Source organism: Tatumella ptyseos, assembly GCF_030552895.1.
Classification (GTDB): Bacteria; Pseudomonadota; Gammaproteobacteria; order Enterobacterales; family Enterobacteriaceae; genus Rosenbergiella; species Rosenbergiella ptyseos_A.
On record NZ_CP130649.1, the window covers coordinates 2,421,928 to 2,479,598 of the forward strand.

The 57,671-nt window shown below is 46.8% G+C and carries 52 protein-coding genes (2 of these 52 only partly in view); 17 read left to right on the plus strand and 35 right to left on the minus strand.

The genetic code is table 11. From position 1 onward, the window contains the following. Nucleotides 1–486, minus strand: the start of a protein-coding gene (gene hrpB, locus QJR74_RS11565; RefSeq protein ID WP_304371993.1) for an ATP-dependent helicase HrpB. The gene continues 1,950 nt to the left of window position 1, outside the view; the window shows 486 of its 2,436 coding nt (coding positions 1–486); the start codon lies at nt 484–486; its stop codon lies off the left edge, out of view. Between the two features lie 89 nt (nt 487–575). Here hrpB and thpR point away from each other — a divergent pair, with 89 nt between their 5' ends. The 8 genes from thpR to panC all read left to right on the plus strand — a co-directional run bounded on the left by thpR (nt 576) and on the right by panC (nt 7,156). Next, nucleotides 576–1,124 (plus strand): RNA 2',3'-cyclic phosphodiesterase, encoded by a 549-nt coding sequence (thpR, locus tag QJR74_RS11570; RefSeq protein ID WP_304371994.1) that lies wholly within the window; start codon nt 576–578, stop codon nt 1,122–1,124. Nucleotides 1,125–1,129: 5 nt separating this feature from the next. Then, nucleotides 1,130–1,834 carry a DNA/RNA nuclease SfsA gene (sfsA, locus tag QJR74_RS11575; protein ID WP_304371995.1) on the plus strand — a complete coding sequence of 235 codons (705 nt, stop codon included), beginning with the start codon at nt 1,130–1,132 and terminating at the stop codon, nt 1,832–1,834. A gap of 181 nt (nt 1,835–2,015) precedes the next feature. Beyond that, entirely contained in the window at nt 2,016–2,471 is a 456-nt protein-coding gene (gene dksA / locus QJR74_RS11580; protein WP_048911544.1) for an RNA polymerase-binding protein DksA, read from the plus strand. Nucleotides 2,472–2,549: 78 nt separating this feature from the next. Beyond that, nucleotides 2,550–3,449, plus strand: coding sequence for a tRNA glutamyl-Q(34) synthetase GluQRS (gluQRS, locus tag QJR74_RS11585; protein ID WP_304371996.1), 900 nt, complete (start codon nt 2,550–2,552; stop codon nt 3,447–3,449). Nucleotides 3,450–3,522: 73 nt separating this feature from the next. After that, entirely contained in the window at nt 3,523–4,935 is a 1,413-nt protein-coding gene (gene pcnB / locus QJR74_RS11590; protein WP_304374033.1) for a polynucleotide adenylyltransferase PcnB, read from the plus strand. Nucleotide 4,936: 1 nt separating this feature from the next. Next, nucleotides 4,937–5,416, plus strand: coding sequence for a 2-amino-4-hydroxy-6-hydroxymethyldihydropteridine diphosphokinase (gene folK, locus QJR74_RS11595; protein ID WP_304371997.1), 480 nt, complete (start codon nt 4,937–4,939; stop codon nt 5,414–5,416). Between the two features lie 83 nt (nt 5,417–5,499). Further along, nucleotides 5,500–6,297 (plus strand): 3-methyl-2-oxobutanoate hydroxymethyltransferase, encoded by a 798-nt coding sequence (gene panB, locus QJR74_RS11600; RefSeq protein ID WP_304371998.1) that lies wholly within the window; start codon nt 5,500–5,502, stop codon nt 6,295–6,297. Between the two features lie 10 nt (nt 6,298–6,307). Next, nucleotides 6,308–7,156 carry a pantoate--beta-alanine ligase gene (gene panC, locus QJR74_RS11605; RefSeq protein WP_304371999.1) on the plus strand — a complete coding sequence of 283 codons (849 nt, stop codon included), beginning with the start codon at nt 6,308–6,310 and terminating at the stop codon, nt 7,154–7,156. Between the two features lie 47 nt (nt 7,157–7,203). Here the strand turns inward: panC and QJR74_RS11610 are convergent, their stop codons facing one another. The 4 genes from QJR74_RS11610 to cueO form a co-directional block, all read right to left on the minus strand. Then, nucleotides 7,204–7,974 carry an ABC transporter permease gene (locus tag QJR74_RS11610; protein ID WP_304372000.1) on the minus strand — a complete coding sequence of 257 codons (771 nt, stop codon included), beginning with the start codon at nt 7,972–7,974 and terminating at the stop codon, nt 7,204–7,206. Then, nucleotides 7,974–8,897, minus strand: coding sequence for an ABC transporter ATP-binding protein (locus QJR74_RS11615; protein ID WP_304372001.1), 924 nt, complete (start codon nt 8,895–8,897; stop codon nt 7,974–7,976). Before QJR74_RS11615 ends, QJR74_RS11610 begins: the two co-directional genes overlap by 1 nt. A gap of 467 nt (nt 8,898–9,364) precedes the next feature. Beyond that, nucleotides 9,365–9,895, minus strand: a complete 531-nt coding sequence (gene hpt, locus QJR74_RS11620) for a hypoxanthine phosphoribosyltransferase (protein ID WP_304372002.1) — start codon at nt 9,893–9,895, stop codon at nt 9,365–9,367. A gap of 165 nt (nt 9,896–10,060) precedes the next feature. Further along, the gene (gene cueO, locus QJR74_RS11625) at nt 10,061–11,659 is read right to left on the minus strand and encodes a multicopper oxidase CueO (protein ID WP_304372003.1); all 1,599 of its coding nucleotides are present in this window, start codon (nt 11,657–11,659) and stop codon (nt 10,061–10,063) included. Nucleotides 11,660–11,799: 140 nt separating this feature from the next. Between cueO and QJR74_RS11630 the strand changes: the two genes are divergently transcribed. Continuing rightward, the gene (locus QJR74_RS11630) at nt 11,800–12,159 is read left to right on the plus strand and encodes a YacC family pilotin-like protein (protein WP_304372004.1); all 360 of its coding nucleotides are present in this window, start codon (nt 11,800–11,802) and stop codon (nt 12,157–12,159) included. On the opposite strand, the gene QJR74_RS11635 is transcribed toward QJR74_RS11630, so the two are convergent. The 6 genes from QJR74_RS11635 to pdhR all read right to left on the minus strand — a co-directional run bounded on the left by QJR74_RS11635 (nt 12,153) and on the right by pdhR (nt 22,747). Next, complete coding sequence (locus QJR74_RS11635; protein WP_304372005.1) at nt 12,153–12,512, minus strand: YacL family protein; 360 nt, start codon at nt 12,510–12,512, stop codon at nt 12,153–12,155. The two genes, QJR74_RS11630 and QJR74_RS11635, sit on opposite strands and share 7 nt — an antisense overlap. A 110-nt stretch (nt 12,513–12,622) precedes the next feature. Then, nucleotides 12,623–15,220: a bifunctional aconitate hydratase 2/2-methylisocitrate dehydratase gene (gene acnB, locus QJR74_RS11640; protein ID WP_304372006.1), complete on the minus strand. Its 2,598-nt coding sequence runs from the start codon at nt 15,218–15,220 to the stop codon at nt 12,623–12,625. A 461-nt stretch (nt 15,221–15,681) separates the two neighbouring features. Then, nucleotides 15,682–17,106 carry a dihydrolipoyl dehydrogenase gene (lpdA, locus tag QJR74_RS11645; protein WP_304372007.1) on the minus strand — a complete coding sequence of 475 codons (1,425 nt, stop codon included), beginning with the start codon at nt 17,104–17,106 and terminating at the stop codon, nt 15,682–15,684. Nucleotides 17,107–17,326: 220 nt separating this feature from the next. Beyond that, nucleotides 17,327–19,204, minus strand: coding sequence for a pyruvate dehydrogenase complex dihydrolipoyllysine-residue acetyltransferase (gene aceF, locus QJR74_RS11650; protein ID WP_304372008.1), 1,878 nt, complete (start codon nt 19,202–19,204; stop codon nt 17,327–17,329). 13 nt (nt 19,205–19,217) lie between these two features. Continuing rightward, nucleotides 19,218–21,881: a pyruvate dehydrogenase (acetyl-transferring), homodimeric type gene (aceE, locus tag QJR74_RS11655; protein ID WP_304372009.1), complete on the minus strand. Its 2,664-nt coding sequence runs from the start codon at nt 21,879–21,881 to the stop codon at nt 19,218–19,220. A 101-nt stretch (nt 21,882–21,982) separates the two neighbouring features. After that, nucleotides 21,983–22,747, minus strand: a complete 765-nt coding sequence (gene pdhR / locus QJR74_RS11660; RefSeq protein WP_304374034.1) for a pyruvate dehydrogenase complex transcriptional repressor PdhR — start codon at nt 22,745–22,747, stop codon at nt 21,983–21,985. Nucleotides 22,748–23,218: 471 nt separating this feature from the next. Here pdhR and QJR74_RS11665 point away from each other — a divergent pair, with 471 nt between their 5' ends. After that, on the plus strand, nt 23,219–24,571 hold the full coding sequence (locus QJR74_RS11665) for an amino acid permease (RefSeq protein ID WP_304372010.1): 1,353 nt from the start codon (nt 23,219–23,221) through the stop codon (nt 24,569–24,571). A 32-nt stretch (nt 24,572–24,603) separates the two neighbouring features. On the opposite strand, the gene ampE is transcribed toward QJR74_RS11665, so the two are convergent. Both ampE and ampD read right to left on the minus strand, forming a co-directional pair. Next, nucleotides 24,604–25,455, minus strand: coding sequence for a beta-lactamase regulator AmpE (gene ampE / locus QJR74_RS11670; RefSeq protein WP_304372011.1), 852 nt, complete (start codon nt 25,453–25,455; stop codon nt 24,604–24,606). Between the two features lie 24 nt (nt 25,456–25,479). Further along, entirely contained in the window at nt 25,480–26,025 is a 546-nt protein-coding gene (gene ampD, locus QJR74_RS11675) for a 1,6-anhydro-N-acetylmuramyl-L-alanine amidase AmpD (RefSeq protein ID WP_304374035.1), read from the minus strand. A 239-nt stretch (nt 26,026–26,264) separates the two neighbouring features. Here ampD and ppdD point away from each other — a divergent pair, with 239 nt between their 5' ends. The 6 genes from ppdD to yacG all read left to right on the plus strand — a co-directional run bounded on the left by ppdD (nt 26,265) and on the right by yacG (nt 30,959). Next, nucleotides 26,265–26,705, plus strand: a complete 441-nt coding sequence (gene ppdD, locus QJR74_RS11680) for a prepilin peptidase-dependent pilin (RefSeq protein WP_304372012.1) — start codon at nt 26,265–26,267, stop codon at nt 26,703–26,705. Next, on the plus strand, nt 26,702–28,099 hold the full coding sequence (locus tag QJR74_RS11685; protein ID WP_304372013.1) for an ATPase, T2SS/T4P/T4SS family: 1,398 nt from the start codon (nt 26,702–26,704) through the stop codon (nt 28,097–28,099). Before ppdD ends, QJR74_RS11685 begins: the two co-directional genes overlap by 4 nt. Further along, entirely contained in the window at nt 28,086–29,285 is a 1,200-nt protein-coding gene (locus tag QJR74_RS11690) for a type II secretion system F family protein (RefSeq protein ID WP_304372014.1), read from the plus strand. Before QJR74_RS11685 ends, QJR74_RS11690 begins: the two co-directional genes overlap by 14 nt. A 107-nt stretch (nt 29,286–29,392) precedes the next feature. Continuing rightward, nucleotides 29,393–30,010 carry a dephospho-CoA kinase gene (coaE, locus tag QJR74_RS11695; protein ID WP_304372015.1) on the plus strand — a complete coding sequence of 206 codons (618 nt, stop codon included), beginning with the start codon at nt 29,393–29,395 and terminating at the stop codon, nt 30,008–30,010. Beyond that, a complete protein-coding gene (gene zapD / locus QJR74_RS11700; protein WP_304372016.1) occupies nt 30,007–30,750 on the plus strand; it encodes a cell division protein ZapD in 744 nt (247 codons plus the stop codon). The genes coaE and zapD overlap by 4 nt, the downstream gene beginning before the upstream one ends. 8 nt (nt 30,751–30,758) lie before the next feature. After that, a complete protein-coding gene (gene yacG, locus QJR74_RS11705) occupies nt 30,759–30,959 on the plus strand; it encodes a DNA gyrase inhibitor YacG (RefSeq protein WP_304372017.1) in 201 nt (66 codons plus the stop codon). A gap of 17 nt (nt 30,960–30,976) precedes the next feature. Here the strand turns inward: yacG and mutT are convergent, their stop codons facing one another. From mutT to ilvI, 22 genes are all read right to left on the minus strand, one after another. Beyond that, nucleotides 30,977–31,372: an 8-oxo-dGTP diphosphatase MutT gene (gene mutT, locus QJR74_RS11710; RefSeq protein ID WP_304372018.1), complete on the minus strand. Its 396-nt coding sequence runs from the start codon at nt 31,370–31,372 to the stop codon at nt 30,977–30,979. A gap of 78 nt (nt 31,373–31,450) precedes the next feature. Then, a complete protein-coding gene (gene secA, locus QJR74_RS11715) occupies nt 31,451–34,156 on the minus strand; it encodes a preprotein translocase subunit SecA (RefSeq protein WP_304372019.1) in 2,706 nt (901 codons plus the stop codon). 53 nt (nt 34,157–34,209) lie between these two features. Beyond that, nucleotides 34,210–34,713, minus strand: a complete 504-nt coding sequence (gene secM / locus QJR74_RS11720; RefSeq protein ID WP_304372020.1) for a secA translation cis-regulator SecM — start codon at nt 34,711–34,713, stop codon at nt 34,210–34,212. Nucleotides 34,714–34,967: 254 nt separating this feature from the next. Further along, nucleotides 34,968–35,885 carry a UDP-3-O-acyl-N-acetylglucosamine deacetylase gene (lpxC, locus tag QJR74_RS11725; protein ID WP_304372021.1) on the minus strand — a complete coding sequence of 306 codons (918 nt, stop codon included), beginning with the start codon at nt 35,883–35,885 and terminating at the stop codon, nt 34,968–34,970. A 103-nt stretch (nt 35,886–35,988) separates the two neighbouring features. Further along, on the minus strand, nt 35,989–37,143 hold the full coding sequence (gene ftsZ, locus QJR74_RS11730; protein WP_304372022.1) for a cell division protein FtsZ: 1,155 nt from the start codon (nt 37,141–37,143) through the stop codon (nt 35,989–35,991). A gap of 72 nt (nt 37,144–37,215) precedes the next feature. Further along, a complete protein-coding gene (ftsA, locus tag QJR74_RS11735) occupies nt 37,216–38,472 on the minus strand; it encodes a cell division protein FtsA (protein WP_048911514.1) in 1,257 nt (418 codons plus the stop codon). After that, nucleotides 38,469–39,311 (minus strand): cell division protein FtsQ, encoded by an 843-nt coding sequence (gene ftsQ / locus QJR74_RS11740; protein ID WP_304374036.1) that lies wholly within the window; start codon nt 39,309–39,311, stop codon nt 38,469–38,471. The genes ftsA and ftsQ overlap by 4 nt, the downstream gene beginning before the upstream one ends. Before the next feature lie 10 nt (nt 39,312–39,321). Continuing rightward, nucleotides 39,322–39,468 (minus strand): hypothetical protein, encoded by a 147-nt coding sequence (locus tag QJR74_RS11745; RefSeq protein WP_304372023.1) that lies wholly within the window; start codon nt 39,466–39,468, stop codon nt 39,322–39,324. 448 nt (nt 39,469–39,916) lie between these two features. Further along, nucleotides 39,917–41,383: a UDP-N-acetylmuramate--L-alanine ligase gene (murC, locus tag QJR74_RS11750; RefSeq protein ID WP_304372024.1), complete on the minus strand. Its 1,467-nt coding sequence runs from the start codon at nt 41,381–41,383 to the stop codon at nt 39,917–39,919. A 50-nt stretch (nt 41,384–41,433) separates the two neighbouring features. Beyond that, nucleotides 41,434–42,495, minus strand: coding sequence for an undecaprenyldiphospho-muramoylpentapeptide beta-N-acetylglucosaminyltransferase (gene murG, locus QJR74_RS11755; RefSeq protein WP_304372025.1), 1,062 nt, complete (start codon nt 42,493–42,495; stop codon nt 41,434–41,436). Then, complete coding sequence (gene ftsW, locus QJR74_RS11760; protein ID WP_304372026.1) at nt 42,492–43,718, minus strand: cell division protein FtsW; 1,227 nt, start codon at nt 43,716–43,718, stop codon at nt 42,492–42,494. Before ftsW ends, murG begins: the two co-directional genes overlap by 4 nt. After that, a complete protein-coding gene (murD, locus tag QJR74_RS11765; RefSeq protein WP_304372027.1) occupies nt 43,718–45,034 on the minus strand; it encodes a UDP-N-acetylmuramoyl-L-alanine--D-glutamate ligase in 1,317 nt (438 codons plus the stop codon). Before murD ends, ftsW begins: the two co-directional genes overlap by 1 nt. Nucleotides 45,035–45,036: 2 nt before the next feature. Then, nucleotides 45,037–46,119 carry a phospho-N-acetylmuramoyl-pentapeptide-transferase gene (gene mraY / locus QJR74_RS11770; RefSeq protein ID WP_048911508.1) on the minus strand — a complete coding sequence of 361 codons (1,083 nt, stop codon included), beginning with the start codon at nt 46,117–46,119 and terminating at the stop codon, nt 45,037–45,039. After that, entirely contained in the window at nt 46,113–47,480 is a 1,368-nt protein-coding gene (murF, locus tag QJR74_RS11775) for a UDP-N-acetylmuramoyl-tripeptide--D-alanyl-D-alanine ligase (protein ID WP_304372028.1), read from the minus strand. Before murF ends, mraY begins: the two co-directional genes overlap by 7 nt. Further along, a complete protein-coding gene (gene murE, locus QJR74_RS11780; protein WP_304372029.1) occupies nt 47,477–48,964 on the minus strand; it encodes a UDP-N-acetylmuramoyl-L-alanyl-D-glutamate--2,6-diaminopimelate ligase in 1,488 nt (495 codons plus the stop codon). Before murE ends, murF begins: the two co-directional genes overlap by 4 nt. Then, nucleotides 48,951–50,705: a peptidoglycan glycosyltransferase FtsI gene (gene ftsI / locus QJR74_RS11785; RefSeq protein WP_304372030.1), complete on the minus strand. Its 1,755-nt coding sequence runs from the start codon at nt 50,703–50,705 to the stop codon at nt 48,951–48,953. Before ftsI ends, murE begins: the two co-directional genes overlap by 14 nt. Nucleotides 50,706–50,718: 13 nt before the next feature. Then, nucleotides 50,719–51,039 (minus strand): cell division protein FtsL, encoded by a 321-nt coding sequence (gene ftsL / locus QJR74_RS11790; protein ID WP_304372031.1) that lies wholly within the window; start codon nt 51,037–51,039, stop codon nt 50,719–50,721. Further along, entirely contained in the window at nt 51,036–51,980 is a 945-nt protein-coding gene (gene rsmH, locus QJR74_RS11795; protein ID WP_304372032.1) for a 16S rRNA (cytosine(1402)-N(4))-methyltransferase RsmH, read from the minus strand. The genes ftsL and rsmH overlap by 4 nt, the downstream gene beginning before the upstream one ends. Beyond that, nucleotides 51,980–52,438, minus strand: coding sequence for a division/cell wall cluster transcriptional repressor MraZ (mraZ, locus tag QJR74_RS11800; RefSeq protein ID WP_304372033.1), 459 nt, complete (start codon nt 52,436–52,438; stop codon nt 51,980–51,982). The genes rsmH and mraZ overlap by 1 nt, the downstream gene beginning before the upstream one ends. A 309-nt stretch (nt 52,439–52,747) precedes the next feature. Continuing rightward, nucleotides 52,748–53,764: a catabolite repressor/activator gene (gene cra / locus QJR74_RS11805; protein ID WP_304372034.1), complete on the minus strand. Its 1,017-nt coding sequence runs from the start codon at nt 53,762–53,764 to the stop codon at nt 52,748–52,750. Nucleotides 53,765–53,895: 131 nt separating this feature from the next. Then, nucleotides 53,896–54,387 carry an acetolactate synthase small subunit gene (gene ilvN, locus QJR74_RS11810; protein ID WP_048911500.1) on the minus strand — a complete coding sequence of 164 codons (492 nt, stop codon included), beginning with the start codon at nt 54,385–54,387 and terminating at the stop codon, nt 53,896–53,898. Beyond that, nucleotides 54,387–56,111: an acetolactate synthase 3 large subunit gene (ilvI, locus tag QJR74_RS11815; protein WP_304374037.1), complete on the minus strand. Its 1,725-nt coding sequence runs from the start codon at nt 56,109–56,111 to the stop codon at nt 54,387–54,389. Before ilvI ends, ilvN begins: the two co-directional genes overlap by 1 nt. A 762-nt stretch (nt 56,112–56,873) precedes the next feature. Between ilvI and leuA the strand changes: the two genes are divergently transcribed. Continuing rightward, a protein-coding gene (gene leuA, locus QJR74_RS11820) for a 2-isopropylmalate synthase (RefSeq protein ID WP_304372035.1) crosses the window boundary here: on the plus strand, nt 56,874–57,671 show its 5' portion. The gene runs 768 nt beyond the window's last position; the window shows 798 of its 1,566 coding nt (coding positions 1–798); it begins with the start codon at nt 56,874–56,876; its stop codon lies beyond the right edge, outside the window.

The following is a 57,671-nucleotide window of genomic DNA, read 5'->3' on the forward strand; positions in this document are numbered from 1 at the left end:
TCGATTATCTAAGGTCGCTGACATAATCAAGAGTTTAAGATCGTCGCGTAATCCTCGCTGGACATCCAGCATAAATGCTAAAGCCAGGTCAGCGTGTAAACTACGTTCATGAAATTCATCGATGATCACCAGTGAGACACCTTCTAACATGGGGTCTTGCTGTAATTGTCTTGTTAGCACCCCTTCGGTAACCACCTCAAGTCGGGTCGTCTTACCGATACACTGCTCAGCACGCATGCGATAGCCAACCGTCTGACCGGCAACTTCACCGAGAGAATGCGCAAGACGAAGCGCCACGTTTTTGGCGGCAAGCCGTCTTGGCTCTAACATGATTACTTTACCGTTCAACCCAAGACGTTGCAGTAACTGAATAGGAAGCCAAGTCGATTTACCGGCACCAGGTGGAGCCTGAAGAATAACTTGAGGTGAATGAGAGAGGGCTAACACTAACTCATCAAGCACGTCGTGAATCGGTAGGGTGCTCAATCTTCGCTCCGTTTAGGGATTATGATACTATGGCTACTATAGCATTAATGAATAGGTGATACTTACCTCCTAACGCCGTAAGGAACTCTGTGGTTTCCCGAAACACTGCGACAGATAACTATTTTTTCGCATTACCTCTCCCCAGTCGCGCCACTGAGCAACTCATCCAATGGCGTGCCAACGCTTTGCCAGCAGATACGGGCATACCGGTTCCCAGTGAACAGTTCTCTATGATACTCGCATGGATGAACGCTCCGACGGCCACACAGCTGACTCAACTGCAGTCTATGATCAGCGGACTGCGATCACCGTCTTTTACTTTTACCTTGAATGACGCTGGGTATTGGCCACGATCTGGCCAGCTTTGGGTGGGATGCCGTCCCGCACCACGTGAGCTTTTACAGTTAGCCGAACTATTACGCTCAAGGGCCGCACGTGCAGGCTGCCCGCAACCTGCTTTTCCTTTTCATCCTCATGTCACCCTTTTAAGACAGGTACCTACTTCGATTCGTTTACCGAAACGAGACTTCTCATGGCCAGTGACCTGTCAGCACTTTTCATTAATGAGAAGCCGCTACCAGCGAGGCAGGGTTATCCTTAACACCGAACAGCACTATCCCCTGTTTGATAGAGAGTAAGATTGATGGAATTCTCCTCGCCGCTCCAGCCGGCTATCTTAATAAAACGCTATAAACGCTTTCTTGCCGACGTCCGTCTTCCCAGCGGAGAAATCACTACCCTACACTGTGCAAACACCGGTGCAATGACAGGATGTGCGACCCCTGGAGATACTATCTGGTATTCCACCTCCAGCTCAGCAACGCGTAAATATCCTTACAGTTGGGAACTGACACAAACTGCTGACCAGCATTGGATTGGTATTAATACGCTACGCGCGAATCAACTCGTCGAAGAGCTCCTCACCCTACAAGGCGTTCCCTCTTTAGCACAATTTACGCATTGGCAACGAGAAGTCGCATTTGGTGAGGAGAAGAGCCGGATTGACTTTGTCCTTTCTAATAAAGAAGAACAAAAATATTATCTTGAGGTGAAATCCGTCACATTATTAACTCATGGAAAAGGCTATTTTCCCGACACAGTCACCTTACGCGGACAAAAGCACCTTCGAGAATTAATGTCGATCGTCAAACAAGGACATCGTGCAGGCCTCTTTTTTGCTGTATTACATACAGGTATCCATCAAGTCAGTGCGGCCAAACATCTTGATCCCGTTTATGCTCAACTTCTGCACGAAGCGATGACACTAGGGGTTGAGGTATTTGTCTATCGTGCGCAGATTAGTCACCAGCAACTGACATTGGTGGACCCGATACCATTCGTCGAATAGCGGGGTAAATGTTTTCTTTTAGGAGTTTTTCCTCTTTAATTAGAAACATATTATCAATAACGCGAAACTCATCGTGATCATCAATTGCCAACCCACACGGTTTCTGATATTTATAGCGCCCTGTTTTTTTCCCTACGTGGGAATCAGGAATCGATAGTGCGTGTTATCCAGGAGAAGCAACATGCAAGAAGGGCAAAACCGTAAAACATCGTCTCTAAGTATCCTCGCCATCGCTGGGGTGGCGCCGTATCAGGAGAAACCGGGCGAAGAGTATATGAACGAAGCCCAGCTGGAACACTTCAAAAAAATTCTTGTTGCTTGGCGCAATCAACTCAGGGATGAAGTAGACCGTACCGTTAGTCATATGCAAGACGAAGCGGCTAACTTTCCTGATCCAGCCGATCGCGCAACACAGGAAGAAGAGTTCAGTCTGGAACTGCGTAACCGAGATCGTGAACGTAAGTTAATCAAGAAGATAGAAAAAACGCTGAAAAAAGTTGAAGATGACGACTTCGGTTTTTGTGAAGCTTGTGGTGTAGAAATCGGCATTCGCCGTCTTGAAGCACGTCCGACCGCCGATATGTGTATCGACTGTAAGACGCTAGCAGAAATTCGCGAAAAACAGATGGCAGGCTAATCCTACCGCTGATCGAGGATATACCTAATTGCACGGCCGCAGTGCCCAACCGCCAGTGGCTGTGCGATTACTTCTATTATGACTGATTCTACACCTATCATCGGACGCTTTGCGCCCTCCCCCTCAGGTGACCTCCATTTTGGTTCGTTAATGGCAGCGCTTGGCAGCTATCTGGATGCCAAATCGCAACAAGGCCAATGGCGTGTCCGCATCGAAGATATTGATCCTCCTAGAGAGATCGCGGGAGCCTCTCAACGCATCCTGCAACAACTCGAACACTATGGGTTAAATTGGGATGGTCCGGTCATTTGGCAGTCACAACATCATGCCCGTTATCGAGAAATCCTTGAGTGGCTTATTACGCAGCGGCGCAGTTACTACTGTACCTGTACCCGTAAAGCGATTCAGCAATCGGGGGGGTACTACCTTGGTACTTGTCGCAATGCCCAGCATGGTCCAGAAGGGGCAGCTCTTCGCTTATTCCAGCAATCACCCGTAACCCAATTTACTGATCTGTTACGAGGAACCGTTCACTGTCATCCCCAATTAGCGCAAGAAGATTTTATTATTCATCGTCGAGATGGGTTGTTTGCCTATAATCTTGCTGTGACGGTGGATGATCATGACCAAGGCATAACGCAAGTCGTTAGGGGAGCAGACTTGATTGAGCCCACGGTGCGACAAATCGCACTATTTCAGCAGCTGGGATGGAATGCTCCCGACTATCTGCACCTGCCGCTCGCCTTAAATCCTGATGGCAATAAACTCTCAAAACAAAATCATGCCCCGCCCCTGCCACGTCAAGCGCCACAGAAAATGTTGATAGCAGCCTTAGCCGCATTAGGACAAGTGGTCGACAATGAATGGAATGATCTGAGTGTTGAGCAGCTCATTCAGCGGGCGACACGACAGTGGCAGAGGGTAAAAATCCCAATTAATAGCACTTTCATTAACACAGATGTGTTATCAACATTCTAAAATGATTCACAACAGGCTATTATGATCTTCTCATTTTGGAACCGTATCTACTTTTTTATTGTTGAGGTGTACTATTTTTACCCGAGTCGCTAATTTTTGCCGAAAAATCCTTACGCGTGACGAGGAGAACACCTCTGCAGAGAATGTCCCACCGCCGATAACGATTATTCCACGCGATCAACATAATATCTCTCGCCGAGATATTAGTGATAATGCACTGAAGGTACTGCATCGTCTCAACAAATCAGGCTTTGAGGCTTACTTAGTCGGTGGGGGTGTTCGTGATCTTCTTTTGGGTAAAAAACCCAAAGATTTCGATATTACCACCAACGCTACCCCGGAACAGATGCGCAAGCTATTCCGTAACTGCCGCTTAGTTGGCCGACGTTTCCGCTTGGCACACGTCATGTTTGGCCCCGAAGTCATTGAAGTTGCTACCTTTCGTGGCCATCATGAGCAGGAAGAAAGCGTTGATCGGAATACGTCGCAACAAGGGCAAAACGGTATGCTGTTACGCGACAATATTTTCGGTAGTATTGAAGACGACGCTCAACGCCGTGATTTGACGATTAATAGTCTCTATTACAGTGCTGCAGACTTCACTGTACGAGATTATGTCAACGGATTAAGCGATTTAGAGCAAGGAATTATTCGCCTTATTGGCCACCCTGAAACGCGTTATCGTGAAGATCCAGTAAGGATGTTACGAGTGATCCGCTTTAGTGCGAAACTCGGGATGACTATCGCTCCTGAAACCGCAGCCCCAATTAGCGAACTCGCCGGGCTATTAAAGAACATCCCTCCTGCGCGTCTTTTCGAAGAAACATTAAAATTACTGCAATCGGGTTACGGTGAGTACACCTATCCATTGTTACGTGAATACCATCTTTTTGAACCTCTCTTCCCATTAGTTCATCAGTATTTTACTGAGAGTGGCGACAGCCCAATGGAGCGGATTTTAGTACAGGTACTCAAAAATACTGATAGCCGTATCCAGAATGATAGACGTGTCAATCCTGCGTTTCTGTTTGCGGTAATGTACTGGTATCCACTGCAAGAAAAAGCGCAACAAATCGCACAAGAAAGTGGTCTGCCTTTCTTCGAGGCTTTCTCATTAGCCATGAACGATACGCTAGATGAAGCTTGTCGAGCGATAGCAATTCCTAAACGCTTCACCACTATGATCCGTGATATCTGGACGCTTCAACTGCGCATCTCTCGCCGTCATGGGAAGCGAGCTTGGAAGTTGATGGAACACCCTAAATTCCGTGCGGCTTATGACTTATTAGTCCTGCGTGCACAGGTCGAATCCTCAGCAGAACTACAGCGTTTAAGCGATTGGTGGACAGAGTTCCAGACTAAGAACGCCAACGACCAAGCCGCGATGTTACAAGATTTAGGTAGCGATCCGGCTCAACGACGTCGCTATAATAGACCGCGTAAACGTGCGCCTAAAGGTAATACCTCGCGTCGAAACGAGAGCTAATATGACGCGTGTTTATATTGCACTCGGGAGTAATTTACGGGACCCACTCGATCAGTGCCAAAGGGCGATTACCGCCCTCGCGGATCTGCCTGCGACAACGCTTATCAATACTTCCTCCTTCTACCGAACGCCACCTTACGGCCCACAAGATCAACCTGATTTTTTAAATGCCGTAGTGGTGTTGGAGACGGCGTTATCACCTTTAGCGCTGCTGGACCACACCCAACGAATCGAATTGGAACAAGGGCGGGAACGTAAAGATGAACGTTGGGGCCCCCGTACACTCGACCTTGATCTATTACTGTTCGGCGAACTGTACATGTCCAGCGAGCGATTGATACTGCCCCATTACGACATGCATAACCGTGCCTTTATGCTCATTCCCTTAGCCGAAGTAGCCGGTGATCTCCCTCTTGGCGACAAGGGTAGTGTAGCAAGTTGTTTGGCATTGTTAGATACCTCAACCATTACTTTGTGGTAATACCAAAAATCGGTATGGGGATTCCCGTCTAGAGGGAGTTACTGTAAACTCCGCGTCATGTTTATCCTTGACAAGAGTTTGTAATGACACCTATCACCCTGAAAAATTTACGTCAGTGGAAACTTGAAGGTAAGAAGTTCGCCTCACTCACCGCCTACGATTATAGCTTCGCGAGACTATTCGCCGAGCAAGATATTCCAGTATTGCTGGTTGGCGACTCCTTGGGTATGACAATTCAAGGCCATGACTCGACGGTTCCCGTGACAGTCGATGATATGGTTTACCATACTCGCCATGTGCGTCAAGGCGCACCAAACGTTCTATTACTCACCGACCTCCCTTTCATGAGCTATCCGACTCCGGAACTGGCGGGTCATAATGCCGCACGCGTGATGCAAGCCGGTGCGAACATGGTGAAGATCGAAGGAGGGGCGTGGTTAGCGGATACTGTTCGTTATCTTACTGAGCGCGCAGTCCCAGTTTGCGGTCACCTTGGCTTGACCCCTCAATCAGTAAATATCTTCGGTGGCTATCAGGTCCAAGGTAAGACGGAAGAGCAAGCTGAACAGCTACTTAGTGATGCGCTTACCCTTGAAGCGGCTGGAATGCAGCTACTGGTCCTTGAGTGCGTGCCTATTTCTCTGGCAAAACGTATTACCGAGGCACTTTCAATCCCTGTAATCGGGATCGGTGCGGGGTCTCATACCGATGGACAAATTCTGGTGATGCAAGATGTGATTGGTATTACTTCTGGCTATGTCCCCAAATTCGCGAAAAATTTCTTAACTGATACCGGGTCGATCGCACTCGCCGTTGCACAATATCAACGCCACGTGCAAGACGGTACTTTCCCCGAATTAGCTCACAGTTTTAAAGGATAGGTTTCTTTCCATGCAGACTTTTCATGAAATCCCTGCCCTACAACAGCAATTGAGCGATTTACGTCGCCACGGTAAAAGGATTGCCTTTGTCCCAACCATGGGAAATCTCCATCAGGGACACATCACTTTAGTAGAGAGAGCGAAGCAATTAGCTGATTGTGTTGTCGTTTCGATTTTTGTTAACCCGATGCAATTTGATCGCCCAGATGACTTAGCGCGCTATCCACGTACCTTAGAGAACGATCAGCAATTATTATCGGGTAAAGCGGATCTATTATTTGCCCCTACGGCCAATACTCTCTACCCAACAGGGCTCACTGAGCAATCTTTTGTTCATGTACCGGGCCTCTCTGAGTTACTAGAGGGGGCTAGTCGCCCTGGTCATTTCCGCGGCGTAAGCACGGTGGTCAGTAAGTTATTTAATATTGTCCAACCGGATGTGGCCTGTTTTGGCGAGAAAGATTTTCAGCAATTAGCCATCATTCGTAAAATGGTGCTCGATCTTAACTATCCTATTACTATTGTGGGTGTACCGACTGTTCGTGCTGAGGACGGTCTTGCTCTTAGCTCACGTAATGGCTATCTCACTGTAGCAGAGCGTCATCAGGCAATTGAATTAAGTCAGACGATGAATTCGATGGCTGAGCGTTTACAGCAAGGGGACCGAGATTATTCCGCTATCGTCGATAGCGCTGTCATGAGTCTGACCAAGAAGGGATGGCAACCGGACGGTATTGCGATTTGTGATGCGGAAAATCTGATGCCCTTAACCTCTCATAGCCGTCAAGCCGTTATTCTTATGGCAGCCTGGTTAGGGAAAGCCAGGCTGATCGATAATCAGCAAGTTACCTTACCATAGTGTGAAGCCTTTCCTCTTCACACTATGGTTATAAGGTGTGAGGAGGATTAACTACGCAGTCCTCGACCCCGTTCAATCAATGTCCAGACGATCGCATAGAACACTGCCACAAATACCAACAGTATCGCTAACGTCATGGGTACTGGTACGTCTTGAATCCCCAAGAAACCATAGCGAAAACCACTAATCATATAAACGATGGGGTTCAGCTTAGAGACTGCCTGCCAGAATGGTGGCAGTAATGCTAATGAATAAAACACGCCACCTAAATAGGTAAGAGGGGTTAAGACAAAGGTTGGGATCAAACTGATGTCGTCAAAACTTCGGGCAAAGACAGCATTTAATAGTCCAGCCAAAGAGAACACAATAGCAGTCAGTAAAATGGTTAATGCCACCATTGGCCAATAGAAAACATGGAAAGGCACAAAGAGTAGCGAAATCGCCGTCACCAGCGCGCCGACACAAATTCCCCGCGCAACACCTCCACCAACATAGCCGGCAATGATTACGTGAGTGGGAACCGGTGCGACCAATAACTCTTCAATATTATGTTGGAATTTCGCACTGAAAAATGATGACGCAACATTGGCATAGGAGTTAGTGATCACCGACATCATAATTAGACCAGGCACGATAAATTGCATATAGGTAAAGCCATGCATATCGCCAATACGTGACCCAATTAAATTACCAAAAATAATGAAATAAAGCGTCATGGTAATCACAGGGGGGACTAAAGTTTGGATCCAAATCCGCCCAAAACGATGGATTTCTTTCGCCCATAGCCGCTTAAGTGCTACCCAATATAAGTGTGCCATTAATTATCTTTCCCCGTATTACTGACTAAATCCACAAATAGCTCTTCCAAGCGGTTTGCCTTATTTCGCATACTCAATACCTGAATATTTTGAGCTGAGAGCTGGCTGAAGACTTGGTTAATCCCCTGCTCACGCAGCACTTCAACCTCTAAGGTTGAGCTATCAATTACTTCGTACTGAAAGCCTTCTAATACAGCAGGATCCGCGTGGGGGGCCAGATCGAGAATGAAGGTTTCCGACACCACTTTACCGAGCAATGCTTTCATGCTGGTATTTTCAACCAACTCACCACGTTGAATAATACCAATATTACGGCAGAGCATTTCCGCTTCTTCTAAATAGTGTGTGGTCAAAATGATGGTCGTACCCGCCTCATTAAGCTGCTTGAGAAACCCCCACATTGAACGGCGTAATTCAATATCTACCCCGGCAGTCGGTTCGTCCAGAATCAGTAACTTAGGTTCGTGCATTAAGGCACGCGCAATCATTAACCGGCGCTTCATTCCACCGGATAGCATCCGTGATTTTTGGTGGCGCTTTTCCCATAAATCGAGCTGTCTCAGGTACTTCTCAGCTCTTACTAAGGCAAGTTTTTTCTCTACACCATAGTAACCTGCTTGATTCGTCACCACTTGCAAAACGCTTTCGAAAGGATTGAAATTAAATTCTTGCGGCACCAGACCAAGCTGGAGTTTGGCTCGAACTTTATCTGTATCGAGATCATGGCCAAATACCCGTACGGTCCCCGAGGACTTATTGACTAACGAACTAATAATTCCAATAGTCGTGGATTTCCCTGCACCGTTTGGGCCGAGTAACGCGTAAAAATCCCCGGCTTCCACGGTTAAATCGATCCCTTTTAACGCTTGGACTTGGTTGCCATACGTTTTTGTTAGCCCGGAAATTTCCAGTGCATAATTCATATTAACTCCACGCCTGTTATAACAGATGAGCATTTTAAAAAATCCTCATTCACCTTCGGGTGAAAGAGGCTATCTAGGATTCTGAATAACCGCCCTACTGCAGTATCAGAAAAGTATGTGTTTTTATCGCCCCACAGCAATTAACTCTACGTTCTAGGATATGAGGCGACTAAACCTGACCGTGGTTCAATCCAATGCACACTTAAGCACTCATTTTCTGTATGGAGAGGGCGAAAAAGATAACGAAGCAAAACGGGGAGTAAGGCTACAGAAAATGTTTAAGAATCTCGTCTCATCACAAGCTAAGTGAATTCTGACATGCTACGGCCGTTAGTCCATTCCCCTGCCTCAAAAGCTATGCTGAGCCAACGCTAGGTTAATTCTCGGTATTGTGGGAACCCACTCACTCGCCGTCCATTATAGAACAGGCCAGCGAGGCTGGCCTGAAACTTTGTGCTATTTGTCTATTACTCAGGAACGACTCGTCCTACATAAGGAAGGTGACGATAGCGTTGAGCATAATCAATTCCGTAGCCGACAACGAACTCATCAGGAATAGAGAAACCAACGTATTCTACCGTCACGTCAACTTCACGACGCTCAGGTTTGTCCAACAAAGTACAGATTGCGACTGAAGCAGGTTCACGTAATTGTAAGATTTCGCGTACTTTACTCAAGGTATTACCTGAGTCGATAATATCTTCCACAATAAGGACATCTTTACCGCGGATGTCTTCATCTAAATCTTTCAATATTTTTACGTCACGCGTTGAAGACATGCCGTTTCCGTAACTTGAGGCGGTGATGAAATCGACTTCGTGAGAAACATCAATCGCGCGACAAAGATCCGCCATAAACATAAATGAGCCGCGTAGTAGACCGACTAATACCATCTCTCTACCACGATCTTGGTAGGCGGTGGTGATCTGCTGCCCTAGTTCTGTAACACGGTTCCTTATTTCCTGTTCGGAAATCATCACTTCAACGGTATGTTTCATAATCTCTATCTCACTGAGAGTACTCAGTTTTCATTGTGCGGCCAAGCGTAAAGGCCTGAAGGGCGAGAATTTATTGCCCCCAGAAATTTACATCTTAAATTCAGGGGCTGCAGTATAGCAGGGAATTTCACTGAGATAAAAACCCTGTGTAGTTCCCCATTACTCCTAAGTCCCGACAGTAAAACTCATCATCATGCCAGTGTCTTCATGCTCTAGTAAATGACAATGGGCCATGTAAGGGGCTTGAGAATCAGCACTATGAGAGAAAGACACCAGCACTTGGCTTACCCCACCTTCAACCCGTACCGTATCTTTTAGGCCTTGACGATGCGCGGCAACTGGCTGGTCGTTCTCACTCAGAATACGATACTGTGTTCCATGGATATGGAAAGGGTGTAACATCATATCGCCTTCGCCACTGATTTCCCAAATCTCATGCTGACCCTGAGGACTTTGCCATGCAATATCCCCCACTTGGTAGGCCTTACCATTAATCTTGTTCCCTTGATGGAAATCATAGCCCGTTGAGTGGGTTGCCATCCCCGGCATCGAGGTCATAGTAGAACCCTGTCCGTGATGAGAAGCATTAGCACTGTCTGTCATCGGCATGGAATGGTGCATTGGCATGCCCGCCATTGCTTGATGGCCATAACACTGCATTAATTGCTGCATACCGAGGGTATCAAGCTGTTTATCCATCGATAGTCCAATACGACGGCGGGTTAATCCATCAGTACTAGGCAAAGAGGGTAAGCTCGCCAGTTGATCGGGTAACTCTGCTGCACCACCAATGCGTAAAGGAAGAATTTTTAATAGGGGTAAGGGTTGGTCAAAAGGAGCAAGTGTCATCCCCATTTGTTTCACCGGTAGTGTCACGAGATCAAACGGCTTAGTATCCGCTATCTCTATCATCACCTCGAAACGTTCACCCGGTAACATAGCAAGTTGCTCGACCTTCACCGGTTCAGCCAATAAGCCCCCGTCGCTGGCAATGACATAAAATGGACGTTCCTGGCTAAGCGCTAGATTCATCGACCGAGCATTACAACCATTCAAGAGTCGTAAACGCACCCAGCCACTCGGTAAAGCGACTTGTGGATATTGGATACCATTGGTCAGCATCATGTCACCAAACCATCCTACCGCCGCATGCATGATATCGAGTTGATAATCGATGTCTGTCCCGGAATCCGTCAATTTTTTGTCTTGAAAGACTAAAGGAATGTCATCGACGCCCCATTGCGAAGGAATACGTAATGTCTTGATATGGTCGTCTTCAATCACCAGCATTCCAGCAAGCCCTTTAGCCACTTGGAAACCCGAAGTCATATGTGGATGGGGGTGATACCAGCAGGTCGCCGCGGGTTGATCGGGTGTAAACCTAACCTCTCGCTGAGCGCCAGCGTGAATGACTTCCTGCGGGCCGCCATCGACCTCCCCGCCAACGATTAGACCGTGCCAGTGCACGGTCGTATCAACAGGGAGTTTATTATAAACTCTTAATGATACTGGCTGATTACGACGAAGCTTGATGGTTGGACCCAAGTAGCTCCCATTGTAACCCCATGTCGATACCGAGTGGTTATTCCATACACTGGTACCTGTCATCGCAGTGAGATCGATACGCTGATGCAGGTCTGGTTCAAGTAAAGTTGGCGTGGTAAGAAGTGGACGCTGCCCTGATAGGGCCTCTCGACTCCATGCAGGCAGTGCTCCAGCGCCAAGCAGTAATGAGCTGAGCTTGATAAAATCTCGACGTTGCATTCGTATCCCCTCTAATTATTTAGCCTCTGACGTTACGCTATCCCCTTATGGGAAGGTCAAGCGTTCTCTGTGTAAACCTGTCGTCATTCATCCCTATTCTGTGCTAACGTTGGTTGATACTTGAAGTGATGAGAATTTTCATGAAAACCTTAGTTAAAATGCTCTTTATTCCACTATTTCTACTGTTATCGAGTAATTGTTATGCTTTAGACGATTCGCAAGCGGACGATATGGCCGATCTTACCGCCGTCTTTATCTATCTGAAAAACGATTGCGGATATCAAGACCTGCCTGATCCACAAATCCGTAATGCCCTCATCTACTTTGCACGGAATAATGGCTGGAATTTGAGTAATTATAATAGCTTTAATATGCAGCAGCGTGGTGAAAGTAGCTATGAAGACCTGCGTGGAATTCGGGTGGATAGCAAGCAGAAGTGTCATCTGTTGGCAGAGAAAACCCTAGGGCTATTGGTTTTCGTCAATAAACAAGCTCACTGACCCCTAAATTGGCGATAGGCATCAACTAACGCAAAGAAGTCCTCGAAACCGCAAAACGCTAGGGATTCTTGGTCATAGTAACTCATTCCTTCATCCAGTTCGTCTACACTTATCGCCAATAAGTTAGCTTGGATCATGACTTCATTGTCACTCAATCCAATCGTGTATTCACGCCCTATATGTTGCCATTGTTGTTCTGTGCCTTTAATTTGCGTTGCGGCCGTCATCACCGCATTAAGGAGTGTCGGATCGGCACTGACTTCTTCGTTAAACCATTGCCCAATCACTTCATGATCCATCGACATCTGCACACGGACGTTACCTTCTATATCTTTAACAAACTGATAATCCATATTAATTTCTCTCTTCATCTGGAATGGGGAATGCCATCCCTATAACAATAAAAAGGGGAGCCAATGGCTCCCCTTTTCGGTGGCATTATTATTTCATAGGCTGAAATTAATTACACCGCGCTTTGGAAAATAACTTCATCTGCTTTCGAGGTATATTGGTTGAGGCGGTCAAAGTTTAGATAACGATAAGTATCATCGGCACTCTTATCCACTTCATTCATATATGTTTGGTACTCATCTGCCGTCGGTAATTTACCCAATAATGCCGATACCGCAGCAAGTTCAGCCGAGGCTAAGAAAACATTAGCCCCTTGACCTAGGCGGTTAGGGAAGTTACGGGTCGATGTCGAGACGACTGTAGCCCCTTCCGCGACGCGAGCTTGATTACCCATACAGAGTGAACAGCCAGGGATTTCAACGCGCGCCCCACTCTTACCAAAGATACTGTAATAACCCTCTTCTGTAAGTTGTGCGGCATCCATTTTAGTCGGAGGCGCGACCCATAGACGTGTTGGCAGCTGTCCTTTAAATTTATCCAGCAGTTTACCGGCCGCACGGAAATGACCAATGTTAGTCATACAAGAGCCGATGAAGACTTCATCGATCTTCTCCCCCTGAACATCAGAGAGTGTGCGTGCATCATCAGGATCGTTTGGTGCACACAGAATCGGTTCTTTGATTTCAGATAGGTCAATCTCAATGATTGCCGCATACTCAGCGTCAGCATCACCTTCCATCAATTGTGGATCAGCCAGCCATTTCTCCATGTTCTGAATACGACGCTCGATGGTACGGCGATCACCGTAACCCTCAGCGATCATCCACTTGAGCAGTACGATGTTCGAGTTTAAGTACTCAATGATCGGGGCTTGATCTAATTTGATCGTACAGCCGGCAGCCGAACGCTCCGCTGAAGCATCTGAAAGTTCGAAAGCTTGTTCAACTTTTAAATCAGGTAACCCTTCGATTTCTAAGATACGTCCAGAGAAAACGTTCTTCTTACCCTTCTTCTCAACGGTAAGTAAGCCCTGCTTAATCGCATAAAGCGGAATGGCATGTACCAAATCACGTAGTGTAATGCCGGGTTGGCGTTCACCTTTAAAGCGCACCAGAACCGACTCCGGCATATCGAGAGGCATCACACCCGTTGCGGCCGCAAAGGCAACAAGGCCAGAACCCGCTGGGAATGAAATACCGATAGGGAAGCGAGTATGTGAGTCACCACCCGTCCCAACGGTATCCGGTAACAACATACGGTTCAACCAGCTATGGATAATCCCATCGCCCGGACGCAGTGAGACACCGCCGCGGTTCATGATGAAGTCCGGTAATGTGTGGTGAGTTTGAACATCTACCGGCTTAGGATAAGCTGCCGTATGACAGAATGACTGCATCACGAGGTCGGCGGAGAAACCTAGACACGCGAGGTCTTTAAGTTCATCACGCGTCATCGGCCCAGTGGTATCTTGAGAACCTACCGAAGTCATTTTCGGCTCGCAATATTCCCCTGGACGAATTCCGTCAACGCCGCATGCACGGCCGACCATTTTTTGTGCTAGAGAGTAGCCACGAGTACTGGTCTCTACCGGTTTAGCACTGCGGAATACGTCGCTAGCGGGTAAATCTAGCGACTCGCGAGCTTTGGTCGTCAGTCCACGGCCAATAATTAATGGAATACGCCCACCAGCACGGACTTCGTCCAATAAGACTTCTGTTTTCAGTTCGAAGCGAACGAGCACCTCATCTGTATCGTGGCGGCAAATTTCACCTTTGTGAGGGTAGATATCAATCACGTCGCCCATATTGAGGTCGCTGACATCAACCTCTATCGGTAGGGCTCCTGCATCTTCCATGGTATTGAAGAAAATCGGCGCGATTTTACTCCCCAATACCACGCCGCCACCCTTTTTATTCGGGACATAGGGAATATCGTCACCCATAAACCATAGGACGGAGTTTGTCGCGGATTTACGCGAAGAACCGGTTCCCACAACATCCCCGACATAGGCCAAAGGGTAACCTTGGGTAGCGAGCTGCTCAATTTGTTTAATTGGGCCGACATTTCCTGGCTCATCCGGCACAATCCCTTCACGTTCGTTCTTCAGCATAGCTAAAGCGTGGAGAGGAATATCAGGGCGGGACCAAGCATCTGGAGCGGGCGATAAATCATCCGTATTCGTTTCACCCGTCACTTTGAAGACGGTTACGGTAATTTTTTCTGCTAATTGAGGGCGCGCTTTAAACCATTCAGCTTCTGCCCAGGACTTAAGGATTTGCTCAGCGTAAGCGTTACCCGCTTTTGCTTTTTCCTCAACGTCATAAAAGTTATCAAACATTAGCAGAGTGTGGGATAAGGCCTTAGCCGCAATAGGGGCTAGAGAGTCATCTTCTAATAATTCAATTAATGGATGAATATTGTATCCACCTTGCATCGTGCCTAACAATTCTGTCGCTTTTTCACGAGACACAAGCGGTGATGCCGTTTCGCCTTTGGCAACAGCCGCAAGGAAACCCGCTTTAACATAGGCCGCTTCATCTACACCAGGCGGAACTCGATTCACTAATAAGTCGACCAGAAACTCTTCTTCACCTTGAGGTGGATTTTTGAGTAATTCTACTAGGCCAGCCATTTGGGTCGCATCTAAAGGCTTAGGTACGATCCCTTGGGCAGCACGTTCAGCAACGTGCTCACGGTATTCTTCTAGCACGACGTTCTCCTCGCTCACATTGTTATAGCTTTTCAACCCTCTACTACCGATAAATTATCATCTTTTTATAGGTTTTTGATGGTCGGTTTAGCTCACTGAGAATAGCAGTATTTTTATTCTTTGTTAATCTGTTTACAAAAACACAACATAATCACTACTAAATAAAAAGTTGTACCATGATAAAAATAACCTTTTTTACCAAGGTGTTAGCGGATCATGCTACGGAGCTTCTGTTGTAATGTCTCACTGTTGCCTTAAAAGATACCAGTAAAACTAGGTTTATCTCATGGTACAAATCACAGTTTTAACATGAATAAGTTGAATTCATTATCTAACTAAACGCTTATTTTCGATCGCTGTCGAGCTTTTAATTATGCTTCTCTCGGCTGATTGAATAGCGTTATACAAAAAAAAACCGCGATAGTTATCGCGGTTTCGATTAAAGCTTCGTTAAGTAATTCTTACTTTTTCTTCGCTTTAGGATTTGGCAAGTCGGTAATGCTTCCTTCGAAAACTTCCGCTGCCAGACCAATAGACTCGTGTAGCGTTGGGTGAGCGTGGATAGTTAATGCGATATCTTCTGCATCACAGCCCATCTCAATCGCTAAACCAATTTCACCGAGTAGCTCGCCGCCGTTTGTCCCAACGATGGCACCGCCGATCACACGATGTGTCTCTTTATCAAAAATTAGCTTGGTCATACCATCTGCGCAATCCGAAGCAATCGCACGACCCGATGCTGCCCAAGGGAACGTTGCCGTTTCGTAGCTGATCCCTTGTTCTTTTGCTTCTTTTTCGGTTAGACCGACCCAAGCAACTTCTGGCTCAGTGTACGCGATAGATGGGATTACTTTCGGGTCGAAATAATGTTTTTTACCGGCGATAACTTCTGCGGCAACATGACCTTCATGCACACCTTTGTGGGCCAGCATAGGTTGACCAACGATATCACCGATGGCATAAATATGCGGAACATTGGTACGCAGTTGTTTATCAACACGGATAAAACCACGTTCGTCGACAGTTACCCCAGCTTTCTCAGCATCAAGGTTTTTACCGTTTGGAACACGTCCGATGGCCACTAGCACTGCATCATAACGTTGTGGTTCAGAAGGTGCATTTTTACCTTCCATTGTTACATAGATCCCGTCTTCTTTCGCTTCAACGGCGGTCACTTTCGTTTCAAGCATTAAGTTGAATTGTTTACTGATACGTTTAGTAAACACTTTGACGACATCTTTGTCTGCTGCAGGAATCACTTGGTCGAACATCTCGACGACATCGATCGATGAACCTAGAGCATGATAAACAGTACCCATCTCAAGACCAATGATCCCTCCGCCCATCACTAATAGGCGCTCAGGTACCGTAGTAAGGGCGAGTGCATCGGTTGAGTCCCATACGCGCGGATCATCATGTGGAATGAACGGTAAAGTAATTGGACGAGAACCCGCTGCAATGATCGCATTATCAAAGTTAATGGTGGTCGTTCCGTTTTCGCCTTCAACGGCAAGTGTATTCGCACCCGTAAATTTACCCAGCCCATTCACCACAGTCACTTTGCGGCCTTTAGCCATCCCCGCAAGTCCACCGGTTAATTGCCCGATAACTTTATCCTTCCAGGCACGCACTTTATCGATATCCGTCTCAGGTTTACCAAAAACAATACCGTGAGCTTCCAATGCTTTCGCTTCTTCAATTACTTTAGCGACGTGTAATAATGCTTTAGATGGAATACAACCGACATTCAAACAGACTCCACCTAGAGTGCTGTAACGCTCAACCAGAACGGTTTCTAAGCCTAAATCGGCGCAGCGAAATGCTGCAGAATAACCTGCAGGACCGGCTCCAAGTACCACAACTTGGGCTTTAATCTCTGTACTCATCATGACCTCTTATTCGATTCTCCGGGGATATTGCGCAATGACCCTTTGTGCAGTTATCTGCCCGGAACCTATGTAATGCAAGAGTTTACATAATTGTTAAAATTGTGCAAACGAGATTGCGTAAAGGTTGGTTGTTTTGGGGATTAGCGCATTATTTCTCAATGAAATCCTGACCAAATCCTTAATAAGATTGAGGCCGGCAAGCGCCGACCTCAAGGTATTACATAACCAGACGACGAATATCGCCCAGCACCTGACCAAGATAGGAGATAAAGCGTGCGCCTTCTGCACCATCAATCACTCGGTGATCAAACGAGAGTGAGAGTGGTAACATCAGACGTGGTACGAACTCTTTACCATTCCAAACAGGCTTCATTGACGATTTAGACACGCCTAAAATCCCAACCTCTGGAGCATTAACGATTGGTGTAAACGAGGTTGTCCCTAAGCCGCCTAAGCTTGAAATTGTAAAGCAACCGCCCTGCATATCGGAGGCAGTTAATTTACCGGCACGAGCTTTCTTCGAGATTTCCATAAGTTCGCGAGAGAGTTCGATAATCCCTTTCTTGTTCACATCACGGAATACGGGGACGACAAGACCGTTCGGCGTATCAACCGCAACCCCAATATTGATATATTTCTTCAATGTCAGGCGTTGTGCATCTTCTGACAGGGAACTATTAAATCGAGGATAGGCTTCAAGCGCCTTCGCCACAGCTTTCATAATAAACACGACTGGCGTAATTTTGACGTCCAGTTTTTGTTTATCAGCTTCCACATTTTGTTGCTTACGGAAGGCTTCTAGCTCAGTAATATCCGACTCGTCAAAGTGAGTAACGTGTGGGATGACCATCCAGTTACGGCTCAGATTCGCACCAGAAATTTTCTGAATACGACCTAATTCAACTTCTTCGATTTCACCAAACTTACTGAAATCAACTTTTGGCCAAGGTAGCATTCCTGGAAGTCCACTCGCCGCAGCAGGGGCTGCGTCGGCACGTTTAATTGCCTCTTTGATATAAGCTTGGACGTCTTCTTTAACGATACGGCCTTTACGACCGGTCGCCTTCACCTTAGCTAAGTTCACACCAAATTCGCGAGCAAGGCGGCGAATAACTGGTGTCGCATGCACGTAAGCACTATTTTCTGCAAACTCGTCCTTCGCCGTTGGCGCAGCGGTAGGTGCAGCCGCCGGAGCAGCTTTAGCTGGGGTTGGCGCAGCCTGTTTTTCTGGCGCAGGAGCAGGCGCTTTTTCAGCGGCCGGCGCATCACTGCTAAAGATCATGATGGCAGAACCCGTACTGACTTTATCGCCAACTGCGACCTGAATCTCGGTAACCGTACCCGCGAAAGGTGCTGGAACTTCCATTGAGGCTTTATCGCCCTCAACGGTTATCAGTGACTGCTCCAGCGAGACTTTATCGCCCACTTTTACAAGAATTTCGGTCACTTCAACTTCATCGCCGCCGATATCAGGGACATTAACGACTTGATTAGCTGAAGCCTTGGCAGCCGCCGGAGCTGTCTCTTCTACAGAAGGTGCGCTGGTAGGGGCTGTCGCGTCGCCCGCAACCTCGAAGGTCATAATCAATGAGCCAGTGTTTACTTTATCGCCGGTATCGACTTTAATTTCTTTCACTTTACCCGCAAAAGGTGCAGGCACTTCCATTGAGGCTTTATCGCCTTCTACGGTAAGTAGTGACTGTTCAAGTTCGACGGTATCACCGACCTTGACCAAGATTTCAGTGACTTCGACTTCATCACCACCGATATCTGGCACCATTACGTCTTTTGCAGAAGCCGCCGCCGGAGCGGAAGCTTTTTCTGCAGCAGGTTGAGCAGCTTCTGGGGCTGCTGCAACGTTTTCTTCCTCTTCAAAGACCATGATCAGTGATCCCGTTTCGACTTTATCCCCCGTCTTAACGTTAATCGCTTTAACCACGCCCGCTTGAGGTGAAGGTACTTCCATTGAGGCCTTATCGCCCTCAACAGTAAGTAGAGACTGTTCGACTTCAACCTTGTCTCCAACTTTAACCAAGATCTCGGTGACTTCAACTTCGTCGGAACCGATATCCGGAACTTTGATCTCAATTGACATCTACTATTACCTCTTACGCCAGACGTGGATTGACTTTGTCTGCATCAATATTGAATTTCTTAATCGCGTCAACAACCACTTGTTTGTCAACTTCACCACGTTTTGCTAATTCACCCAGCGCCGCAACAACGACGTAGGAAGCATCAACTTCAAAGTGATGACGTAAGTTTTCACGGCTATCCGAACGACCAAATCCATCGGTACCTAATACACGATAATCGCTGGCAGGTACATAAGTACGAACTTGTTCAGCAAATAGTTTCATGTAGTCGGTAGACGCAACGGCTGGCGCATCGCTCAGAACTTGAGAAATGTACGGGACGCGAGGTTCTTCCGCTGGGTGTAACATATTCCAGCGCTCACAATCTTGACCATCACGCGCTAACTCGGTGAAAGAGGTTACGCTATACACATCAGAACCAACGCCATAATCTTCAGACAAGATTTTCGCCGCTTCACGCACATGACGAAGGATGGCACCTGAACCCAGTAACTGAACCTTACCTTTATTGCCTTCCAGCGTATCAAGCTTATAAATACCTTTACGGATACCTTCTTCAGCACCTTCTGGCATAGCTGGCATATGGTAGTTTTCGTTCAGGGTCGTGATGTAGTAATACACGTTCTCTTGTGCTTTACCGTACATACGCTCTAAGCCGTCCTGCATTATGACTGCGACTTCGTAAGCATAAGCGGGATCATAAGAGATACAGTTAGGGATTGTCAGCGATTGAATATGGCTATGGCCGTCTTCATGCTGTAAGCCTTCACCGTTCAAGGTAGTACGACCGGATGTCCCACCGATTAAGAAACCACGGGCTTGTTGGTCACCCGCTGCCCAGCAAAGATCGCCGATACGTTGGAAACCAAACATTGAGTAGTAAATATAGAACGGAATCATCGGTAAGTTGTTGGTACTATATGAGGTCGCTGCCGCTAACCACGATGCACCAGCACCTAGTTCGTTGATACCTTCTTGTAGGATCTGCCCCTTTTCGTCTTCTTTGTAGTAGGCTACTTGCTCACGGTCTTGCGGGGTATATTGCTGACCATTAGGGCTGTAGATACCGATCTGACGGAAAAGACCTTCCATACCAAAGGTACGAGCTTCATCTGCAAGAATTGGAACAAGGCGTTCTTTAATTGATTTATTTTTCAACATCACATTTAACGCACGAACGAAAGCGATAGTGGTTGAAATTTCCTTATTCTGCTCTTCCAATAATGATTGGAATTCGCTCAATGCAGGCATCTCTAACTCTTCAGTAAACTCTGCTTGGCGCGTCGGCAGGTAGCCACCTAAGTTCTCACGCTGTTTATGCAGGTACTTATACTCTTCAGAATCTTCAGAGAAGGTCACATACGGCAGCTTTTCCAAGTTTTCATCGGTAACAGGAACATTGAAGCGATCACGAATATAACGCACGCCTTCCATATTCATTTTCTTCACTTGGTGAGCAATGTTTTTACCTTCAGCCGTTTCACCCATCCCATAACCTTTCACGGTATGAGCAAGGATCACAACAGGTTTATCTTTGGTGTCTTGCGCTTTCTTAAATGCCGCATAAATTTTCTTCGGATCGTGGCCACCACGGTTTAGAGACCAGATCTCTTCATCCGACATATCTTTGACTAATGCAGCGGTTTCTGGATAACGGCCGAAGAAGTGCTCACGGACGTATGCGCCATCACGAGATTTAAAGGTTTGGTAATCACCATCGACGGTTTCATTCATCAGTTGGATCAACTTACCGCTAGTGTCTTTACGCAGTAGCTCATCCCAACGTCCGCCCCAGATCACCTTGATCACTTCCCAGCCAGCGCCGCCGAAGATCCCTTCTAATTCATTGATGATCTTACCGTTACCTGTAACCGGTCCATCAAGACGTTGCAAGTTACAGTTAATCACGAAGACTAAGTTATCTAACTTTTCGCGAGTCGCGATGGTGATCGCACCTTTAGATTCAGGCTCATCCATCTCACCATCACCTAAGAAGGCGTACACGGTTTGCGCAGAAGTCTCTTTTAAGCCGCGATGTTCAAGATACTTTAAGAACTTAGCTTGATAGATAGCACCTAGCGGCCCAAGACCCATTGATACCGTCGGGAACTGCCAGAAATCAGGCATTAATTTAGGGTGCGGATAAGAAGAAAGACCTTTACCGTCAACTTCTTGACGGAAGTTATTCATTTGCTCTTCAGTCAGACGACCTTCAAGGAAGGCGCGAGCATAGACGCCTGGAGAGATGTGGCCTTGGAAGTAAACTAAGTCACCGCCATCTTTTTCGGTACGCGCACGGAAGAAATGGTTGAAGCAGACTTCATAAATGGTGGCGGAAGATTGGAAAGAGGCCATGTGTCCGCCTAGCTCCAAGTCTTTTTTAGACGCGCGTAGTACGGTCATGATCGCATTCCAGCGGATAGCTGAACGGATACGACGTTCTAAACTCGTATTACCTGGATAGGTAGGCTCTTCTTCCGTTGGGATAGTGTTGATGTAGTCTTTGATTGCGGATCCAGAGGCTACGTTCACACCACCATTGCGAGCCGCATTCAATACTTGATCAATCAAGTATTGCGCGCGTTCAACACCTTCTTCACGGATGACCGATTCAATCGCCTGTAGCCAGTCGCGAGTTTCAATCGGATCCACGTCATTATGTAGACGGTCTGACATGGGGTATTCCTTATCTGTGTCTGTACATTGAAATTGATAACGCTGAGTAAAAGACCATGACGCATCATGATGCCGATCTCAGCTCTTTATAACGAGATGACTCAATTTTTTCGTTGCTGTAAGCGCCTTAATGAACGCTCACGGCGGGATTGCTCCCGGTTTCTCTCCAATAAAATCTCTTCGAGAAAAGCCAAGTGTGAGTTAGATTCTTCACGGGCTTTTTCAGGCTCTCGCGCAATGATTGCTTCATAAATCCTTGCACGATGCCCACTTACTTTCGCCAGCATATCGCGGCGAGAGTAAAGTAATTCAAAGTTGGAACGCACATTTTGCTTGAGTATTGGCCCCATTGCTCGGACCAAGTGCAGCAAGACCACATTATGTGCCGCTTCAGTGACAGTAATTTGATAATCAATAACCGCATCAGCTTCCGCGTCTAAATCACCACTTTCTTGCGCCTTCTGTATCGCCAAGTGGTAGTGATTAATTCTTGAAAGATCATCTTCCGTCCCACGCAGGGCTGCATAATACGCTGCTATACCTTCTAATGCATGACGCATTTCGAGTAAATCAAATTGGGACTCACCGTATTGCGCCAACAACCCAACTAAGGGATCACTGACGCTTTGCCACAGACTATCTTGTACGTAGGTGCCTCCACCATGACGACGATGCAATAATCCCTTAGCTTCCAAACGCAAAATAGCCTCTCGTACCGAAGGACGAGAGACATCAAATTGTCGAGCGAGTTCACGTTCTGGCGGGAGCTTCTCACCAGGCCGTAGTGTCCCTTCCATAATGAGGGACTCTACCTGTTGCTCTATAACATCAGAAAGCTTGGGCTGTCTGATTTTACTGTAAGCCATCATACTCGTAGTCATTGCTACCTTTTTAAATTGGTCATACCAATTTTCCACAAGATGGGCTAAGCTAACAAAACATTTACCAACTGTCTATATTGCGTTCACTAAAGTAGGCTATAGATCAAAAAAATGAGTCGTGATTTTGGCCTGCCCCCACCCTTGACTGCTATCCTACGAAAATACTTAACGCCCGCAATGATATCATGATCAAATAGGCCATCAGCCTACTTGGATAAAATAACTCACCAAAAAGCTCACTTTTGGCACGATATTATCCATATTAGATACTAAAAAAGAAGATTATTATAACTCTCCAACTTGCCCATTTGTTGAGATAGGCTCACAAATATCTAATAATTCGTCACATTCATCGTAGTAATTCACTGCCATAACCCCGTAAAATAAATGACACAGTCTGTCACATTCTCCTTACAGCCTGAAATATTGGTCGAGAATCTTACGCATGAGGAATTTATGAGCGAGCAACAAACAGGTTCGTTAAAACGGGGGCTGAAAAATAGGCATATTCAGTTAATCGCCCTTGGGGGAGCCGTCGGGACTGGACTCTTTTTGGGATTAGCACAAACCATCAAAATGGCAGGCCCTTCAGTACTGTTGGGATATGCGATCGGTGGTTTTATCGCCTTCATGATCATGCGCCAATTGGGCGAAATGATTGTTGAAGAACCGGTAGCCGGTTCTTTTAGTCATTTTGCTTACAAATATTGGGGTAGCTTCGCCGGTTTCGCATCAGGCTGGAACTATTGGGTACTCTATGTATTAGTGGCAATGGCGGAGCTTTCCGCGGTAGGTCTCTATATCCAATATTGGTGGCCAGAAATCCCTACATGGGCTTCCGCAGCGGTATTCTTTATACTTATCAATGCCATAAATCTCGCCAATGTCAAAATTTATGGTGAACTAGAGTTCTGGTTCTCCATTATCAAAGTCGCGGCAGTTATTGGAATGATTGCTTTCGGTGCTTGGTTGCTCTTTAGTGGACACGGTGGACCTCAAGCTTCTGTCACCAATATCTGGGCGCAAGGTGGTTTCTTCCCACACGGCGTTGGTGGATTGATTACGGCAATGGTCATCATCATGTTTTCATTTGGGGGACTAGAGCTTGTGGGAATTACTGCTGCAGAAGCCGCAGATCCCCAACAAAGCATCCCCAAAGCGACCAATCAAGTAATTTATCGTATTTTGATCTTCTACATGGGCTCACTCGCGATACTGCTATCACTTTATCCTTGGACAAAAGTCATTGAAGGCACCAGCCCATTCGTACTGATTTTCCATGAATTAGGGGATAAATTAGTGGCAAATACGCTGAACGTGGTCATATTAACTGCTGCGCTATCTGTCTATAACAGCTGTGTCTATTCAAATAGCAGGATGTTGTATGGATTAGCGAAACAAGGTAATGGCCCTAAAGCATTACTCAATGTTGATAAACGCGGAGTACCTTACGTTGCATTAGGGTTCTCTGCACTGGCAACCGCCTTGGTTGTACTGCTTAACTATCTGATGCCTGGAGAGGCCTTCGGCTTATTGATGGCATTAGTCGTTTCTGCCTTAGTGATCAACTGGGCTATGATCAGCATGGCGCATTTGCGTTTTCGTAAAACCAAGATCAAACAAGGCGTAACCCCGCGTTTCCCTGCTCTATTTTATCCACTTGGAAACTGGTTTTGCTTACTGTTTATGGTTGCCATTTTGGGCATCATGCTTACCATTCCAGGAATGGCTATCTCGGTATGGTTAATCCCAGTCTGGGTCGCTATTTTAGGTATTGGCTACTTTATTAAAAATAAAGCAGCACGTTAGACACTGAGGGGGATACGGGATCCCCCTTTTTCTTACAAAACAACCCCTACCAATGTCAGTAGTGCAGTGATCAGAACAATCACTAGAGTAATCCTTTTTGCTAACGCTACAGCAACCCTTGGCATTTCAACTTTGTCTTTAGAAGGATCTCGTTCCAAAGAAAATTGCGCTAACACGGACAACACATGATATGGCTTATGTCTAAAATCGGCCATAAAGCGCCACCATGCAGGTAATGCTTTCTCGCCATGCCCTAAGAATGCATAAGCTAGCCCTACAATCCTTACCGGTATCCAGTCAATCCAGAATAACAAGACATCGACGCCTGACTGCTCACGATGCTGAGAATTTTGCCTAGCCAACCATCCCTGCCACGCCCGTAGAAAAGCATAGCCTAGTAAAAAGACTGGCCCATAATTAGCCCCGACCACAAACCAGAATAGAGGCGCTAAATAAAAGCGATAATTGAGCCATAACAACGCGTTTTGTAACTCGCGTAAATAGAGTTTATCGCTAATATGAGTGGACATTGGATGTATCACACTCAACTCTTCCGCCATAGCTTGATGACCCGTCACATCCTGTTGATTAGCAGAGTGTAAATAGTCTCGATAATGTTGGCGGCTCTGGCCAGCACCAATACAGAGTACCCCTACGAGGATCCAAACAACGAGTGACACGACACCGAACAAAATACCTTCGATTGAATGAAGAATTAACGTAAAAACTAGCATCACAAGCACCACTAAACCTACCGTACGGATTAACGAAAAGTGATGTTGCTTACGAAACAGTGGGAGGAGTCGATGTTCAAGCTGCCAGTGCTCCCCCCATTTGAATAACCGCTCGCAAATGAGAACGAGTAATAGCGTAAATAACGTCATGACTTAACTCTACTCCCTAACTGATCAGTGTGGCGTGATAAGTGAATAATAATAGTCCCAATCGAAAGCGGGACCAGGATCTGTTTTACGGCCTGGCGCGATATCACTGTGCCCAGTAATATGTTCTTTCGCTAAAGCATAGCTTTCAATTAGCGACTGAGTAATGCTAGTTAAAGCTTGATATTGCTGTTCGGTGTAAGGTAAATCATCCGTTCCTTCAAGCTCAATCCCAATAGAAAAATCATTACAGTTGTCGACACCTTGGTAAGTCGACTGACCAGCATGCCAAGCTCGTTTATCGAACGGAACGTATTGCACTATCTCACCTTCACGGCGAATGAGGCAATGCGCTGCAACACGTAATTCAGCGATGTTTGCAAAATAAGGGTGTTCTTGAGCACTCAGTGTCCCGGTAAAGAGCTGATCAATATAAGGTCCTCCAAATTCACCGGGGGGTAAGCTAATGTTATGGACCACCAGTAAACGTGGAGACACCCCTTCAGGGCGTTCGTTGTAGTGAGGTGAAGGGACTCGACGCGCAACGGTCAACCAGTGATCTTTTATCATCAACATATCAGTGTTATTACCACTTATCTAAGCGGCCCTTTTGATTAAATGAGGGTATCCAACAATAAGCCAGACTTTAATTAAGATTACCATAGGTATTACGCGATACCTCACAAGCTTTATGACACTGAGTGAGAATAAAATCTCTTTAATGTGCAGCTTAATCCCAGATGGATTATCCCCTCTTCCCGAATATCTCATCCCGCTTTAAAAAGGTATTTTTATTGCAAAGGATCTGCATTATGGAACAAGGATTTACCTTAATAGAATTGATGATCGTTATAGCGATCATTGCTATTTTAAGCTCTTTAGGTATTCCAGCCTACCAAGGTTATCTTCAAAAGGCAGCGTTAACCGATTTACTCCAAGTGTTGCAACCCTATAAAACCGCTGTGGAACTCTGCGCCCTTGAAAAGGGGCAGCTTAATAATTGCCATAGTGGCCAAGAAGGAATCCCTCTTCCTCATACAACGCGCTATATTGCCGAGTTAACAGTGAATAGTGGCGTTGTACGCGCGCAAGGAGCAAATACCTTAACGGGACTGAGCGCAGAACTCATTCCCACGCTTCAACCTGAACTCGGCTTATTGACTTGGCAACGCCGTTGTATAGCCACCAATCGAACCTTGAAAGAGAACTGTGAACATCAACTTCGCTATGATGATGTGGAGAATAAGCCATGAGTACAGGGACTCCACAGCTTAAAGTATTCTGCGAAAATCATCCGGCCTTAATTATTCATGAAGATAAAGAATCATTATGCTTGTTAGTCATGTCTTCGCCTTCCTCAGAGGATATCAATCAGCTCGCCTTTGCTTGCCAGAAAAAGATCACCATCAAATCCGTAGGTAGAAAAGAATACAATACTTACCAGCAACCTACTTCAACGCCCTACGCTTTACATACGGAATATAAAGGCGCTGATAATCCAACGACGATCGATTATTGCCAAACTATTTTACATCACGCGGTACAACAAAAAGCTTCTGATATTCATATAGAGCCTCATGCTTACGGCGCAAGAATTCGTCTTAGGGTCGACGGCGTGTTGTGTGTTTATAGTGAGCTAGCCTCTATGGAATCCAATGCGATCTGTAGTCGATTCAAATTACTTGCTGGAGTTGATATTGCTGAAAACCGCCGTCCGCAAGACGGTCAACTCAGCTTAACCACCCAAGAGGTAGACTACTCTTTTCGTCTCGCTACCCTTCCTACAAGATTTGGTGAGAAGGTCGTATTACGATTACTCGAAACATTTAGAGGGGACTTACAATTAGAAAATCTCGGTATCCCTTCTGCACAGTTAGCCGTAATCAAGAAGGCGTTAGCTGCCCCCCAAGGATTAATCATTGTTACAGGACCTACCGGCAGCGGTAAAACCGCCACGCTCTACAGCGCTCTAAACTCGTTGAATAGAGAGGAATCTAACCTCTGCAGTGTGGAAGATCCTATTGAAGTGGTTATCCCTGGAATTAATCAAACTCAAATTAACCTTAAGGCTGGTCTCGATTTCCCGACAATCTTACGAGCATTACTGCGTCAAGATCCCGATATCTTGATGATTGGTGAAATTAGAGATAACCAAACGGCAGACATTGCGATCAAAGCCGCTCAGACTGGTCATTTAGTCCTCAGCACATTACACACTAATTCCACTCTCGATACGCTGAGTCGATTAACCCAGATGGGCGTTGTGGAATATCTCACTGCCAGTGCTTTGAAACTAGTGGTGGCTCAACGTTTAGTGAGACGTTTATGTCAACAGTGTCGGGTTTCGTCCCCCGTGCCCTTACCCTCTCATTTAGTATTGCCCTCACACGAACATTGGTTAGCGGTGGGCTGCCAACTCTGCATCAGTGGTTACAGTGGACGTCACGCCCTATTTGAATTACTGCCTATTGATTTGACGATAAAAGAAGCCATTATTCAAAGAGCTTCTTTACACGATATTCGTGCACTTTTACGAGAAAGAAAAATAGAAAGTCTCTTTGAAGCCGGGATACAGGCAGTAATGAAGGGAATCACCACTTATCAAGAGCTACTTCGTGTAGTCGGAATGGATAATGAAGCAGCTTAAACTCTATTCTTGGCAAGGAGTATCTTTTAAGGGGGACAGTTGTTCGGGTTATCAACTTTGTACTGATCGGGAGCAAGGTGAGCAACTGCTACTGGCTGAGGGGATCATTGCTTACCATTTTAAGCTTAAACACCATCGATTAACAAAATACTGGCAGCTCAACACGCTTACCGTTTTCTTTCAACAATTGGAGTCCATGCTTAATGCAGGACTCACTCTATCGGTGAGCCTCAATCTATTGATGAATAATCAGTCTTCTCTAGCTTGGCGAGTTGTGATTGAATTACTTCTGAAAAAAATTACTGCCGGAGAAAAACTCTCGAGAGCGCTCAGCCAATGGCCTCAAATTTTCGCGCCCACCCTTTCAGCGTTAATCAGTGCAGGAGAGCTTACCGGTCATTTGCCCAACAGTTGCTTACAAATAGTGAGCTTACTACAGCAGCAGAAAATCATGAGAGCTGAGCTGATTGCGGCATTACGCTACCCATGTATCACGTTATTTTTTTTAGTCATTACCACAGCTGGGCTACTCGCTTTTGTGCTGCCAGAGTTCGCGTTAATGTACCAATCGCTAAATGCGCCTTTGCCCTATCTTACCCAATTATTGATTCGCTTATCTCAACATATCAGTGCGTTGTTACCATTATCCTGTATTCTCGTCGCATTCGTTATCACACTCATTCATTATGGGGAACGTCGCTATCCAATGTGGAAACTGGTTCGTCACAGATTCTTACTCTCTACACCACTAGTGGGTGAAGCCTGGCGATGTAGGCAGCTATCACTACTCTTCTCTACCCTATCCAGTACACAACACTCAGGTCTAACTCTCCTAGATGGATTACAACTTGTCGCCCGTATTTTTACTTCGCCCTTGTGGAAAAACAGTATTGAGGAGGTTTATCGACGACTCCAAACCGGGGAGAGACTTTCACAAGCACTAACCTATAACGACCTTTATCCGTCTTTAACCCTACTCCTTATTCGGGCAGCCGAAGAAACCGGTCAGCTTGATAACGCATTTTCTCAATTGGCCAAGTGGTACTCAGACCAAGCTTCAACGCTAAGTCGGCGTCTTAGTCAGCGCCTTGAACCGTTAATGCTCGCTGTTAGCGGAGGGTTAGTGGGAACCGTAGTTATCGCATTATACTTACCCATATTCTACTTGGGTGAGGCCCTAGGTTAGCGCTTCCTGAATGGACAAGGTTTACACTCTTGCCTAACCGCTTCATACTTACCCAATGAAGAATAGTGCGCAAGCGCGATACTAAAGAGTGAGGTTGGGTTAACACTATGACTTATATCGTGGCGCTTACCGGTGGTATTGCGAGTGGTAAATCAACTGTTGCCGAACTGTTTGCGTCAAGGCAGATAGAGATTATTGACGCAGACCTGATCGCTCGGGAGGTCGTTGAACCCGGCCAGCCCGCCTTAGCAAAGATAAAAGACCACTTTGGTGATCAGGTTCTACTGAAAGATGGGCAACTTGACCGAAAAAAATTGCGAGAGATTATTTTCTCGATCCCCCAGCATAAACAATGGCTGAATAACTTGTTACATCCATTGATTCAACAAAGAACCCAGCAGAGGATCGCACAATGTTCCGGGCAATGGTGTCTCTGGGTAGTGCCTCTTTTAGTTGAAAACCAACTTCAGCATCTTGCCCAGCGAGTGATAGTCGTCGACAGCGAAGAAGAAAAACAAATTGACCGGGTCTGTGAACGCGATGGCATCTCTCGATCACAAGCTTTGGCTATTATTCACTCTCAAGCCACGCGACAACAACGGTTAGCCATTGCGGATGATGTCATCGATAACAATTTATCGAAAAGCGCGCTAGCTGAAAAAGTCTCTCAGTTAATTTTGACCTATAACCAATTAGCATCAGAAGATAAGGAGCGCGATCTATGACCCAGTCACCCATCGTCTTCGAATACCCGCTCAACGAAAAAATGCGGAATTGGTTGCGCGTTGAATACTTACTTCAGCAACTAACGGCCTCAAATAACGCTGGCTCATCGGAGGCTTGCTTACTATTTTTACGTACCCTGACGGAGTTGCTTGATATCTTCGAGCGCAGTGAATTACGGGCCGACTTGCTTAAAGAGTTGGAAAAGCAGCAAGGAAAACTTCACCAATGGCTAGCGGTTCCGGATATCGATGTACAAGCCGTTAAACAGTTGATCAGCGAGCTTAGCGCTCACAGTCATGCTGTTAACACAGCACCTAAGTTTGGGTCGACATTTAAAGAAGACCGTTTTATTGGCCAATTACGTCAACGCCTCTCTATTCCAGGTGGCTATTGTAACTTTGACACGCCGACCTTGCACCTCTGGCTACATCTTCCAATGGAAAAACGCCAAGCACAAATCAATCAATGGTGCTTGGAATTAGAGGTATTACATCTTAGTTTACAGGCTATTCTTCATCTCATTAGACAAAGTGGTCGATATATAGATGCGCAAGCGCATCAAGGTTTCTATCAAAATTCAGCGGATGAAAAAGACCTTATTCGTATCAAATTAACGAGCGAAGATGAAATTTATCCACAAGTCTCTGGGCATAAAGCGCGTTTCTCAATTCGCTTTTTTCCATTAGAAAACGATGGTAGAGTCCCAGAAAATTTATTATTCCAACTCGCTTGCTGCTAAGAGGTCTTATGCAATTCGAACCCACTACTGTTAACTGCCCACAATGCCAAAAAGAGGTCATTTGGGATGAGTTAAGCGCTTGGCGCCCATTTTGCTCTAAGCGTTGCCAAATGATTGATCTTGGCGAATGGGCAGCGGAAGAAAAATCAATCCCAGGGCAGCCAACTCATTTTGACCATGAGGACTGGAGCGAGAAAGATCCGGAGTAACACTATAAAATGGGCGATTACAGTTCGCCTTTGACTAATCTTTCTACCATTCCACTATTCGCTGGCGGAAACTCATCAGCTTGTAAGTCTGTCTGAGTAACCCAGCGTTGAGGTTGACCTTCTTTACCCCATGGTTCGCCCTGCCACTGCTCGACTAAGTAAAAGTGAAGGGTAACGCTGACCTCCTGATACGTATGACTCGCAGTACCAATAGAATGAGCTTCGGTAACGGTGATCCCCGTTTCTTCCATGAGTTCACGCGTTAACCCTTCTAGCGCTGTCTCGCCAGCTTCGATTTTACCGCCTGGAAATTCCCACTTATTGGCCATATGTGAGGTTGATGCGCGTTGCGTAAGAAAGATTTCTTTCTGAGCGTTACGAATAATACCGACTGCAACCTGTAGATTTTTCATTACTTGTACCCTACTAGACAATAAAAAGGCCCATGTTTCCATGGACCTTTTCTGATATCAGCTACTTACCAGAACGGATTATGCTAAACGTCCATGACACTGTTTGTATTTTTTACCAGAACCACATGGGCATAAATCGTTGCGACCGACTTTGCGCTCTGCTGCTTGGTTAGCCATTTCATTTGCTGCGGCAGTTTCGTCATCAACATGGCTAAGCTGTTGCTGTTCTGCTAAACGCTCAGCTTCGTCACGGAACTGCTGTTCCATCGCCTCGACTTCTTCAGGCATACGAACTTGAACTTTACTCAAGGTGCTGACAACTTCATATTTGAGCCCTTCAAGCATGCTCGCAAACATCGCAAAGGATTCCCGCTTGTACTCTTGCTTCGGATCTTTCTGCGCATAGCCACGTAAATGGATACCTTGACGTAAGTAGTCCATTGCCGCAAGGTGCTCTTTCCACAGCGTATCCAATGTCTGCAGCATAATCCCTTTTTCGAAACTACGCATAGTGTCCACACCCACAGCCGCTTCTTTATCGGCATATTGTTGCAGAGAGTGCTGTAGAATTCGTTCACGCAACACTTCTTCGTGTAATTCTGGCTCTTTATCTAGCCACTCAGTTAGCGGAAGATGAAGTTCAAAATCAGTACGAAGACGTTCTTCTAAACCAGGGACATCCCACATCTCTTCAAGAGACTGAGGCGGGATAAATTGACTGATTGTCGAGCTTAAGACATCTTCACGAATACTATTGATAGTTTCGCTAACATCTGAAACGTCCAACAACTCATTACGTTGGGAGTAGATAGCTTTTCGCTGATCATTGGCTACATCATCGTATTCCAGTAATTGCTTCCGGATGTCGAAGTTACGGCTTTCAACTTTACGTTGTGCATTCGCGATAGCTTTAGTCACCCAAGGGTGCTCGATCGCTTCGCCAGGTTTCATCCCTAGTTTACGCATCATGCCTGAAACGCGGTCCGAGGCAAAAATACGCATTAGGGCGTCTTCCATTGAAAGATAGAAGCGTGATGAACCTTTATCCCCCTGACGACCGGCACGACCACGAAGCTGGTTATCAATACGGCGTGATTCATGACGCTCTGTACCGATAATATGCAGACCACCTGCTTCAAGCACTGCATCATGGCGAACTTGCCACGCTTCTTTTATTGCAGCGATCTCTGCCTCAGTCGGGTCAGTTAACGCTTCGACTTCAGCGTGCCAGCTTCCGCCTAACATGATGTCAGTACCGCGCCCTGCCATGTTTGTCGCAATAGTCACTGCACCAGGCTGACCTGCTTGTGCAATAATATCCGCTTCACTAGCGTGGAATTTGGCATTCAGGACGCTATGTTTAATCCCAGCCCGCGCTAATGCATCGGCAACAACTTCTGATTTTTCAATCGAAATAGTACCGACCAACACAGGTTGTCCACGTGAAGTACAATCTTTGATATCTTCAATGATCGCATCAATTTTTTCTTTCTCAGTCATATAGACCAAGTCAGCATTATCTTTACGCACCATCGGACGGTTCGTTGGGACAACAATAGTATCTAACTTATAGATGCTACTGAATTCAAAGGCTTCGGTATCGGCGGTACCGGTCATACCTGCGAGTTTCTCATAAATACGGAAGTAGTTCTGGAAAGTGATCGACGCCAGAGTTTGGTTCTCATTCTGGATTTCAACGCCTTCTTTCGCTTCAACCGCCTGGTGCAGACCTTCAGACCAACGACGGCCCTGCATGGTACGCCCTGTATGCTCATCGACAATAATGACTTCACCGTCTTTTACGATGTAATCTACATCGCGCGTGAAGAGCGCATGCGCACGTAAGGCTGCCGTTACATGGTGCATCAGCATGATGTTAGTCGGTGAGTATAGGGATTCACCTTCTTCCATGATGTTCTGTGCCACAAGTAACTGCTCAATTTTTACAAGTCCGCGTTCCGTTAGGTGTACCTGACGCGCTTTTTCATCTACAGAGAAGTCACCTTCACCTTGGAAGGTATCAGAGTCTTCTTTATCTTGGCGAACCAAGTGCGGAATAATTTTGTTAACTTGAATATAAAGTTCAGAACTATCTTCCGCCGGACCTGAAATGATCAGTGGTGTACGCGCCTCATCAATCAGAATTGAGTCAACCTCATCGACTAACGCATAATGCAGTTTACGCTGAACACGTTCTTCAGGGCTGAACGCCATATTGTCGCGTAGGTAATCGAACCCGTATTCGTTATTGGTTCCGTAAGTAATATCTGCTGCATAGGCCTCACGCTTAGCTGGAGCTTGCATTCCAGGTAAGTTAATACCGATAGTTAGGCCTAAGAACTCAAATAATGGGCGGTTGTTTTCGGCATCACGTTGCGCAAGGTAGTCGTTCACTGTCACAACGTGAACACCTTTACCCGTTAACGCATTAAGATAGGCGGGTAATGTTGCGGTTAAGGTTTTACCCTCACCGGTACGCATTTCTGCTATGCAACGTTCGTTCAGAACCATGCCACCTAATAATTGCACATCAAAATGGCGCATATTGAAAACACGCTTACTGGCTTCACGTACCGTAGCAAATGCTTCTGGAATGAGACTCTCAAGGCTTTCACCTTTTTCCAAGCGCTGACGAAACTCGCCCGTTTTTGCTTTTAATTGCTCATCACTAAGGGCGACGTAGTCCGGTTCCATCTTATTGATGATATCAACCACTTTACGCATACGGCGTAAAGTACGGTCATTACTGCTACCAAAAATTTTAGTTAATAACTTCATTACCATGATTATAAATTCTCTTTATTGACAACAATTTCACGAGTTGTGACGACATAATTTTAATTTTTATCGTGAAGGGGTCCGGCACGAATTCCTCGGACTTGAGCTACCCAGTGGCCGGTCGAAAACACCATAGGAGTTCGAGCGACAAGCCGCTGACAAAATAGACGGCTAGCTTTTAATGCTGCCGCCGACGTCAATAGAGTAATTAATGAATAGAGGGCAACTAAGCTTTTAACCGTCAGCTGCGAATATGCGGGCTCGCGACTTTGCGTTCTCGGTAGAGAGAAAGAAAGGTGACGAATAACCGTGCGGAGGGTTTGCTGATGCCAGAAATTTTGTACGTAAGTAGGACGTAATACCCGTTCATGTAGACGTATTAAGTGGTGTATACGTGCTTGAGGGGATATAGAAAGCTTGTTAGATAATGCAGTGTCGTTGGTATTGGTGATGAGGCCGTTGGTAAAAGGCAACCCTAAACCCGCCGCGACTATCCCTAATAAGAGATGCGGCCATAGATAGCGTCTACCTAATTTTCCCCAGCGCGAAATCAAACCAATCACAATTCATCCATTAATATTGAAAAAAAGCGTCTTTTATCGTTATAAAGGATAGGTGCAGCTCTTCCTGGTTGCCCTGCCTACCGAATAACGTTGATAGTAGCATCAATCGCCCTACGCCACACTAATGATTAGGTTGAATCATTGAAAAAGCGGTCAAACGCGTACATTTCATACAAAAAAAAACGAGCCGGCTGAACGGAGAGAAGTCAGCGTGGCTCGTTTATTACTACAGCGTATAAGCCGTATTAATTGTATTATGCGAGAACGAAATTTTTCAGTTTGAATGCTTGCGGAATCTCAGCTTCATTTTCGAAGGTCGCCCACTCATAGGCTTCCTGATTTGCTAAAACCGCTTGCAGCAGTTGGTTATTTAAGCCATGGCCAGATTTGTATGCAGAAAATGCACCAATCATATTATGACCACACATAAATAAGTCGCCAATCGCATCTAACATTTTGTGACGAACAAACTCGTCGTCAAAGCGTAAACCGTCTTCGTTTAAGACACGGAAGTCATCTAATCCGATCGCACAGTCAAGACTTCCACCCAGGCACAGGCCACGAGACTGTAGTTGTTCAATATCACGCATAAACCCAAAGGTCCGTGCGCGACTAATCTGACGAATAAACGCTTCGGTAGAAAAATTCAAACGGTAGTTCTGAGAACTTGCGTCAATCGCTGGATGCTTAAAGTCGATGGTAAAGTCCAATGAAAAACCGTTAAAAGGTTTAACTTCGGCCCACTTGTCACCATCTTCGACCCGCACGGTTTGCTTAACACGCAAGAATTTCTTAGCACTGTTGAGCTCTTCAACACCGGCATCTAGCAATAAGTAGACGAAAGGTGCAGCACTACCGTCCATGATCGGGATCTCAGGCGCATCGACTTCGACAATAATATTGTCAATCCCTAATCCAGCAAGCGCTGAGTTAAGGTGTTCGACCGTAGAGATACGGATACCTTGGTCATTGATAAGGCAAGTACTAAGCATCGTGTCGCGCACAAATTTAGCATCAGCCGGGAAATCAACCGGTGGATTTAAGTCAGTGCGGCGATAGATGACCCCAGTATTTGCTGGTGCAGGCCGCAGGTTCAATGTCACTTTCTTGCCGGTGTGTAAACCGACGCCAGTGGCCTGAACAATACGTTTTAATGTCCTTTGTTTGATCATCGTATCAATCTCGCAAAATTACTGTTTCCAGACGGGATTATATCCCATAAACGGACGAACACTTTAGCACAAAAAGCGATTGTCGCCAATTTTCAGTAATATCTTAATCTGCTTGCTTACGCAAGAACGCAGGAATATCGAGATAATCTGGCTCTTTATTCGGCTGTGAACTTGGCTCATTAACCACTTTCGCCGCAGGTTTGTTCTCTTGAGGTAACGGAGTCAAACCATGTTGTTGATAGCGATGATCGACGACAGGTTGAGCGTTATTTTTGTTGGTAACTAAAGTAATTTCAGGACGTTTGTCCATACCGATGCCAGTTGCAACAACCGTTACGCGCAGCTCGTCGTTCATTTCAGGATCAAGTGAAGTACCAATTACCACGGTAGCGTTGTCAGATGCGAAAGCACGGATGGTGTTACCCACAGTTTCGAACTCATCTAAACGTAAATCGAAGCCAGCAGTAATGTTGACTAGCACGCCACGCGCACCAGAAAGATCGATATCTTCCAACAATGGGCTGGAAATTGCCATTTCAGCAGCTTCTTCAGCGCGATCTTCACCGCAAGCGATACCGGAGCCCATCATTGCATAGCCCATTTCGGACATCACGGTACGTACGTCAGCAAAGTCGACGTTCATCAGACCCGGACGAGTAATCAGTTCAGCGATACCCTGCACCGCACCTTTCAGTACGTCATTGGCAGCGCCGAAGGCATCGAGTAGGGAGATACCGCGACCCAACACTTTGAGTAGCTTATCGTTTGGAATAGTAATCAGAGAGTCGACATGCTTGGACAGTTCAGCGATACCTTGCTCAGCAAAAGCCATACGCTTTTTGCCTTCAAAGTTAAATGGCTTAGTGACCACTGCAACGGTTAAGATACCAAGATCTTTCGCCACTTCAGCGACAACTGGTGCTGCACCCGTACCCGTACCACCGCCCATACCAGCTGCGATGAATACCATATCAGCGCCATCTAATGCTGCACGTAATGCCTCGCGGTCTTCTTCCGCAGAATTACGCCCAACTTCTGGGTTAGCACCCGCCCCTAATCCTTTAGTAATGTTATTACCAATTTGGATTGTTTGGCCGACTGCTGTTTTACGTAATGCTTGGGCATCCGTATTCACTGCGAAGAACTCAACGCCTTCGATACGCTCACGTACCATGTGTTCGACAGCATTACCACCGCCACCACCGACGCCGATGACTTTAATCACCGCATCGTTGGTTAATTCCATAGGTTCAAACATGATTACTCTCCGTTATGTGCCTGTTGCTAGAGGATCAGTTAATAAGCTTAGGATGATCCTCTTTAATCAAAATTAAAACTCTTTTTTTAACCAACTGTTAAATTTTTTGAACCACGTACTTACTGGTGAGTGTTTTGAGGACTCCGCCTCGTCTCCCAAATGGGACTCTTTACCATAATGTAAGAGGCCAACTACTGTAGAGTAATACGCTTCTTGCGCGTAATCCGTTAATCCTGTGATATTTAACGGCTGGCCAATTCTTACTTGAGTATGGAATACACGCTGCGCACACGCGGCTAACCCTTCGATCTGTGCAGCACCACCAGTCAGTACAATTCCCGCCGCCAGATGGTGTTTAACCCCTTGCTGACGTAATTGTTCTTGTAATTCGAGAATCTCATCATTAACAAGATTCAATAATTCAGTGTAACGCGGCTCAATCACTTCGGCTAAAGTCTGGCGTTGTAAGCTACGAGGCGGTCTTCCTCCTACACTCGGAACCTCTACATTTTCATCTTTACCGACAATAGAGCCTAACGCGCAGCCGTGACGCACTTTAATCGCTTCAGCATCCGTTGGTGGTGTTCCAAAGGCGTAAGCAATATCGCTCGTGACAACGTTACCAGCATAAGGTATTACTTTGGTATGACGCAGCGCACCGCCAGTATAGACCGCCATATCCATCGTGCCACCACCAATATCGACGACACACACACCAAGTTCACGTTCATCTTCAGTGAGCACAGCATAACTTGAGGCCAAGCCCGCAAAAATCAGCTGATCAACTTTTAAACCACAACGCTCAACCGCTTTAACAATATTTTTCGCCATATCGTTATGGCAAGTGATCAAGTGCACTTTAGCATGCATCCTTACCCCAGATAAACCGACCGGGTTCTTGATCCCTTCCTGATAGTCTATGGCATATTCTTGCGGGATAACATGCAGTATACGATGTTCATCTCGAACACGAACGGATTTTGCTGTATGAACAACATTCTCTACATCATCCTGCGTAACTTCTTCTTCGGAAATCGGAACCATCCCGATCTCGTTCTGGCAGCTAATATGCTTGCCGGATAACGAGAGGTAAACTGATGAGATTTGGCAATCTGCCATCAACTCAGCTTGGTCAATTGCGCGTTGTACACATTTTACAACTGACTCAAGATCATTAACACCGCCCTTATCCATTCCACGGGAAGGACAGCTACCAACCCCAATAATGTTGACCATGCCATCGGGCAGAATTTCCCCTACCAAGGCAGCAACCTTGGCGGTGCCAATTTCTAGTCCTACTACCAGTTTTCTGTCCGTTGCCTTGATCATTGTTGTTTAGCCTGTGCCTGATTTTGTTGCTGATTACCTGTTTGCGTGTCTACGGGTGCGGGGCCCCATCCAACTGCGGCACCCGAATCGTAACGAAGATCGACATAGCTGATAGTCTTATTATCCGCTTGTGCCTGTTTAACGAGTTCTGGATAAAGAGTAATAAAACGTTGTAAACGCTTATCGTCCTCCCCTCTTCCTAACTCAATTCTCATACCATCACTTGTAATAAGCTGCCAAGAGTGACGTGCGGTCATCGCTGTGGCTTTTAATGTCAAATGGATACTGTGCAATTTCGTTGCCATTTGGTAGAAAGCCGCCATGACCTCTTTCTCACTTCCTTCTGGCCCATAAAGTAATGGCATCTCTTGTTTTGGGGCACCTTGGTGGAAAGGCAGAGTAAATGAAACTCCTGATGCATCGACAACATGCTGTTCATTCCACCTTGCTACGGCAACATATTCAACCAGATGAATCTTTAATTCGTCTGGCCATTGTTTGCGAACACTTACTTGCTTAATCCAAGGTAATCTTTCCAGTTGTTGCTGAATAATGTCGACATTTTGCGACATAAAGGTTCCTGGCGGCCCCAATGAGAGTATTGCTTGACGCACATCATCATTAGAGGTGTAGCGTTTCTCACCCGTCACGACCAGTTTCGAAAGCGGCAGCCGTGAGACATCATCCATCCAATTTACTACCGCTATTCCACCAAACACGATAGTGCCTACGACCATCAGTAGAAAAACCACGCCGAAAAGACGAGTACCATTGCTCCGACCAGAACGTAACCGTTTTTGCGTTTCTTTATTTTTCGTATTCAGTGCAGCCTGAGACATATCAGTCTGTTTACTCCAGAATCTGTTGGACAAGCAGTGTCATCTGATTTTCTGCTTGCTTGACTGCCAATGGGATTAAGTTGTACTTGGTTAAAATAAGTACGGTTTTCCCTTCATCCAGCTGAAATTGACCTTTACTACCGCGCTCAGTAGTCATATTTACCTTCCTTGGCAGCTTAGGGCTGGTCAATCTGACCATGCATAATGATGCTAATCGTACGCTTCACCAACAATCTTAGGTGAAGAAAAAATATCGTTTCTCATCAGAAAGATATTTTGCATTATAATCATAAAATTCATTAATAGTCTGAATCTGTATTGATGGCAATATTTTGTCACTAATTATTGCAACCAAGCCGCATTGGCGCCTAAAAAACCACCAAATTTTGATTAATCATCATTCCCTGTACAAAACAATGAATCACGTTAATCATTAGCCGATAAGTTGTCGCTCTCTTCATTAACGGTATTGATTAATAAAGACCTGAACTACCATGAACTGAGACTAAGATCACAACCTGCTCGGTATCGATTCCAGCATAGCAACTCATCATAAGAAATACGTTCAAGGAGGCCACTCAACGTCAAATGCGGCCTCCAGCCTCTTAGCCCTTAGCAAGTTCTGCGGGCACTTCCCAGTTTTCCGCTAACTGACGGGCAATTCGTCCCACCGTACCAGCCCCTTGTAAAAGCACAAGATCATTGCCACTTAATGTCGGCGCTAAGAATTCCAGTAGCGCATCTTGATCCGTCACCAAAATTGGATCGACTTTTCCACGAGAACGAACTGAACGACACAGTGCTCGACTATCCGCCCCTGCAATCGGCGACTCACCGGCAGAATAAACATCCAGCATCAACAATACGTCAACATTCGAGAGAACATTGGCAAAATCGTCAAATAAGTCGCGAGTTCGGGTGTATCGATGGGGTTGAAACACCATGACTAATTTCTTATCTGGCCAGCCTGCTCGTGCGGCTTTGATTGTGGCATCCACTTCTGTTGGATGGTGACCATAATCATCCACGAGCATTGCACTACCACTGACGTCGCTGACCTTATCGGTGGCATAATCACCCAATACATCAAAACGACGCCCGGTACCCTGGAAGCTCTCCAAGGCCGCTAAGATATCGCAATCTTCAATTCCCTCTTCCGTGGCCACCGCAATGGCCGCCGCAGCGTTTAGTGCATTATGGCGCCCCGGTGCATTTAACGTCACGACCATTTCTGGCTTATCCTGGCGATACACGGTAAAACGGCCTGTCGCACCCTGCTGCTGATAGTCTGCGATACGCACATCGGCATCATCACTGAAACCATAGGTCGTCACTTGGCGGCCTACTTCAGGCAGTAATTCACGGATCACTTCATCGTCTACACATAATACCGCTCGGCCATAGAAAGGAAGATTGTGTAAAAAGTTAATGAAGGTCTGTTTTAAATTTTCGAAGTCACCCTGGTAAGTATCCATGTGGTCGGCTTCAATATTCGTTACTATCGCAACCATTGGCTGCAAATGCAGGAAGGAGGCATCACTCTCATCCGCTTCCGCGATCAAGTAGCGACTACTTCCTAAGCGTGCATGTGTTCCCGCCGCCTTCACTAAGCCACCGTTGACGAATGTTGGATCCAAGCCGCCCTCGGCATAAATACTGGAAACCATAGCAGTCGTCGTCGTTTTACCGTGTGTCCCAGCAATCGCAATGCCATGTCGAAAACGCATCAGTTCGGCGAGCATCTCCGCACGGCGGATAACAGGAATACGAGAATCTCTTGCCGCCACTAACTCTGGGTTGTCTTCGGCAATCGCACTGGATACCACGACAACACTGACCCCTCGAATATTTTCTGGGCTGTGATTGAAATAGATCGTCGCACCAAGGCCTGTCAGGTGTTTCGTTACCGCATTAGGTGCCAAATCAGAACCACTAATCTGATACCCTTCATTGGCCAACACTTCAGCAATACCGCCCATACCTGCGCCACCAATACCCACAAAATGGATGTGTTTTACACGTCTCATTTCCGGCACGATAGAGCGTAACTTTGCTAATTGTTGAGTATTCATGAATAACTTCTTACCTATACCTTACGAGAGATGAAAACTTCATCCCTAAATTAATGAGCGACGATATCTTTAATAGCTTGTGCGACACGCTGAGTTGAGTCTGGAATCGCTGTTTTTCGTGCATTCTCGGCATAACCCAGTAGCGTTTCACGGTCCCACTTTTGCAAGCACTCTATCACTGCTTGTGCAGTAAACTGCGGCTGTTCTAAAATGACGGCCGCCCCCGCTTTCTCAAGCGATAACGCATTCCAATACTGTTGGCGATCCTTATGCGGAAAAGGAACAAAGATTGCCGCGACACCCGCTGACGCAATTTCGCTAACGGTTAATGCACCGGAACGGCACACCACCACATCGGCCCAAGCATAAGCCTCAGCGACATCATCGATAAATTCTGTGATGTTATGATGCCCAACCCCGCGCTGACGATAATCTTGTTCAACCTCTGCTTGGTTACCCTTACCGGTCTGATGCCAAATCGTCACTTTATCCCCTAGCGCTTGTGCGACTTCGGGTAATTGCTGATTAAGGATACGCGCCCCTTGACTCCCCCCCATCACCAAAACTCTTAGTGGACCTTCTCTCTCTTGAAATCGGAGGGCCGGCGTAGGAAGGGCTAAAACATCTTTACGCACTGGATTCCCCACCACCTCTGCATTAGGGAAAGCTCCAGAGAAGGCTTGCATGACTTTACGAGCAATTTTAGAGAGCCATTGGTTTGTGAGGCCCGCGATGCCGTTCTGTTCGTGCAGGACAACTGGTACGCCACAACTCCAAGCGGCTAATCCACCGGGGCCAGAAACATAGCCGCCCATCCCTAACACTATGTCAGGTTGCCATTGTTTAATAATTTTTCTCGCTTGCCGCCAAGCGGAGAAAATACGCCAAGGTGCTTGTAAAAGCGCTTTAACGCCTTTACCACGTAATCCATTAATTTTGATAAAATCGATGGCAATACCATGCTTAGGCACTAAATCGGCTTCCATCCGGTCAGCGGTGCCTAGCCAACGGACTTCCCAACCTTCTTCCATTAATTGATGGGCCACTGCCAAGCCGGGGAAAACATGTCCTCCCGTTCCACCTGCCATGACCATCAGTTTTTTACTACTCATCGATTACCTCGGGTTACCGCATGGGCTTTCGCTAAGCGCGTTTCAAAATCAATACGTAGCAGCAGTACTATCGCCGTGGACATGATAATTAAGCTTGAGCCACCGTAACTGATGAGCGGTAGGGTTAGACCTTTAGTGGGTAGCATGCCCGCTGCCGCGCCAACGTTAACTAAAGCTTGGAAACTGAACCAGACGCCTATCGCACAGGCTAAAAACCCTGCAAAACGCTGATCGAGCTCTAGCGCTCTACGACCTATCGACATCGCACGAAATGCCACAAAGAATACCATCAATAGCGCAAGAACCACACCAAAATAGCCAAGTTCTTCGCCGATAATCGCGAAGATAAAGTCGGTATGAGCTTCCGGCAGATATTCTAATTTCTGTACAGAGTTACCAAGCCCTTGTCCCCAGAACTCACCGCGTCCAAATGCCATTAAAGATTGTGTTAATTGGTAACCACTTCCAAAAGGATCTGCCCAAGGATTCCAGAACGATGTCACGCGTCGCATCCGATATGGCTCAACCATAATCAGCAGAACGACTGAGAATAATCCACAGCCGATAATCGCCAAGAACTGCCAAAGCTTAGCGCCGGCTAGAAACAACATCGCCAACGTTGTTACAAACAGTACGATAACTGTACCTAAATCGGGCTGTGCTAAGAGCAGTACTGCGAGAATCACCATCACCCCCATGGGTTTTAAAAATCCCCATAGGTTGCTTCGTACTTCGTCTACCTTCCGCACCAGATAACTGGCCAGATAACAAAAGAGCGAGAGTTTGGAGAATTCAGCAGGCTGAATGCGTAATGGTCCTAATGCAATCCACCGCGAAGCCCCGTTTACTGAGCTTCCCACCACTAAAACTACTAATAACATTACGACGGAAAGTAACAGCATGACATTGCTATACTTCTGCCAGAATGACATGGGCAAACGCAAAGTAATGAGTGAAATGGCGAAACCTAAGCCTAGGTAAAAAGCATCACGTTTAGCAAAGTAGAATGGGTCGTCGTTCATACGTTGCCCGACCGGTACAGATGCCGAGGTCACCATCACAAAACCAATGATAGCGAGTCCAAAGGTCAGCCATAATAATGTGCGATCATAAAGAACCACCGAGGACGTATCTTTTTCCCGTGACCCCATGACCCAATCTTGTATCCGTTCTGAAAGCGCAGCAACGCCGCGCCCTAAGAGCCTCAGACCCGGGATATGCATTAGCCCAACTCCTTCGCTAGCGCCGCGAATCGTTCGCCACGCTGTTCATAGTTTTTAAATTGATCGAGACTGGCACAGGCGGGAGAAAGTAACACAACATCTCCCTTCTGTACCCGTTGGCTGATCGCGTGCATGGCGTCCTCGAGCGTATCGACACGAACCGAAATTTCAGGACGCAGCGCATATAACAATTCCGCATCTCGGCCGAAGCAGTAAACCTTTATATTGTTACCTTGTATTAATCGCTCTAAGGGGGAAAAGTCGGCAGCCTTACCATCTCCACCGAGTAGCAACCATAATGTCCCTTGGCACTGCAGGCCCTTGAGAGCCGCCTCGGTACTGCCGACGTTGGTCGCTTTCGAGTCGTTAATCCACTCAACACCCGCATTTCGATGGACCAACTGGTAGCGATGCGGCAATCCAGTGAAAGTCGTTAAGGCCTTCAAACAGCTTGCGCGCGGTACGCCAACCGCTTCCGCTAGCGCTAAGGCGGCTAACGCATTGGTGAGGTTGTGCTGACCAGTAAGATGCATTTCATCACTATTCAGGACCTTCTCGCCCTTGGCGCGCAACCATGTCTGACCTTGTTGCTGATTAAGGTGATAGTCGCCAAAGGTGACACCAAAACTAATGCAGCGGCGATCAACGCCACGGACCGGCATCGTCATCGCATCGTCGACATTGACGATACAGTGCTTAGCCTGCTCGTAAATACGCAGCTTAGCCGCGCGATATTGTTGAAAACCAAGTGGATAACGATCCATATGATCTTCCGTTACATTTAAAATGGTGGCTGCGCTAGCTTTGAGACTTTGCGTTGTCTCCAATTGAAAACTCGATAACTCAAGGACATAGAGTTGCACATGAGGATTCAACAAGGACAATGCAGGAAGACCAATATTCCCGCCGACTGCGGTTTGCCATCCAGCAGCACGGGCCATTTCACCCACTAGACTAGTTACTGTACTTTTACCGTTCGAGCCGGTGATCGCCACGATAGGCGCCTGCGCTTCACGGCAGAATAATTCGATATCACCCACAATCTCGATTCCTTCTGCCGCAGCTTCGCTAATAGCGGGGTGTGACAGCGCAATACCGGGACTGAGAACGATGAGGTCAGCGTCTAGTAACCACTGCTTATTTATATCGCCAACCCAGCGCTCAATCTTTTCAGGCAGTTTATCGATACCAGGAGGATTGCTACGCGAGTCGATTACCTTAGGCACAACGCCCCGCGCCAAGAAAAACTCAACACAAGACAGGCCAGTAATACCTAAGCCCACGATAACAATTTTTCTACCTTGGTAATCTGCCATAATTAACGTACCTTCAAGGTGGCGAGACCGATTAACACTAACATTAATGAAATGATCCAGAAGCGCACAATAACGCGCGGCTCGGGCCAGCCTTTTAACTCATAATGGTGGTGGATAGGCGCCATACGGAAGATGCGTTGTCCACGTAATTTGAACGAGCCTACTTGTAAAATGACCGACAGCGTCTCCACCACGAATACACCGCCCATAATAACCAGTAAGAACTCTTGGCGAAGTAATACCGCAATAGTACCCAGTGCACCGCCTAACGCCAGTGAACCAACATCACCCATAAACACTTGTGCTGGGTAAGTATTGAACCAAAGGAAGCCAAGTCCCGCGCCGACAATTGCCGTACAGACAATGACTAACTCGCCCGCGTGGCGTAGATAAGGAATATGCAGATAGTCCGCAAAGTTCACGTTACCCGTTGCCCAGGCAACGAGTCCAAATCCGGCAGCCACGAATACGGTCGGCATAATCGCTAAGCCGTCCAGTCCATCAGTTAGATTGACAGCATTACTCGTACCAACAATCACAAAATAGGTCAGGAACAGATAAAGCAGCCCTAATTGCGGCATGATATCTTTAAAGAAAGGGACGACGAGTTGTGTCGCTGGGGTATCTTTACCAATGGCGTAAAGAGCGAAAGCCACCCCTAGCGCAATCACCGATTGCCAGAAATACTTCCAACGCGCGATCAGGCCTTTCGTATCCTTACGGACAACTTTACGGTAATCGTCGACAAAGCCTACGATACCGTAGCCGATCAGTACTACCAGCACACACCATACGTAGGGGTTAGAAGGGTAAGCCCATAACAACACCGAAATGGTAATGGAGGTTAGGATCATTATTCCCCCCATGGTCGGTGTTCCACGCTTACTGAAATGTGATTCGGGTCCATCGTTACGGACGACTTGGCCAATCTGTAATTTCTGCAGCCAGGCAATCAAACGTGGCCCCATCCATAATGAGATAAATAAAGCCGTTAATAAGCTGACGATGGCGCGAAACGTCAAATACGAGAAGACGTTAAATCCTGAATAAAATTTAGCCAGATGTTCGGCTAGCCAAACTAACATGCGTCTTTCTCCTGTAATATCATAACGATTTCTTCCATTGCAGCACTGCGTGATCCTTTCACTAATAGCGTCACAACCTGATGTTTTTGAATTAATTCACGCGCCCGTTCGGCTAAGAGCGATTTGGTGGCAAACACTTCTCCAACCTGGCTCTCTTGCGCGATCCATTGGCTATATTGCCCCACAGTTAGCACCTTATCGACGCCAGCTTCATGCAGCGCTTTACCTACTTTACGGTGGCAAGATTCGGTATCCTCGCCTAACTCCCCCATATCGCCGGCAATCATAATCCGGTAGCCCGGCATCGAAGCCAATACGTTCGCCGCTGCAGTCATCGATCCCACATTTGCGTTATAAGAGTCATCGAGTAACAGCACCGATTCCGATAATTTGATTGGATAGAGTCGACCAGGCACCGCGGTTAATGTCGCAAGACCCTGTTTGATTGCGTCCAATGATGCGCCGACTGATTGCGACAATGCCGCAGCAGCCAATGCATTAGCAATATTGTGCTGACCGGGGAGTGGAAGAATAACCTCACACGTGCCATTAGGCGTGTGTAAACGAAAGGCGGTTCCTTCTACCGTAAAGTTGACGTCTGTGGCGTAATAGTCATCTTTCCTCTGCCCTTGCTCTGTAGCAGAAAAGGTTAAAACCCGTTTATCCGTCAATACTGGTTGCCAGTTATCACGGTCGTTACTCTCTGCATTCAGAATCGCAACACCATGCGGCGGTAGGCCTTGGAAAATTTCGCCTTTAGCCTTCGCCACACCTTCTATTGACCCGAAACCTTCTAAGTGCGCAGCGGCTAGATTATTGACTAGTGCGACTTCTGGCTTCACTAAATGCGTGGTGTAGGCAATCTCACCTTGATGATTTGCTCCCATCTCGATTACCGCAAAGCGGTGCTCAGGCGTGAGACGCAGCAGTGTCATCGGCACGCCAAAATCATTATTAAGATTTCCTGCGGTGTAAAGCGTTTCGCCACACTGTTTCAAAATCGCCGCGGTCATCTCTTTCACCGACGTTTTTCCCGATGACCCCGTCAGACCAACCACTTTAGCAGGGACGTGTTCACGCACCCAAGCTCCGATTTTACCGAAGGCGATTCGTGTATCCTCTACCACAATTTGCGTGGCGGGAATATCTAATCGACGGTTTACCAGAAGCGCACTGGCTCCCGCGTTGATGGCTTGCTCCGCAAACTGGTGTGCGTCAAATCGTTCACCGATTAATGCTACGAATAAGCTACCTTCGATAATCTCACGCGTATCGGTGGTGATATGACTCAAGGTAACGCTTTTCCCAATCTGTTCACCTGCCGTGATCAGCGCTAATTGTTCGCTTGTGACTGGGATCATGCCATCGTTCCTAATAAAGTTGCGACCGTTGCACGGTCTGAGTAGTCGAGTCGCTGATGGCCAATAATCTGGTAATCTTCATGGCCTTTTCCAGCGATCAATATGATGTCTTGTTCTGTAGCCTGTTGAAAGACTCTAGTGATGGCTTGGGCGCGGCCGGCAATAACTTGCGCATGGCTCGCATCAATCAGTCCAGATAAAATATCTTGTGTTATCGCGGCGGGATTTTCGCTGCGTGGATTATCATCGGTAATGACGACGTGATCGGCAAATTCTTCAGCGATTGCTCCCATCAGTGGACGTTTACCTCGGTCTCGGTCTCCACCGCAACCAAAGATGCACCAAAGTTGCCCTTGGCAGTGGCGGCGCGCCGCTTCTAAAGCTTTTTGGAGGGCATCTGGCGTATGAGCATAATCCACCACGGCCACAGCATGGCCTGGTTGTTTGAAGACTTCCATTCGCCCACAGACGGGTGAAAGTCGAGACGCTGTAGTCAGTAATTGTTCCAAGGGGTAACCCAATGCCAGTAACGTTGCCAAGGCCAATAATAAATTACTGACATTGAACTCTCCAATTAACGCACTGACGCATTTACCTGAGCCCCAAGCGGAGTCAAATTGAATCTCTACACCGTTTTCACGGTAGGTGATTGCCGTGGCGGTTAGCCACAGACCATGGCGTTGCGATAGGCTGAGTCCACGCGCACTTACGGCAACCGCGTCCGTCAGCTGAGTTAGCCATTGCTGGCCTATCTCATCATCAGCATTAATAATGCTGACGCCAACCTGGTGTTCCGTAAAGAGCGATAATTTTGCGGCTGCGTAGCTTTCCATATCGCCGTGGTAATCAAGGTGATCACGACTTAGGTTAGTGAAGATTGCCGCGGAAAAAGGGAGCGCCGCGACACGATGCTGCACTAAGCCATGAGAAGAAATTTCCATGGCGGTTAAGCTGACATGCTGCGCGGAAAACTCTGCAAGCGTTCTCTGTATATCGATCGCCGAACCAGTGGTATTTTCGCTCTCAACCAGCTGCCCATATAAGCCATTTCCTACAGTGCCCATTACCGCACTGGATTGGCCCAGTAAGGTCACCCACTGTGCCAGTAGCTGTGAGATGGTAGTCTTACCGTTTGTTCCCGTCACACCAACAATACGCATCGCGTCGATAGGACGACAATAGAAGCGCCCAGCGAGTGCTGATAAACGTTCAGATAATTGAGCAAGATAAATGACCGCAATACCTTCGACCTCGCGGATTTCACCATCTTTCGCGACCTCTTGCGCATCGGCGACCACCGCCGCTGCCCCTTGAGCAATTGCTTGGGCAATATATTTGCGGCCATCAACACTGTGACCGACCACCGCAACAAAGAGATCGCCATCCTTAACATTACGGCTATCAAGCGTCATCGCCTTAAGTGTTAGTGCAGGAGCGTTAGGTACCCAAGGTGCTAACACCTCTTGTAGGTTACGATCGGTCACTTGATCCCTCGCTGGTTGGTTCTTTATTTTCTGTTGCCAGTGCATCTGGCTCTACATTCATTGTGCGTAATACCCCACCCATGATGGCGCCAAATACCGGCGCCGAGACGGCCCCGCCATAGTATTTCCCACCTTGTGGATCGTTAATCACCACAACTAAGGCGAATCGAGGGCGGCTGGCCGGAGCAACCCCGGCAGTATACGCAATATACTTGTTCACATACTGGCCATCTGGGCCAACTTTTTTAGCGGTACCGGTCTTAATCGCAATCCGATAGCCTTTAATCGCTGCTTTTACGCCACCGCCACCGGGGAGTGCTACGCTTTCCATCATATGAACCACCGTCTTTACGGTCTCCTCATCGAAGGCACGTGTTCCGGCAACAGGAGGGGAAACTTTGGTAATCGATAGCGGGCGAGCAATACCATAACTGCCGATAGTCGCGTAGACGCGAGCCAGTTGTAACGGCGTGACCATCAATCCATACCCAAAAGAGAATGTTGCACGTTCGATATCAGACCAGCGCTGTTTATGCGGATAAATCCCTTTACTTTCGCCCACTAATCCAAGATTCGTCGGCTGCCCTAATCCAAAATGGGAATAGGTATCAACCAGCGCAGAAGATGGCATAGCTAACGCCAAACGGGACACCCCTACGTTACTCGATTTCTGTAAAACACCGGTTAATGTCAGTTCATTATAACGAGCGACATCTTTGATTTCATGACCATTAATCCGATAGGGCACGGTATTCAATACACTGCTAGGATGTACCACTCCCCGCTTCAGAGCCGTCATCACCACCATTGGTTTTACGGTTGATCCCGGCTCAAAAATATCGGTGATCGCGCGATTACGGATAGTTTCACGCGGCGTGTTACTGAGATTATTCGGGTTATAAGCTGGGCTGTTCGCCATCGCGAGCACTTCACCCGTATTCACGTCGACCAAAACAGCTGTGCCGGACTCTGCTTTGTTAAAGGCTACCGCATTATTCAGTTCCCGATAGACTTGTGCCTGCAAACGCTCATCAATACTCAGGGTGAGATTATGTGCCACACGGCTGTCAGTCGAGGAGATATCTTCAATTACTCGACCTTGACGATCTTTACGCACAATACGCGCGCCGGGTGTACCGGTCAGCCATTTATCGAAGCTTTTTTCAACGCCTTCGATCCCTTGACCATCAATATTGGTAAAGCCAATCAAATGCGCTGCCACCTGCCCTGCTGGATAGTAGCGGCGGGATTCTTCACGTAAGTTAATTCCCGGTAACTTCAATTTTTGAATATAGCTACTGACCGCGGGGTTCACTTGTCGGGCAAGATACACAAAGCGGCCTTTGGGGTTGGCATTTATCCGCGAGGAGAGTTGGTCGAGTGGTAGCGATAGGGCATCTGCCAACGCTTTCCAACGATTATCGAAACCTATACCGCCGTGTGCATTAACCTCTTTCGGATCAGCCCAGATTGCACTGACGGGCACACTCACCGCAAGCGGGCGGCCATTACGGTCGCTAATCATACCACGTGAGCTAGGCACGGATTGTACGCGTAACGAGCGCATATCGCCCTCTTTCACTAAGCGCTCAGGTTTAACTACTTGCAGCCATGCTACGCGAGAAAGTAGGCCCACCAATGCCAGTAATATTCCGCCGCATAACAACGCAAAACGCCAACGAATAAAGTTGGCTTTGATTTCTTGCTTTTTTGTTTTCAGCGTTTTCTTTGCGCCGGCCATCAGTTTTCTATCCCTATGGTTGAACCACTATATGTTCCTGAGAAGGGTCAACATGCTGCATATGCAGTTTTTCCACTGCTAAACGCTCAACACGGCTGTGATCACCTAAGGCATTCTCTTCAAGAATTAAATTTCGCCACTCAATGTCTAATGAGTCTTTTTCTAGCACCATCTGTTCACGTTGTGCAGTCAGTAGACGTGTTTTTTGCGTGGTAATGACCACCATAATAGAGGTCACTAATACTGCGACGAGGAGGATGAGGGGAAGTTTTCCATGCCGTAGCAGATCTCCCCCAATAACCGTGGGTAAACTATGACGCTCGTTATTGATCACGCTTCACTCCTTTCTGCGATACGTAAAACAGAGCTACGCGCACGAGGATTTTCTGCGACTTCTGCTGGACCTGGTACCGATTTACCTAACGAACGAAGTTCTCTTCCACCCAGCGCCTGTATTTGTGCCTCAGTCATGGGCACCCCTGCAGGAACTTGCACCCCGCGACTATGAGTACGCATAAAACGCTTTACCAAACGGTCTTCAAGGGAGTGGAAACTGATAATTGAGAGTCTACCTTTTGGCGCTAAAGCTTTAATAGACGAAGCTAACGCTCGTTCGATCTCTTCTAACTCGCTATTAATCCAGATACGAATCGCCTGGAAGCTACGCGTCGCAGGGTGCTTATGCTTGTCTTTGACCGGCATTGCCGCAGCAATAACCTCTGCTAACTCTTTAGTTCGCGTCATCGGTGCTAGGCGGTTGCGTTCCACGATAGCGCGCGCGATGCGTTTACCGAATTTCTCTTCACCGTAGGTTTTGATCACAAAGGCAATGTCTTCCTCGGCAGCACGCATTAACCATTGTGCTGCAGACTCTCCTTGTGAAGGATCCATCCGCATATCCAAGGGTCCGTCACGCATGAAGGAGAATCCACGTTCAGCATCATCGAGCTGTGGGGAAGAAACACCGAGATCAAGTAAAATCCCATCGATTTTACCCACTAACCCTAAGGATTCGACATAGTCACCTAACTGCGAGAAAGGACCATGAATAATGGAGAAGCGTGGATCGTCGATTTGTTCGGCTGCAGCGATAGCTTGTGGGTCACGATCGATAGCGATCAAGCGTCCCGTTTCGCCTAGCTGAGAAAGGATCAATCGGGAGTGTCCTCCCCGACCAAAGGTACCATCAATATAGATACCTTCAGGTTGAATATTTAGTCCGCCGACAGCGTCGTCAAGCAGTACGGTGGTATGTTTAAAATTGTCAGACGTCATTATAACGATAAGTCCTGCAAACGCTCAGATAATACACCCTGAGCATGTTGCTCAGCCTCAATGTCTTGCTTGACTTGATTATACCAAGTCTGTTCGTCCCAAAGTTCAAATTTATTGTATTGGCCGACCAACATAATGTGTTTGGTTAATGTGGCGTATGTACGCAAAGGTGCGGTTAAGAGTAAGCGCCCCGCTGCATCAAGTTGCCCTTCCGTTGCATGTCCCAGTAATAACCGCTGTATGCGGCGTTCAGCTGGATTCATCGAAGAGAGATTCGCTAATTTACGCTCAATCCTTTCCCACTCTGATAAGGGATAGAGCAGTAAACAAGGCTGATGAATATCAATGGTGCAAACCATATTTCCTTCAGACAGTGCATAAAGTTGTTCACGATAGCGCACTGGCATCGCAAAGCGTCCTTTACTGTCTATATTTACAGGATTGGCACCACGGAACATGATCTGTCCTTATTTTTGGAAAAAAACTCCACTTTGCCCCACATTTTCCCACAAAGTGAGTTTACGGAGCGGAGGAAAAGCTTGTCAAGCGGCTTTGACTTTTGCCGCGGAATATTTCCTGTTATTTCTGGCTTTTTTTATAGTGAAATATCGTATTTATAAGAAGGAATTTAGCTAACTCAATGATTTATAGCAGAAGAAAGATTGCTGGTACGGAATAATCCATATTTGAAGGGATAATTTGTGAAAACTAGCATCTCAACAGCTTCGAGCTGTGATTATACAATAATTTTCATCATTACACGGCGGTTACTTTAAATGCATGGTACGAATTAGCGCTCCTCGAGCATGTAGATGCCGTGGAATGGTCGTAATCCCTAATTCTGACTGGTCACCGTGTTCGAGCGTTTTCAGGACTAACGCTAATACACATTCAGCTATATCCTGATGACGCTGACCAGCAGACAGTACGGGGCAGGCAAGGAAATCTAAAAGTTCATGGTCTCCAAAGGTTGCGATAGATAAAGTCGAAGGGAGCTCACCAAGTGTCGATAAGCAAGCATCCATTACCCCTTGGAGTAAGGCAAATGAAGTGGTAAAGATCGCAGCAGGTAAGCAATTTTTTTGTAGATAGGCCGTAAATTGTTGTGCCGCATGTTGACGGTCAAAGCTATCACTATATAAAAATTGCGGTTGTCGAACATCCCCATTCCATGCCTCACGAAAACCCTGCTCTCGTAGAAAACTGACCGATAGCTCAGGCAATGCGCCAAAAAAAAGAATATTATCAATCGATTGATGACGTTGCGCTTGGGCTAAGGCAAAAGCATCTTCCCGATCCGCACCCACTACGCTATTAAATAATCGCTGATCCAACGGTCGGTCCAACGCAATAACCGGTAATTGCCGTTCGGCACAACGTTGATAAAAGGGGTGCTGGGCAGGAAGCGACGTTGAAACAATCAGGGCGTCTATTTTGCGTTGTAAAAGGTGCTCGATACAGCGCATTTCATTATCCGGTTGGTCCTCCGAACAGGCGATAAGCAGCTGGTAGCCTTGTTGACGTGCGTGACGTTCAAGATGTTTCGCAATACGGGTATAACTGGTATTTTCAAGATCGGGAATAACCAGACCGATGGAGCGTGTTTTTCCTGCCCGTAGGCCAGCGGCCACAGCGTTAGGGTGATAGTTATGCTCCCGCACGACGGCCATCACTTTTTCAACGGTCTTATCGCTGACGCGATACTGTTTAGCCTTACCGTTAATGACGTAACTCGCGGTGGTTCTAGAAACCCCTGCCAGTCGTGCAATTTCGTCTAGTTTCACCCTACCCTCGCTTTTTACTACCGTCTTAGGAAACTCTCGTAAAGTCTCAAAGACTATATACCTTATCCAGTCAGCAACAGGCAACAGGTGTAAAAGGGAAAGACCTTATTGGGTCCCTCCCTTGACGAGGATCAATTGAGAGTTTTATCTCCGCGAGAAATACCGATAACGCCAGAACGTACGACTTCAGCAATCTCAGTCACGGCACGTACCGCGGTTAAGAATGCGTCTAATTTTTCTGCACTCCCTACTAACTGCACGGTATAGAAGCGCGGGCTAACATCGACAATCTGTCCACGGAAAATATCCGCGCAACGTTTAATTTCTTCGCGTGCCGCCCCTTCCGCGATAATTTTGACCAGCATGACTTCACGTTCGACGAAAGCCGACTGCCCAAGCTCATTGACCCGCAACACATCGACTAATTTATGGAGCTGCTTCTCGATCTGCTCCAACACTTTCTCATCACCGATGGTTTGGATCGTAATACGTGACAGCGTTGGATCTTCGGTAGGTGCCACGGCTAAGCTTTCGATGTTGTAGCCGCGCTGAGAGAAAAGGCCGACCACTCGCGACAACGCCCCAGACTCATTTTCAAGTAACACTGACAATATCCGGCGCATTATTCACTCCTTTCCGTCTTGCTTAACCACATCTCATTCATTCCAGCGCCGCGCACCAACATTGGGTAAACGTGCTCGCTACCATCCACCATCACATCAACAAACACCAAGCGACCTTCTGCTACCAAGTCTAATGCCTGTTGTAGCTTAGCTTCCAGTTCATCCGGAGAGTTAATCGCAATCCCCACATGTCCATAGGCTTCGGCAATTTTGACGAAGTTCGGTAAAGATTCCATGTAAGAGTGTGAGTGACGCCCCGAGTAGATCATATCCTGCCACTGCTTGACCATGCCCAAATAACGGTTATTCAGGTTAAGCACTAAAATAGGTAATTCATACTGTAAAGCGGTAGACAACTCCTGGATATTCATCTGGATACTGCCGTCCCCTGTCACACAAACGACCGTCTCGTCAGGTAAACAAAGCTTAACGCCTAAAGCCGCCGGGAGGCCAAAGCCCATCGTACCGAGGCCACCTGAGTTAATCCAACGACGTGACTGATCAAATGGATAATGCAACGCGGTAAACATCTGATGTTGTCCGACATCAGACGCGACATAAGCCTGACCTTGGGTCAGTTTCCACAAGGTGCGTATAGCCGCTTGTGGTTTGATTTTCTCGCCTTCCGTAGAGTAATCAAGACAATTACGCCCACGCCATTGGTCGATCTTCGCCCACCACTCAGCGCTCAATGTCGCCGAAGGCGGCGGTGTTTTATCGAGCAATTCGACCATCTGTTCTAGTACCTGACGAGCGTCGCCGACAACAGGCACATCTGCATTGACGGTTTTCGAAATCGAAGCCGGATCGATATCGATATGGATCACCGTGGCATCTGGGCAATACTTCGCAATATTATTGGTCGTCCGATCATCGAAACGTACCCCTACTGCAAAGATGACATCTGCATTGTGCATGGTCATGTTGGCTTCGTAGGTTCCGTGCATTCCCAACATACCAACGCTTTGCGGATGCGTTCCAGGAAAACAGCCTAATCCCATCAATGTCGTGGTAACCGGTAATTGCAGTGTTTCCGCCAACGTTTTTAACGCCGATTCTGCGTGAGCGGTAATCACCCCACCACCGGCATAAATTACGGCTTGTTTCGCCGCCAGCAATGTACTCAGTGCACGTTTTATCTGTCCTTTGTGCCCTTGTACCGTAGGATTGTAAGAGCGTAAACTCACGCTCTCTGGCCAGTGGTAAGGAAGTTTTACCGCAGGATTAAGAATATCTTTAGGCAGATCGATGACCACCGGCCCCGGACGGCCCGTAGAGGCTAGCCAGAACGCTTTCTTGATCATCTCAGGAATATCTTCGGTACGTTTGACAAGGAAGCTGTGTTTAACGATCGGTCTTGAGATACCGATCATGTCGCACTCTTGAAATGCATCGCTACCAATTAACGAAGACGCGACTTGACCAGAGAGGACGACCATCGGAATGGAGTCCATATAGGCCGTCGCAATTCCGGTAATAGCATTGGTTGCGCCAGGGCCAGATGTGACGAGTACCACCCCAGGTTCGCCTGTTGCTCGCGCCACCGCATCCGCCATATGGACTGCAGCTTGTTCGTGACGCACTAATATATGATCAACGCCACCCACTGTTTGAATCGCATCATAAATATCCAGTACCGCTCCACCGGGATAACCGAACACCTGTTTCACGCCTTGATCAATCAGTGACTGAATGACCATTTCTGCTCCTGACAACATCTGCATTACTGCCTCCGGCTTCACACACATACAACTGATTACTGTCACAGTGATAAGAAAATCTTCGCTTACTTCCCCCACTCCCCCTAAAGGGTCGATCATTTTATTTTTTTACTGAGTGAGGCATTTCTTACGTTAACATACCGCTTAACTTCCCGGCAGGGAAAATAAGTGAAAAAAAAACCACTAGCGAAATGAATAGAGAATTATTCTGGTATTTCGCCAATTAGCATATTAAAAAAACCAAACACTCATTCAGATATAGTTTGATAGACGCCAGTCACGACAAAATAAAGAAAATCACTCATTAAGGTTGCCCCCAATTATTTTAAGTCAGCTATATCGCCTAAGATTATCTGGGTGGACTAAATCCCCATCGATAAACATTAATGCAGAATAATCATCTATAGGCAAAACGTTTATATGGAATTAATATATAAAAATCATTGATTTAAAATAAAAGGAAAGAATTAAAGGAGTAGCTTGTTTTAGGATGACGCGCGTCTTCACTTCCAAGTTAATTTTTCGTTGACATACCCAGACAATTCACGTACCAATATAAGGACACACAGATTCTATAGGCTTTAACAATGATTCGTTTCACTGCACTCACAGAACTCCTCCTCCTCGCTAAATATCAGCGCGGTTGTTCTGTGGGCGAAAACGAATAAAGATTAAAGCCTGAAAGAACTGAAAAACCCGCGCCGAACAGCGCGGGTTTTTTTATGCGCTAAGGCCATCAAATATAAGAATTTAAGGAAGCAAATTATGAGCCAGCAAGTCATTATCTTCGACACAACATTACGCGACGGTGAGCAAGCCTTACAGGCCAGTTTAAGCGTGAAAGATAAATTACAGATCGCGCTGGCTTTAGAGCGGATGAAAATCGACGTGATGGAAGTCGGTTTCCCCGTCTCCTCTCCCGGTGATTTTGAATCCGTACAAACCATTGCTCGTACTATTAAAAACAGCCGTGTTTGCGCCTTAGCCCGTTGTGTAGAGAAAGATATCGACGCAGCCTACGAATCTTTGAAAGTGGCTGATGCTTTCCGTATTCATACCTTTTTAGCCACCTCCCCGATGCACATTGAAACCAAGTTACGCTCGACACTGCCAGAAGTGATTGAGCGTGCTGAATATATGATCCGCCGTGCACGCAACTATACTGATGACGTCGAGTTTTCCTGTGAAGATGGTGGCCGTACCCCAATTGACGATTTATGTCGTGTCGTCGAAGCAGCGATTAATGCTGGTGCTCGTACTATCAATATTCCTGATACCGTGGGTTACACCCTGCCCCACGAATATGCCAACATCATCTCTTCATTAATTCAACGCGTCCCGAATATCGATAAAGCTATTTTATCTGTTCACACTCACGATGATTTAGGAATGGCCGTCGGTAACGCAATGGCCGCCGTAACAGCTGGCGCACGTCAGGTGGAAGGCACATTAAATGGTTTGGGCGAACGCGCGGGCAACTGTGCCTTGGAAGAAGTGATTATGGCGATCAAAACGCGCCACGCGATGATGAATGTCCACACAGGCATTAATCACCAAGAAATT

Bases quoted from the DNA above. Each gene is read 5' to 3' on its own strand.
- sfsA (WP_304371995.1), top strand. From the start codon at position 1,130: ATGGAATTCTCCTCGCCGCTCCAGCCGGCTATCTTAATAAAACGCTAT.
- dksA (WP_048911544.1), top strand. From the start codon at position 2,016: ATGCAAGAAGGGCAAAACCGTAAAACATCGTCTCTAAGTATCCTCGCC.
- gluQRS (WP_304371996.1), top strand. From the start codon at position 2,550: ATGACTGATTCTACACCTATCATCGGACGCTTTGCGCCCTCCCCCTCA.
- folK (WP_304371997.1), top strand. From the start codon at position 4,937: ATGACGCGTGTTTATATTGCACTCGGGAGTAATTTACGGGACCCACTC.
- panB (WP_304371998.1), top strand. From the start codon at position 5,500: ATGACACCTATCACCCTGAAAAATTTACGTCAGTGGAAACTTGAAGGT.
- panC (WP_304371999.1), top strand. From the start codon at position 6,308: ATGCAGACTTTTCATGAAATCCCTGCCCTACAACAGCAATTGAGCGAT.
- QJR74_RS11610 (WP_304372000.1), bottom strand. From the start codon at position 7,974: ATGGCACACTTATATTGGGTAGCACTTAAGCGGCTATGGGCGAAAGAA.
- QJR74_RS11615 (WP_304372001.1), bottom strand. From the start codon at position 8,897: ATGAATTATGCACTGGAAATTTCCGGGCTAACAAAAACGTATGGCAAC.
- hpt (WP_304372002.1), bottom strand. From the start codon at position 9,895: ATGAAACATACCGTTGAAGTGATGATTTCCGAACAGGAAATAAGGAAC.
- cueO (WP_304372003.1), bottom strand. From the start codon at position 11,659: ATGCAACGTCGAGATTTTATCAAGCTCAGCTCATTACTGCTTGGCGCT.
- QJR74_RS11630 (WP_304372004.1), top strand. From the start codon at position 11,800: ATGAAAACCTTAGTTAAAATGCTCTTTATTCCACTATTTCTACTGTTA.
- QJR74_RS11635 (WP_304372005.1), bottom strand. From the start codon at position 12,512: ATGGATTATCAGTTTGTTAAAGATATAGAAGGTAACGTCCGTGTGCAG.
- lpdA (WP_304372007.1), bottom strand. From the start codon at position 17,106: ATGAGTACAGAGATTAAAGCCCAAGTTGTGGTACTTGGAGCCGGTCCT.
- aceF (WP_304372008.1), bottom strand. From the start codon at position 19,204: ATGTCAATTGAGATCAAAGTTCCGGATATCGGTTCCGACGAAGTTGAA.
- aceE (WP_304372009.1), bottom strand. From the start codon at position 21,881: ATGTCAGACCGTCTACATAATGACGTGGATCCGATTGAAACTCGCGAC.
- pdhR (WP_304374034.1), bottom strand. From the start codon at position 22,747: ATGGCTTACAGTAAAATCAGACAGCCCAAGCTTTCTGATGTTATAGAG.
- QJR74_RS11665 (WP_304372010.1), top strand. From the start codon at position 23,219: ATGAGCGAGCAACAAACAGGTTCGTTAAAACGGGGGCTGAAAAATAGG.
- ampE (WP_304372011.1), bottom strand. From the start codon at position 25,455: ATGACGTTATTTACGCTATTACTCGTTCTCATTTGCGAGCGGTTATTC.
- ppdD (WP_304372012.1), top strand. From the start codon at position 26,265: ATGGAACAAGGATTTACCTTAATAGAATTGATGATCGTTATAGCGATC.
- QJR74_RS11685 (WP_304372013.1), top strand. From the start codon at position 26,702: ATGAGTACAGGGACTCCACAGCTTAAAGTATTCTGCGAAAATCATCCG.
- QJR74_RS11690 (WP_304372014.1), top strand. From the start codon at position 28,086: ATGAAGCAGCTTAAACTCTATTCTTGGCAAGGAGTATCTTTTAAGGGG.
- coaE (WP_304372015.1), top strand. From the start codon at position 29,393: ATGACTTATATCGTGGCGCTTACCGGTGGTATTGCGAGTGGTAAATCA.
- zapD (WP_304372016.1), top strand. From the start codon at position 30,007: ATGACCCAGTCACCCATCGTCTTCGAATACCCGCTCAACGAAAAAATG.
- yacG (WP_304372017.1), top strand. From the start codon at position 30,759: ATGCAATTCGAACCCACTACTGTTAACTGCCCACAATGCCAAAAAGAG.
- mutT (WP_304372018.1), bottom strand. From the start codon at position 31,372: ATGAAAAATCTACAGGTTGCAGTCGGTATTATTCGTAACGCTCAGAAA.
- secA (WP_304372019.1), bottom strand. From the start codon at position 34,156: ATGGTAATGAAGTTATTAACTAAAATTTTTGGTAGCAGTAATGACCGT.
- lpxC (WP_304372021.1), bottom strand. From the start codon at position 35,885: ATGATCAAACAAAGGACATTAAAACGTATTGTTCAGGCCACTGGCGTC.
- ftsZ (WP_304372022.1), bottom strand. From the start codon at position 37,143: ATGTTTGAACCTATGGAATTAACCAACGATGCGGTGATTAAAGTCATC.
- ftsA (WP_048911514.1), bottom strand. From the start codon at position 38,472: ATGATCAAGGCAACGGACAGAAAACTGGTAGTAGGACTAGAAATTGGC.
- ftsQ (WP_304374036.1), bottom strand. From the start codon at position 39,311: ATGTCTCAGGCTGCACTGAATACGAAAAATAAAGAAACGCAAAAACGG.
- QJR74_RS11745 (WP_304372023.1), bottom strand. From the start codon at position 39,468: ATGACTACTGAGCGCGGTAGTAAAGGTCAATTTCAGCTGGATGAAGGG.
- murC (WP_304372024.1), bottom strand. From the start codon at position 41,383: ATGAATACTCAACAATTAGCAAAGTTACGCTCTATCGTGCCGGAAATG.
- murG (WP_304372025.1), bottom strand. From the start codon at position 42,495: ATGAGTAGTAAAAAACTGATGGTCATGGCAGGTGGAACGGGAGGACAT.
- ftsW (WP_304372026.1), bottom strand. From the start codon at position 43,718: ATGCATATCCCGGGTCTGAGGCTCTTAGGGCGCGGCGTTGCTGCGCTT.
- murD (WP_304372027.1), bottom strand. From the start codon at position 45,034: ATGGCAGATTACCAAGGTAGAAAAATTGTTATCGTGGGCTTAGGTATT.
- mraY (WP_048911508.1), bottom strand. From the start codon at position 46,119: ATGTTAGTTTGGCTAGCCGAACATCTGGCTAAATTTTATTCAGGATTT.
- murF (WP_304372028.1), bottom strand. From the start codon at position 47,480: ATGATCCCAGTCACAAGCGAACAATTAGCGCTGATCACGGCAGGTGAA.
- ftsI (WP_304372030.1), bottom strand. From the start codon at position 50,705: ATGGCCGGCGCAAAGAAAACGCTGAAAACAAAAAAGCAAGAAATCAAA.
- rsmH (WP_304372032.1), bottom strand. From the start codon at position 51,980: ATGACGTCTGACAATTTTAAACATACCACCGTACTGCTTGACGACGCT.
- mraZ (WP_304372033.1), bottom strand. From the start codon at position 52,438: ATGTTCCGTGGTGCCAATCCTGTAAATATAGACAGTAAAGGACGCTTT.
- ilvN (WP_048911500.1), bottom strand. From the start codon at position 54,387: ATGCGCCGGATATTGTCAGTGTTACTTGAAAATGAGTCTGGGGCGTTG.
- ilvI (WP_304374037.1), bottom strand. From the start codon at position 56,111: ATGCAGATGTTGTCAGGAGCAGAAATGGTCATTCAGTCACTGATTGAT.